Annotated in this window: 47 protein-coding genes and 1 riboswitch (2 of these 48 cut by a window edge); of the genes, 35 read left to right on the top strand and 12 right to left on the bottom strand. The window is 59.1% G+C overall.

The window, feature by feature from the left end; all coding sequences use genetic code 11:
* A protein-coding gene (locus FEZ60_RS20140) for an alpha/beta hydrolase family protein (RefSeq protein WP_052683660.1) crosses the window boundary here: on the top strand, positions 1-793 show its 3' portion. Its footprint begins 302 nt before the window's first position; only the last 793 of its 1,095 coding nucleotides appear in the window; its start codon lies beyond the left edge, outside the window; it ends in the stop codon at positions 791-793.
* A 58-nt stretch (positions 794-851) separates the two neighbouring features.
* On the opposite strand, the gene FEZ60_RS20135 is transcribed toward FEZ60_RS20140, so the two are convergent.
* Complete coding sequence (locus FEZ60_RS20135) at positions 852-2,222, bottom strand: dicarboxylate/amino acid:cation symporter (RefSeq protein ID WP_033236112.1); 1,371 nt, start codon at positions 2,220-2,222, stop codon at positions 852-854.
* A 319-nt stretch (positions 2,223-2,541) separates the two neighbouring features.
* Between FEZ60_RS20135 and FEZ60_RS20130 the strand changes: the two genes are divergently transcribed.
* The gene (locus FEZ60_RS20130; protein ID WP_095888563.1) at positions 2,542-3,459 is read left to right on the top strand and encodes a phosphodiesterase; all 918 of its coding nucleotides are present in this window, start codon (positions 2,542-2,544) and stop codon (positions 3,457-3,459) included.
* A 6-nt stretch (positions 3,460-3,465) separates the two neighbouring features.
* On the opposite strand, the gene FEZ60_RS20125 is transcribed toward FEZ60_RS20130, so the two are convergent.
* Positions 3,466-4,992, bottom strand: a complete 1,527-nt coding sequence (locus FEZ60_RS20125; protein WP_172936859.1) for a stealth family protein — start codon at positions 4,990-4,992, stop codon at positions 3,466-3,468.
* Positions 4,993-5,293: 301 nt separating this feature from the next.
* Positions 5,294-5,407, top strand: a riboswitch (SAM riboswitch).
* An 89-nt stretch (positions 5,408-5,496) separates the two neighbouring features.
* Here FEZ60_RS20125 and FEZ60_RS20120 point away from each other — a divergent pair.
* The 3 genes from FEZ60_RS20120 to FEZ60_RS20110 all read left to right on the top strand — a co-directional run bounded on the left by FEZ60_RS20120 (position 5,497) and on the right by FEZ60_RS20110 (position 8,436).
* Positions 5,497-6,723, top strand: coding sequence for an LLM class flavin-dependent oxidoreductase (locus FEZ60_RS20120; protein ID WP_172936847.1), 1,227 nt, complete (start codon positions 5,497-5,499; stop codon positions 6,721-6,723).
* A gap of 19 nt (positions 6,724-6,742) precedes the next feature.
* A complete protein-coding gene (locus tag FEZ60_RS20115; RefSeq protein WP_033235998.1) occupies positions 6,743-8,110 on the top strand; it encodes an NtaA/DmoA family FMN-dependent monooxygenase in 1,368 nt (455 codons plus the stop codon).
* An 80-nt stretch (positions 8,111-8,190) separates the two neighbouring features.
* Complete coding sequence (locus FEZ60_RS20110) at positions 8,191-8,436, top strand: hypothetical protein (RefSeq protein WP_033235999.1); 246 nt, start codon at positions 8,191-8,193, stop codon at positions 8,434-8,436.
* Between the two features lie 3 nt (positions 8,437-8,439).
* On the opposite strand, the gene FEZ60_RS20105 is transcribed toward FEZ60_RS20110, so the two are convergent.
* A complete protein-coding gene (locus FEZ60_RS20105; protein WP_172936846.1) occupies positions 8,440-8,865 on the bottom strand; it encodes a nuclear transport factor 2 family protein in 426 nt (141 codons plus the stop codon).
* Positions 8,866-9,243: 378 nt separating this feature from the next.
* On the opposite strand from FEZ60_RS20105, the gene FEZ60_RS20100 reads away from it, so the two are divergent.
* Genes FEZ60_RS20100 through FEZ60_RS20080 form a run of 5 tightly spaced genes read left to right on the top strand, consistent with a single transcriptional unit; the run spans position 9,244 to position 15,430 of the window.
* Positions 9,244-10,848 (top strand): ABC transporter substrate-binding protein, encoded by a 1,605-nt coding sequence (locus FEZ60_RS20100; RefSeq protein WP_172936845.1) that lies wholly within the window; start codon positions 9,244-9,246, stop codon positions 10,846-10,848.
* An 8-nt stretch (positions 10,849-10,856) separates the two neighbouring features.
* Positions 10,857-11,813: an ABC transporter permease gene (locus FEZ60_RS20095; RefSeq protein ID WP_033236002.1), complete on the top strand. Its 957-nt coding sequence runs from the start codon at positions 10,857-10,859 to the stop codon at positions 11,811-11,813.
* Positions 11,813-12,667, top strand: a complete 855-nt coding sequence (locus FEZ60_RS20090; protein WP_033236003.1) for an ABC transporter permease — start codon at positions 11,813-11,815, stop codon at positions 12,665-12,667. Before FEZ60_RS20095 ends, FEZ60_RS20090 begins: the two co-directional genes overlap by 1 nt.
* 33 nt (positions 12,668-12,700) lie before the next feature.
* On the top strand, positions 12,701-14,401 hold the full coding sequence (locus tag FEZ60_RS20085) for an ABC transporter ATP-binding protein (RefSeq protein ID WP_172936844.1): 1,701 nt from the start codon (positions 12,701-12,703) through the stop codon (positions 14,399-14,401).
* 54 nt (positions 14,402-14,455) lie between these two features.
* Positions 14,456-15,430 carry a TauD/TfdA family dioxygenase gene (locus FEZ60_RS20080; RefSeq protein WP_172936843.1) on the top strand — a complete coding sequence of 325 codons (975 nt, stop codon included), beginning with the start codon at positions 14,456-14,458 and terminating at the stop codon, positions 15,428-15,430.
* Positions 15,431-15,514: 84 nt separating this feature from the next.
* Here FEZ60_RS20080 and FEZ60_RS20075 read toward each other — a convergent pair whose 3' ends face one another.
* Complete coding sequence (locus FEZ60_RS20075; RefSeq protein ID WP_033236007.1) at positions 15,515-16,516, bottom strand: MBL fold metallo-hydrolase; 1,002 nt, start codon at positions 16,514-16,516, stop codon at positions 15,515-15,517.
* Between the two features lie 300 nt (positions 16,517-16,816).
* On the opposite strand from FEZ60_RS20075, the gene FEZ60_RS20070 reads away from it, so the two are divergent.
* The 6 genes from FEZ60_RS20070 to FEZ60_RS20045 all read left to right on the top strand — a co-directional run bounded on the left by FEZ60_RS20070 (position 16,817) and on the right by FEZ60_RS20045 (position 23,276).
* On the top strand, positions 16,817-17,917 hold the full coding sequence (locus tag FEZ60_RS20070) for an LLM class flavin-dependent oxidoreductase (RefSeq protein ID WP_095888577.1): 1,101 nt from the start codon (positions 16,817-16,819) through the stop codon (positions 17,915-17,917).
* 98 nt (positions 17,918-18,015) lie between these two features.
* Entirely contained in the window at positions 18,016-20,109 is a 2,094-nt protein-coding gene (locus FEZ60_RS20065; protein WP_287163533.1) for a hypothetical protein, read from the top strand.
* Positions 20,102-21,613, top strand: a complete 1,512-nt coding sequence (locus FEZ60_RS20060) for an ATP-binding protein (RefSeq protein ID WP_172936842.1) — start codon at positions 20,102-20,104, stop codon at positions 21,611-21,613. Before FEZ60_RS20065 ends, FEZ60_RS20060 begins: the two co-directional genes overlap by 8 nt.
* Complete coding sequence (locus FEZ60_RS20055) at positions 21,610-21,900, top strand: hypothetical protein (RefSeq protein ID WP_242484725.1); 291 nt, start codon at positions 21,610-21,612, stop codon at positions 21,898-21,900. Before FEZ60_RS20060 ends, FEZ60_RS20055 begins: the two co-directional genes overlap by 4 nt.
* A 33-nt stretch (positions 21,901-21,933) precedes the next feature.
* The gene (locus tag FEZ60_RS20050; protein ID WP_172936841.1) at positions 21,934-22,788 is read left to right on the top strand and encodes a ParA family protein; all 855 of its coding nucleotides are present in this window, start codon (positions 21,934-21,936) and stop codon (positions 22,786-22,788) included.
* The gene (locus FEZ60_RS20045) at positions 22,785-23,276 is read left to right on the top strand and encodes a hypothetical protein (protein WP_172936840.1); all 492 of its coding nucleotides are present in this window, start codon (positions 22,785-22,787) and stop codon (positions 23,274-23,276) included. Before FEZ60_RS20050 ends, FEZ60_RS20045 begins: the two co-directional genes overlap by 4 nt.
* Positions 23,277-23,601: 325 nt before the next feature.
* Here FEZ60_RS20045 and FEZ60_RS20040 read toward each other — a convergent pair whose 3' ends face one another.
* Entirely contained in the window at positions 23,602-24,681 is a 1,080-nt protein-coding gene (locus FEZ60_RS20040) for a DNA cytosine methyltransferase (RefSeq protein WP_172936839.1), read from the bottom strand.
* Between the two features lie 184 nt (positions 24,682-24,865).
* Between FEZ60_RS20040 and FEZ60_RS20035 the strand changes: the two genes are divergently transcribed.
* The 5 genes from FEZ60_RS20035 to FEZ60_RS20015 all read left to right on the top strand — a co-directional run bounded on the left by FEZ60_RS20035 (position 24,866) and on the right by FEZ60_RS20015 (position 36,636).
* Positions 24,866-27,649 carry a DUF1156 domain-containing protein gene (locus FEZ60_RS20035; RefSeq protein ID WP_287163536.1) on the top strand — a complete coding sequence of 928 codons (2,784 nt, stop codon included), beginning with the start codon at positions 24,866-24,868 and terminating at the stop codon, positions 27,647-27,649.
* A gap of 8 nt (positions 27,650-27,657) precedes the next feature.
* Complete coding sequence (locus tag FEZ60_RS20030; protein WP_287163538.1) at positions 27,658-31,032, top strand: Swt1 family HEPN domain-containing protein; 3,375 nt, start codon at positions 27,658-27,660, stop codon at positions 31,030-31,032.
* Positions 31,029-32,579, top strand: coding sequence for an ATP-binding protein (locus FEZ60_RS20025; protein WP_287163541.1), 1,551 nt, complete (start codon positions 31,029-31,031; stop codon positions 32,577-32,579). Before FEZ60_RS20030 ends, FEZ60_RS20025 begins: the two co-directional genes overlap by 4 nt.
* A gap of 289 nt (positions 32,580-32,868) precedes the next feature.
* Positions 32,869-33,591: a PD-(D/E)XK motif protein gene (locus FEZ60_RS20020; RefSeq protein ID WP_172936836.1), complete on the top strand. Its 723-nt coding sequence runs from the start codon at positions 32,869-32,871 to the stop codon at positions 33,589-33,591.
* 9 nt (positions 33,592-33,600) lie between these two features.
* The gene (locus FEZ60_RS20015; RefSeq protein WP_172936835.1) at positions 33,601-36,636 is read left to right on the top strand and encodes a Z1 domain-containing protein; all 3,036 of its coding nucleotides are present in this window, start codon (positions 33,601-33,603) and stop codon (positions 36,634-36,636) included.
* A 338-nt stretch (positions 36,637-36,974) separates the two neighbouring features.
* Here FEZ60_RS20015 and FEZ60_RS20010 read toward each other — a convergent pair whose 3' ends face one another.
* Positions 36,975-37,838 carry an HNH endonuclease signature motif containing protein gene (locus FEZ60_RS20010; protein ID WP_172936834.1) on the bottom strand — a complete coding sequence of 288 codons (864 nt, stop codon included), beginning with the start codon at positions 37,836-37,838 and terminating at the stop codon, positions 36,975-36,977.
* A 105-nt stretch (positions 37,839-37,943) separates the two neighbouring features.
* Entirely contained in the window at positions 37,944-39,824 is a 1,881-nt protein-coding gene (locus FEZ60_RS20005; protein ID WP_346343388.1) for a DUF2075 domain-containing protein, read from the bottom strand.
* Between the two features lie 380 nt (positions 39,825-40,204).
* Here FEZ60_RS20005 and FEZ60_RS20000 point away from each other — a divergent pair, with 380 nt between their 5' ends.
* From FEZ60_RS20000 to FEZ60_RS19970, 7 genes are all read left to right on the top strand, one after another.
* Positions 40,205-40,930 carry a hypothetical protein gene (locus tag FEZ60_RS20000; RefSeq protein WP_172936832.1) on the top strand — a complete coding sequence of 242 codons (726 nt, stop codon included), beginning with the start codon at positions 40,205-40,207 and terminating at the stop codon, positions 40,928-40,930.
* Positions 40,927-41,880, top strand: coding sequence for a protein phosphatase 2C domain-containing protein (locus FEZ60_RS19995; RefSeq protein ID WP_172936831.1), 954 nt, complete (start codon positions 40,927-40,929; stop codon positions 41,878-41,880). The genes FEZ60_RS20000 and FEZ60_RS19995 overlap by 4 nt, the downstream gene beginning before the upstream one ends.
* The gene (locus FEZ60_RS19990) at positions 41,840-42,508 is read left to right on the top strand and encodes a hypothetical protein (RefSeq protein WP_172936830.1); all 669 of its coding nucleotides are present in this window, start codon (positions 41,840-41,842) and stop codon (positions 42,506-42,508) included. The genes FEZ60_RS19995 and FEZ60_RS19990 overlap by 41 nt, the downstream gene beginning before the upstream one ends.
* Positions 42,400-44,052, top strand: coding sequence for a DUF4407 domain-containing protein (locus FEZ60_RS19985; RefSeq protein ID WP_172936829.1), 1,653 nt, complete (start codon positions 42,400-42,402; stop codon positions 44,050-44,052). The genes FEZ60_RS19990 and FEZ60_RS19985 overlap by 109 nt, the downstream gene beginning before the upstream one ends.
* Before the next feature lie 17 nt (positions 44,053-44,069).
* Complete coding sequence (locus FEZ60_RS19980; RefSeq protein WP_172936828.1) at positions 44,070-44,684, top strand: hypothetical protein; 615 nt, start codon at positions 44,070-44,072, stop codon at positions 44,682-44,684.
* A 72-nt stretch (positions 44,685-44,756) separates the two neighbouring features.
* Complete coding sequence (locus FEZ60_RS19975) at positions 44,757-46,244, top strand: hypothetical protein (protein ID WP_172936827.1); 1,488 nt, start codon at positions 44,757-44,759, stop codon at positions 46,242-46,244.
* A gap of 87 nt (positions 46,245-46,331) precedes the next feature.
* Entirely contained in the window at positions 46,332-46,778 is a 447-nt protein-coding gene (locus FEZ60_RS19970) for an HNH endonuclease (RefSeq protein WP_346343387.1), read from the top strand.
* Between the two features lie 143 nt (positions 46,779-46,921).
* Here FEZ60_RS19970 and FEZ60_RS19965 read toward each other — a convergent pair whose 3' ends face one another.
* Complete coding sequence (locus tag FEZ60_RS19965; RefSeq protein ID WP_172936825.1) at positions 46,922-47,518, bottom strand: hypothetical protein; 597 nt, start codon at positions 47,516-47,518, stop codon at positions 46,922-46,924.
* Between the two features lie 245 nt (positions 47,519-47,763).
* Between FEZ60_RS19965 and FEZ60_RS19960 the strand changes: the two genes are divergently transcribed.
* The 5 genes from FEZ60_RS19960 (at position 47,764) to FEZ60_RS19945 (ending at position 53,687) form a co-directional block, all read left to right on the top strand.
* Positions 47,764-49,149, top strand: a complete 1,386-nt coding sequence (locus FEZ60_RS19960) for a plasmid pRiA4b ORF-3 family protein (RefSeq protein ID WP_033236021.1) — start codon at positions 47,764-47,766, stop codon at positions 49,147-49,149.
* Positions 49,150-49,538: 389 nt separating this feature from the next.
* The gene (locus FEZ60_RS19955) at positions 49,539-51,191 is read left to right on the top strand and encodes a sodium:solute symporter family protein (protein ID WP_172936856.1); all 1,653 of its coding nucleotides are present in this window, start codon (positions 49,539-49,541) and stop codon (positions 51,189-51,191) included.
* A 27-nt stretch (positions 51,192-51,218) separates the two neighbouring features.
* On the top strand, positions 51,219-51,350 hold the full coding sequence (locus FEZ60_RS32585; RefSeq protein ID WP_045071446.1) for a putative transporter small subunit: 132 nt from the start codon (positions 51,219-51,221) through the stop codon (positions 51,348-51,350).
* A gap of 85 nt (positions 51,351-51,435) precedes the next feature.
* Positions 51,436-51,897, top strand: coding sequence for a MarR family winged helix-turn-helix transcriptional regulator (locus FEZ60_RS19950; RefSeq protein WP_138872663.1), 462 nt, complete (start codon positions 51,436-51,438; stop codon positions 51,895-51,897).
* Entirely contained in the window at positions 51,894-53,687 is a 1,794-nt protein-coding gene (locus FEZ60_RS19945; RefSeq protein ID WP_172936824.1) for a long-chain fatty acid--CoA ligase, read from the top strand. The genes FEZ60_RS19950 and FEZ60_RS19945 overlap by 4 nt, the downstream gene beginning before the upstream one ends.
* On the opposite strand, the gene FEZ60_RS19940 is transcribed toward FEZ60_RS19945, so the two are convergent.
* Genes FEZ60_RS19940 through FEZ60_RS19930 form a run of 3 tightly spaced genes read right to left on the bottom strand, consistent with a single transcriptional unit; the run spans position 53,684 to position 55,581 of the window.
* Positions 53,684-54,064, bottom strand: coding sequence for a helix-turn-helix domain-containing protein (locus FEZ60_RS19940; RefSeq protein WP_033236025.1), 381 nt, complete (start codon positions 54,062-54,064; stop codon positions 53,684-53,686). The genes FEZ60_RS19945 and FEZ60_RS19940 overlap by 4 nt on opposite strands.
* Positions 54,065-54,088: 24 nt before the next feature.
* Positions 54,089-55,318, bottom strand: a complete 1,230-nt coding sequence (locus tag FEZ60_RS19935) for a type II toxin-antitoxin system HipA family toxin (RefSeq protein ID WP_172936823.1) — start codon at positions 55,316-55,318, stop codon at positions 54,089-54,091.
* Complete coding sequence (locus tag FEZ60_RS19930) at positions 55,315-55,581, bottom strand: helix-turn-helix domain-containing protein (RefSeq protein ID WP_033236027.1); 267 nt, start codon at positions 55,579-55,581, stop codon at positions 55,315-55,317. The genes FEZ60_RS19935 and FEZ60_RS19930 overlap by 4 nt, the downstream gene beginning before the upstream one ends.
* Positions 55,582-55,877: 296 nt before the next feature.
* Between FEZ60_RS19930 and FEZ60_RS19925 the strand changes: the two genes are divergently transcribed.
* Positions 55,878-56,102: a hypothetical protein gene (locus FEZ60_RS19925; protein ID WP_033236028.1), complete on the top strand. Its 225-nt coding sequence runs from the start codon at positions 55,878-55,880 to the stop codon at positions 56,100-56,102.
* A 52-nt stretch (positions 56,103-56,154) separates the two neighbouring features.
* Here FEZ60_RS19925 and FEZ60_RS19920 read toward each other — a convergent pair whose 3' ends face one another.
* Positions 56,155-57,210, bottom strand: a complete 1,056-nt coding sequence (locus FEZ60_RS19920; RefSeq protein ID WP_116104330.1) for a 2,3-butanediol dehydrogenase — start codon at positions 57,208-57,210, stop codon at positions 56,155-56,157.
* Between the two features lie 157 nt (positions 57,211-57,367).
* On the opposite strand from FEZ60_RS19920, the gene FEZ60_RS19915 reads away from it, so the two are divergent.
* Positions 57,368-57,671 carry the 5' portion of a DUF3558 domain-containing protein gene (locus tag FEZ60_RS19915; protein ID WP_172936822.1) on the top strand. It continues 212 nt past the right edge of the window, so 304 of the gene's 516 nt are visible here — the first part of the coding sequence; the start codon lies at positions 57,368-57,370; the stop codon falls past the right edge of the window.

Below are 57,671 nucleotides of genomic sequence, written 5' to 3'. Positions count from 1 at the left end.
CGAAGTTATCCTTCCCGCGGACAACTCTGCGCCGAGACCTACCCTTTATCTCCTGGATGGTGCCGACGCTCAGGAGAAGTCCAGTGGGTGGGTGCGGTACGGCGTCGCGCCGGATTTCTTTGCCGACAAGAACGTCAACGTCGTGATGATCAACGGCGGCAAGGCCGGCATGTACACGGATTGGGAGAACGAGGATCCGGCACTTGGACTGCACAAGTGGGAAACGTTCATTGCGAAAGAGTTGCCCTCGCTCCTGAACGCGAGATTGAACACCAACGGCGTCAATGCAATTGCGGGCATTTCGATGGGCGCGCAGGGTGCGATGATGCTCGCCCACCGAAATCCGGGCCTGTACAAAGGTGTGGCGGGTTTCAGTGGGTGCTACTCGACCACGGACACCTGGGGGCGCGCCAGCATCCAATCGACGGTCACGTCGCGCGGCGGAAACACCGACAACATGTGGGGGATTCCAGGCGGGCCGGAATGGGAAGCGCACGATTCGCTCCTCAATGCCGAGCAACTCCGCGGAACGGAAATCTACTTGTCCGTCGCGACGGGCGTGGCGGGCGAGAACGAAAATTTGCAGACGCCTGATTTGGCCGATCGTCTGGTCGTCGGTGGCAGTATCGAGGCGGTTGCACACATGTGTACCAAGGCTTTCGACCAGCGTCTCACCGCACTCGGTATCGATGCCACGATCGACTACGAACCGACCGGCACGCACTCGTGGCCGTACTGGCGTGAGCGTTTCCCCAAAGCGTGGCCAACTTTGGCCAAGGCGCTCGGTATCTGACCAGAAAAAATGTCCCCACACCGATCGCGGTGCGGGGACATCTTTTGGTGTGGCCGAATTATGCGTCGACGAGTTCTTCGGCAAACGGATTACCGTTGCGAGGCGCGTTGAAGCGGGCCGTGTCGAGGATGCCTTCGCGCTTGGCCACTATCACCGGGACGAGTGCCTGCCCGGTGACGTTGACGGCCGTACGGCCCATGTCGACGATCGGTTCGACGGCAAGCAGCAGGCCCACGCCGGCAAGCGGCAGTCCGAGTGTCGAGAGCGTCAGGGTGAGCATGACTGTTGCGCCGGTAGTTCCAGCGGTCGCGGCCGAACCGATAACCGACACGACAACGATCAAGAGGTAGTCGGTGAAGTTGAGCGGAACGTCGTAGAAGCCGGCAACAAAGATGGCGGCGATTGCGGGATAGATTGCGGCGCAACCGTCCATTTTCGTGGTGGCACCCAGCGGCACGGCAAACGACGCGTACTCGCGCGGCACGCCGAGATTGCGCTCGGTGACGCGTTCGGTCAGTGGGAGTGTGCCGATCGACGAGCGGGAAACGAAGCCGAGTTGAGTGGCAGGCCAGACGCCGGAGAAGAAGTTCCGAACCGAGAGGCCGTGTGCAGCAATGAGAGCCGGGTAGACGACAAAGAACACGATCGCCAGACCGATGTAGACCGCGGCGGTGAATACACCGAGCGATCCGATGGCGTCCCAGCCGTAGGTTGCGACGGCGGTGGCGATCAGGCCGGCGGTGCCGATCGGCGCGAGACGAATGATCCACCACAGCACCTTCTGGATGATTGCCAGGAGGGAAGCGTTGAACTCGAGGAACTTCTCTGCCTTGGCGCCGACCTTGAGCGCCGCGATTCCGATTGCCGCTGCGATGACAAGCAGTTGCAGAACATTGAAGCTGAGTGAGGTTGTCGCGACACCTTCGGTGACTGACGTCTTGGCACCCAGACCGAGGAAGTTGTTCGGCACCAGGCCCGTGATGAACGCCCACCACGATCCGGAGCTCTTCGGTTCCTTGGCAGATTCGACGGCAACGTCGGTACGTGAACCTGGATCGGTGATCAGGCCGACGACGATGCCGATGATGACCGCGATGAATGCCGTGATCGCGAACCACAACAGAGTCTGCACAGCCAATCGAGCGGCATTGGCAACCTGACGCAGGTTTGCGATGGAACTGACGATGGCGGTGAACACCAGCGGAATGACCGCGACCGTCAGCAGTTTGACGTAGCTGCTGCCGATGGTCTGGACAGTTCCGACGAGCCAGTTCACATTGCCGTCTGCGGCGTCAGGCATCGCGCGGGCAACGAGACCGAGAATGACACCGATAACCAGACCGGCAACAATCTGAGGTCCGAATGACGTTGCCCACGAGGGGAACCGGGTTTTTGATTCCGGCACGCCGGTAGAGGTGGAGCTGGGCATGACAATGCCTTTCAAAAAATTGAAGAGATCGAAACGCGGCACGCCGTGAAGAAGTTCAGGCGGGGTTTCGTGAAAATGTTTCCTGGTACGCGTCTATCAGGCCGAGCGCGGACACATTGCGCTCGCCTGCAGGCGAAGGTCGACGTAGCGTCGAGAGGTCAGGAACAACACTGCGAAGACTCTACTCGCAGCTTCAACTACCGATGATTCCGGGCGGTCCATGGGTGTGCGTGAACGAGGGCCGGAGACTCGATGACTACTGTCGAGGTTCGGTAGGTGCACCGGTACCTGCGCGTCGGCTAGCGGAAGCGAGAGACCGATGAGCGTTCGACATGCCGAATATCCACGTCCGAAGCACTTCCTGGTGCATATAAGCGACACGCACCTCGTCGAGGGTGGGGACCTGTACGGCGCCGTCGACGCGACAGCTCGACTGCGGCAGATTCTTGCCGGCGTCGAGGCGTCAGGGGCGCGTCCGCGGGCGTTGGTGTTCACCGGCGATCTCACCGACAAAGGGGAGTCGGACGCGTACGAGACGCTGAAATCGATCGTGGAACCGGTGGCAGGCAGACTTGGTGCCGAGGTCGTCTGGGTGATGGGTAACCACGACGATCGGGAACACTTCCGGATGCGGTTGTTGAACGAGTCACCGTCGACCCGGTCGGTCGATCGGGTCTACGACATCGACGGCCTCCGCATCATCACGCTCGACTCCACTGTTCCCGGCCACCACTACGGATCGATCAGCGACGCCCAGTTGGATTGGCTGCGAACACAATTAGCGACTTCAGCGCCCGACGGAACGATTCTCGCCCTTCATCACCCGCCGATTCCCTGTATCCAGGATCTGGCTGTGCTGGTCGAACTACGAGATCAGCCGCGGTTGGCCGAAGTGCTCCGGGGAAGTGACGTGCGGGCAATTCTCGCGGGCCACCTGCATTACTCGACGACGGCGACGTTCGCGGGAATCCCCGTATCTGTGGCATCGTCGGCCTGCTACACCCAGGACCTCAACGTAGCGGTCGGCGGACAGCGTGGCCGAGACAGCGCACAAGGCTGCAATCTCGTCCACGTGTACGCCGACACGATTGTTCATTCGGTAGTGCCGCTCGAGCGCGACGACGTTGTCCGCGACGATACGGTGGGTGAGGCCGTCAGCGCCCGCGACGCTGCGGCGCGTCTGGCGGACGCAGGCATTCGCATCGGTGAGCACAGCGATATTGCCGTCGCGCAGTAGTATGCGTCAGGCCTCCCACGGCGCTTTGACGGGATAGTAGTTCTCGAGGAATTCGGTGACCTTACGGGTACGTAGTTCGAGATCGATTTCCGGTTCACTACCGTCGTTGAGGCAGAAGAAATCCATCGAACGGTCTTTGAGTAGTGAATTCATCTGTCGCAAACCGGCTTTGACAGTGGTGTCGACGTATTTGACGGTAGCCGACTTCTGTACGACGGAGCGGCCGCTCATCAGCGCGTAGTAGTGGTACAGCGAATTGGTGACCGAAATGTTGGTGCTTGCGCGGAAGGTACTCGCAGCGGTGGCCGCAAAATCGTCCGCGAATTCGCGTTCCATTTCCGCCATGACACTTTTGCGTAGCGGGGTGGCGGCATGCTCGAGGTGCCGAGTTGTCATCAATCCGAATCGCTCTTGTAGTAGACGTCGATTGACCCGAGCCGCATTCTCGAATCCGCTGCGATCGTCGTCGTTGTGTCCCAATCCTATTCGCGTATCCGCCTCGATGAACATGCTGATTCCACCGGGCGAGAAGAACATGTCGGGGCCGACGGATCTGCCGAAGAACATGTCGTCGTTCGAATAGAGGAAATGTTCGGAGAGTCCGGGTATGTGATGCAGTTGGCATTCGACTGCTTGAGAATTGTGAGTGGGCAGTACAGACGGGTCGGCAAAGAACTTTTCGCTGGGCATGAAAGTGACCCGAGGATCGTCGGCCAGCCAGGCCGGACGATCGGAATCGGTGGCGACAAAGATTCTTCGGATCCACGGCGCGTACATGTGCACGGACCGTAGTGCGTACTTCAATTCGTCGATTTGACGGAATCGTGCTGCGGATTCGTCACCTTCACCGACGATGTAGTTCTGCATCCGAAGTGCGCGTTGCGCCTGAAATTCCGCAGAAGAACCGTCGACCCAGGAAAAGACGAGGTCGATGTCGAAATTGATGTCCGACGCATGGGCGGCAAACATATTCTCGATCGTCGGCCAGACACGGCCGAAACGCGCCACCGTTCCACGAACTGCTTCCTCCGGACGCACGGTCCGCCTGGTCAGTGAATTTTCGATGGGCAAAACGATCTCGGTGTCGGACATCGACCACAATTCGATCTGAAGTCCGATATTCGCGCCGTAGTTCAGGCCACTCGCCAGATGAACACGCGGCCGAAACAGTCGAAAAATGCGGGCTTTTGGTGTGGTGGACAGTGCGCCGTCGGCGATCAAGAGCGCCGGACTCTTCTTCGCGTCGAGAGTCTTCGAATAGAAGGGTGTGTTCTGGCATCCGTCGATCAGCGCGCGGCGCAATTTCTTACGGTTGGCCCAATTGACCGCGATGACTGCTCGTTCGTCGTTTCCGCGTACGAGGAGGTATTCGACACCGGCCGCGTCGAGAATATCGCGGATGAACAGCAGGTCCTCGATCATCGCTTCGAGCGGGGTTGTGGTGACGATAGGGAGGGCAAACCGATTCTTGAACCGCACAGTCTCCGGACGGTCCTCCAATCGAGCGCGCACGGAGGACGAGACGGGTTTCACTGTGTCAGTGGTGTCCTGCTCCGGGGGTACGAAGTAGATGTCGTGCGGAGCGGGAGATTGTGTGATGACGTGCCTTTCGATGACAGGACGCACAGTGGCGGCGTGGTGCCAGTCTAGTCGGGAATTAGAGCGATTCGTGTTGGTGGGGAGTTTGCGCATACTCGGTACCGACACGCGAATTCGAATCCTCGAGAGTGAAAAGGATTGGGTGTCGGTTGTGGCAGGTGGCGCGTGGTTTCCGCCATCTTCTGGCATCTCGGGTTCATAGGGACCAAGCGCTGTTACCGATACCGTCACGGTAGGTGCAGAGTTCCAGCGACAAGGACCGGCTAGCTGGACGGCAACCCTTCATGCCGATGGGGTGCCCCGGGATCACACCTGGCGACACGCGTGGTGTGTGTCGCAAGCGGCAGTTGCGGCACTACCCGTCAGTGAAAGAGGGCTGACGGTTCTGCGGCCGGCACTGTGCGCTCCCGAGTAGTCCTCGAACAGGAGTAGAAGCCGATGACCTCCACCCTTCCCATCCACCTCGCCGTAGCGCTTGACGGCGCCGGCTGGCACCCGGCGGCCTGGCGAGAACCCCATTCGCGTCCGAGTGAGCTGTTCACCGCGTCGTACTGGACAGATCTCGTGACTACAGCCGAACGCGGTCTGCTCGACTTCGTGAGTATCGAGGACAGCCTCTCCGTGCCGGGCAACCCATTCGAGCCCGTCGGTGACGCGGTCGATCGTGTGCGCGCTCGACTGGACGCGCATCTCGTGGCGGCCAGGCTGGCACCGGTGACGCGCAATATCGGATTGATTCCGACGATCACCACGACGCATACCGAGCCGTTCCATGTCTCCAAAGCTGTTGCAACGCTCGACTACACGTCGCGAGGCCGCGCTGGGTGGCAGGTGAAAGTCTCAGCGTCCGAAGCGGAGGCCACGCATTTCGGCCGGCGCGATATCCCCGCGTTGACCGAAGATGATCGGGCGTTGCTGGTATCAGGCAACCTTCCCGATTTCGTGCGTGATCTGTTCGACGAGTCAGCCGAGGCCGTCGACGTGGTTCGGCGTCTCTGGGACAGCTGGGAGGATGACGCCGAAATTCGTGACGTGGAGCGACGACGATTCATCGATCGAGACAAGTTGCACTACATCGACTTCGAGGGCAAGTACCTATCCGTCCGTGGACCGTCGGTCACTCCGCGGCCGCCGCAGGGGCAGCCCATCATCGCAGCGTTGGCGCACCAGCGCGTTCCGTACGAGCTGGCTGCTCGAACAGCCGATCTGGTGTTTGTGACTCCTCTCGACGATGGTCAGGTGCCCTTGATTCTCGCCGAAGTGCGTGCGGCGCAGGAACGGGTGGAGCGCTCGGGTGAACCGCTCCGGGTTTACGGCGACATTGTTGTGTTCTTCGATGCAGCAGGGGAATCGGGTCGAGAACGACTCGAACGCCTCGACGATGCGTCGGGTACCCAGTACCGCTCTGATGCACTGATCTTCACCGGCACGCCGGCTGAATTGGCCGATCACCTTCTCCGCTGGCAGCAGTTGGGGATCGACGGCTTCCGTTTGCGACCCGGTGTTGCCGTGGACGATCTGGACACGCTTGTGAATGGGCTGGTACCAGAACTGCAGAAGCGCAACGTATTCCGTACCGCGTATCCAGATACGAATCTTCGCGGACTTCTCGGATTGCCGATCGACGTCCCCAACCGCTACGCCGCCGGCACTCCGGCTGCCTGAACAGACGAGGAATACTTTCATGAGTTCTCAGCAGCGTAAGCAGGTCATCTTGGGTGCCTACCTGGGCGGCGTCAACCATCACACGGCGTGGTGGGATCCGCAGGCGGGCAGCCAGATCGAATTCGACTCCTTCGAACACACCGCTAGAACCGCCGAGCGCGGAAAATTCGACTTCTTCTTCCTGGCAGAAGGACTGGCACTTCGCGAACGCGCGGGACAGATCTTCGATCAGGACATCATCGGCAGGCCGGATACCTTCACGGTGCTCGCCTCATTGGCGGCAGTAACCGAACACCTCGGATTGGCCGGCACCATCAACTCGACGTTCAACGAACCGTACGAATTGGCCAGACAGTTCGCGACACTCGATCAACTGTCCGGTGGCCGTGCGGCCTGGAACGTCGTGACGTCGTTCGATGCCTTCACCGGGCAGAACTTCCGTCGCGGCGGTTACCTCGATCGCGCGCAGCGGTACGAGCGCGCCGAGGAAACCGTCGCACTCGTCCGTGAAATCTGGGATTCGTGGCGCAGCGACGACATCGTCGCAGACAAGGATTCCGGTCGTTTCCTCGCGCGAGTAGAGGCTGGTGAATTCGCTTTCCACGGATCACAATTCGATGTGAACGGTCGGTTCACTGTTCCGCGCAGTCCGCAGGGTCGCCCGGTCATTCTTCAAGCTGGTGTCTCGCCGCAGGGGCGGGATTTTGCGGCCGGCAATGCCGACGCGATCTTCTCGCCGTACGGGCAACTGCCTGAGGCGTCGGACTTCTATCGGGACATCAAGACCCGTGCTGTTGCAGCCGGGCGTGATCCGGGTGACATCAAGATTCTGCCGTCGGCGAGCTTTGTGCTCGGCACGTCCGAGGCTGATGCTATCGAGAAGTACCGTGACATTCGCGATCAGCAAGTAACAGGCCAGACTGCGTTGATCCTGCTCGAGCAGATCTGGAATCTCGATCTTTCGGGTTACGACCCGGAAGGACCGCTACCTGATATCGCACCGGATCCCGAAGCATCCCCGATCATTCAAGGACGGGCATTCATCCATCAGGACCGATTCGAGACCGTCGCGAAGTTGCGCGCTGTGGCCGAGAACAAGAAGCTGAATCTGCGTGAGGTCGTGATCGATCAGTTCGAGCGCGGGCCGATAGTCGGTACTGCGCAACAGATTGCCGAAAAGATCGATTCGTTTGTGCAGAACGACGGTTCGGATGGATTCATCCTCGGTTCGCACCTTGTACCAACAGGATTGGACGAGTTTGTCGACGACGTAGTACCGCTGCTGCAGGATCGTGGCGTTCTGCGCGCCGACTACGAAGGAACGACGCTACGAGACAACCTTGGTCTGGCAATTCCGGCTGATCGTGCTCTTGTGGCGCCGCGATGACATGGGCGAATAGCGCGTGGGGATCGGGGTACTCCGAAAACGTCGGCACCTAACGTCGACAGTCCTGGAGGAGGAAGACCATGCGTGTGAAAAGCCTGGTCGGAGCCGGCGCAGTGGCAGTTGCACTGGTTGCCGGTCCCCTTGCCCAAGCGTCTGCCCAAGCGTCCGCGGAGGGCTCGGTTGCTCCGGGCTCGGATAGCCTGCCGAACACGCTGACCTGCGAGAGTGTCTTCGATGCCTTGGAGGATCAGAGCCCGGAGTGGACGGAGGAGGGGATCGACCAGGTCGAAGACTGGTGTGAGTCGATCACCGGTGAAGAGGATTGACCGTCAGCCGCGAGCGATGACGCGCCGTGACAATCGCCAGCGACCGTCTTCGAGTTCGAACTCGTCTGCGTAACTTCCGACGCCACTGAGACGAGGCGTCGTGGCAGTGTCGACGTAAAACGTCCACACCGCTTCGGCGCGGGCCGAAGTGTCCGACGTGATCTCGACGGCGATTGCGGTGGTGACGTGGCGTGTGAAGGTGCCCGGTCCTTGGATTCCCGCAGCGCGGCGTTCGTGAACACCGGCAGCGATTTCCTCGCGGCCGCGTCGTACCTGGAGCGGCAACCCGCGGTCGGGGTTGGCCGGCATTGTCCACTCGGCCTGTTGAGTGAATTGTTCGACGTAATCGTCGACTGCTCCCGTATCGGCGAGGTGGGCGATCCGCGCGAGTGTGGTTCGGATCTGCTCGGCTGGGCTTTCGGGCTGCATCTGTCTCCTTGGTATTAGGGCGGACCTTCCGGACGCTACCGCGATGAGCTGGGAATAGTGGGCCCGGTCTCGTTGAGCGGGCCTATTATTCGTGAGTTCGAATCACCGTGAGTCCAACTATTTCCCCAACATAAGGGGAAATGATTAAGTGTGTTCACGAAGGCAAGTGCCTTGAATCTGACCGGAAGGTTTACCGTGTCCGTCCCTCTGCGATGTCTGCGCTGACTTCTTCAGCGCCACACCGGCTGGTGTAGCCCTCATTGCCCACTGAACTTCACGGTTCGGGTTCTTCGAGGCCACCAGGACGACCACTTTCCCTTTTGCGTGCCGCGCTCAGCGCGCGTCGCTGCGCACCCTCATACGAAGGACCACACCTCCGTGAACTCGTCATTTCCGACGGCCGGGCTTGATCGCCGTGCCTTTTTCCGTGGCAGCGCTCTTGCCGCATTCGCAATTCTTGGTACCGGCTCACTGGCCGCGTGCTCCTCGGCTGTTGGTGAACAGCGTTCCGATGCAGGGGAATCGGTGGAACCAGTGCGCGGCGGCACGCTCACCCTGGCAATTCCGGACGATGTCAGCCCATCTGCTCTTTTGACCAGCACAACAATTGCCGGCACTACCATCTCCGGGCTTGTCTTCGAGACATTGACCCGCTACCCGATCGATTCCGTAGTGCCGCAACCTCTTCTCGCCAAGGACTGGAAGCTCTCGGACGACGGTCTGACGTTGACACTGAATCTGCGCGACGACGTCACCTTCCACACCGGCCGCCCGTTCACCTCTGCGGATGCGGAGTTTTCGCTGCGTACGTACGCCGATCCCAAGTTCTCCGCGCAGCTGCGCAGCACAGCAGCCGCCATCACCGGCTACGACTCCTCGGATCCGAAAAAACTGGTGCTGACGCTCGCACACCGAACCGGAAACATCTTCGACCTCCTGGATCTGGCGCCGATCTTCGACTCGGAGACCTTCGACAAGGCGGTCAGCGGTGAATCCTTCATCGGGACAGGACCGTTCGTCTTCGCCTCGCGCACCCCGAACAGCTCGATCTCCTTCGATCGCAATCCGAACTACTGGGTTGCTGAGCGTCCCTTCCTCGACCGCGTCGAGGCTCGTATCGTCCCCGATTCACAAGCCCGTCTGACGTCTCTCAAATCAGGCCAGGTTGCGCTCGTCGCCCCGGGATCGTTGACCTTCCGTGATTCTCAGACAGTTGGCAAGACAAGCGGTTTCGCAACTTCAGCTCTCGACGGGGCGGAACTGCAGACGTATCTGGGCGCCAACGTCACGGCTGAGGGATTGACCGATGTACGAACCCGGAAAGCCGTGGCGTATGCCATCGATCGGGATCGCATCATGAGTGAGGTGTACCGCGACGCAGGCTACGCCGTGAACCTGCCGTGGCCGAAGTCGTCGCCCGCATACGACGCGGCCAAGAACTCCACGTATACGCGTGACGTCGCCAAGGCTCGGTCACTGGTGAGTGAGGTGGGAACACTGCCGACCATTCCGTTGACGTACACCGGTGCCAGCCCGGACTTCGAAGCGGCAGCCCAGATCGTGCAGGCCAATCTTGCTGAAGCGGGAATTCGCGTCGAGTTGGACCCAGTCGAGGCGACTATCTTCTTCAAGCAGTTGATCGGCGCAGAGTTCAAGGGGCTGTGGCTGACCAGTCACACCTTTGCGCAGTATGTTCCGTCGACGCTGACCGTCAGCGCCTACCCTTTCAATGCCGCGCACAATGCGTCGAAGTTCAGTTCGCCGGCATACTCCGCGGCCGCCGATTCAGCGTGGCAGGTGCCCGACGGCTCGAGCGACGCTGCAAAGAAGCTGTACGCGGACCTCGGCACCCAACTGTTGGAAGAGCTGTTCCTGATCGAGATCGGTGTGGTGGTTCCGCAGGTATCGGCTGCTTCCACCGTGCATGATCTTGCGTGGACCAAGGGCCGTCAGCCGCAGTTCGCCAACACCTTCCTGGCCTAGGGGAGAACATGTTTCGCTATGTTGTCGGCCGACTACCGTCGGCGGTGGTAGTTCTCTTTCTTGCATCGTTGTTGATTTTCTCGGTTATGCGACTGGTTCCCGGTGATCCGGCCTTGGCGCTGGCCGGTCCCGACGCCACGCCGGAAGCGATTGAGGCGATTCGTCATTCGCTTGGTCTCGACAAGTCGGTCCCCGCTCAGTACCTGTCGTGGATCGGCGACGTTCTGACGTTGGATCTGGGTCGGTCGTTTGTCCTCGGTGGTCAGATCTCGGATCTAGTGCTGGCCGGGTTGGGCAATACGGCGGTGCTTGCCGGCAGCGCATTGCTGTTAGCGGTAACGTTGAGCCTGATTCTCAGTGTGGCCGTGGTGGTCTGGCCGAAGAAGTGGCTGACCAGTGTGGTGAACGTGCTCAACACGCTATCTGTCGCGCTGCCCAATTTTGTAACGGGTGTTCTACTGGTCCTGGTGTTTGCGGTGCTGATCCCGGTGCTGCCTTCCGGTGGTGTTCCTCCGGGCGGGTACCTGGCTCGCCCCGACATCACGCTGCAGTATTTGGTGCTTCCGGCACTGTGCTTGGCCTTGCCGGTCACAGCCGCTCTGACCAGATTTCTCTCGGAGGCCCTGCGCACCGAGATGGCGCAGCAGTATGTGATCACCGCTCAGGCTGCGGGAGTCACGCGCTGGAACCTGGTGACCCGCAGCGCTTTACGCAACGCGCTGCCGACCATGTTGACTGTCCTCGGAATTCAGACCGGGCATCTCCTTGGTGGAGCCGTGCTGGTCGAGGCCATCTTTGCCTGGCCGGGAATCGGTCAACTGATTCAGCAGGGAATTGGTCGGCGCGACTACCCCGTGGTGCAGGTGCTTCTGCTGCTCTCGGTCACGATCTTCGTGCTGATTCAGTTGCTGACAGACATCGTGCACGCCTACCTCGATCCGCGTATCCGCATTGGAGGACAGTAATGACTGTCGTTGATCAACGCCAGGACACGCAGACTCGACGTTCGCACCCGGTTCGTGACGCGCTGACTCACGGCCAGGGACTTGCGGGTGTCCTGATCGTGCTGGTCATCGCAGCGGCGGGCATCGCGGCACCGCTGTTGACGAACTACGGACCCAACGAACAGATCGAGGGCGCAAACCTGTTGGGCGCCAGCGCACAACACTGGTTCGGCACTGATCAGGTGAACCGCGACGTCTTCACTCGCTCGCTGTACGGCATCCGAATCAACCTGGTCATCGTGCTTGTCGCGGTGCCGTTGGGTGCGATCATCGGCTCGCTTGCCGGCTTGATCTCTAGCATCAATCCGGTTGCCGATGTCATCGCGCAACGAATCTTCGATGTGATCCTTGCTTTTCCGCTGCTGATTCTCGCGATCACGCTGGTGGCGATTACCGGTCCCGGTATTTTTCCGGTGGTCGCGGTGATCGTGGCCGCCGAGATCCCTATGTTCGGGCGGCTCGTACGTACCAGCGTGCTGAAAGTTCGTGAGCTACCGTTCGTGGAATCGGCGGAAGTGATCGGGGCCGGCCGTTGGTGGGTACTGCGTAAACATGTGCTGCCCAACGTGGTCGAACCGTTGAGCGTGCAGATTGCCCTGTCGATGTCGGTGGCCGTATTTGCCGAAAGTGCGATGAGCTTCCTGGGTATCGGTGTGCGACCGCCGGATCCGTCACTGGGGTCCATCATCTCTGACGCCATCCCCAATCTCGACGTCAATCCCGCTTATGCCGTCGGGCCGCTGATCATCGTCTCCGCCTTGGTCTTGAGTTTCCTCCTGATCGCCCAGGCGCTCGGCAAAGCCCGTCGGATCTGACGCCGCCTAAACGACCACTTCAAGGACACAAGCATGAACGCAGTAAAGCAGCAGGCGGTCCTCGCCATCGAGGATCTGGTGATCCGGTTCGGTACCGCGGATAGCCGACGTGAATCAACCACCGTTGTCGATCAGGTGAATCTCGAAGTGGCACAGGGTGAAATTCTGGCTCTGGTCGGAGAATCCGGATCGGGTAAGTCGCTCACAGCGCGTGCAGTCCTCGGCTTGCTGCCGGAAGGGGCTCAGGCAAGCGGCTCGATCGAACTCGGTGGTCAGCAGGTTCTCGGAGCTGACGAGGCAACCTTGAACAAGGTGCGCGGCACCCGCGCCGCAATGGTGTTTCAGGAACCCCAGACCGCACTCAACCCCGTCCAGAAGGTGGGGTGGCAGATTGCTCAGGTTCTGCGGGCGCACGGCAAGATATCCCGGGCCGACGCTCGGGCCCGTGCCGTCGAACTGCTGCGGATGGTGGAGATTCCGGAACCGGAGCGTCGGGTCGATTGGTATCCACATCAGCTGTCGGGCGGTCAGAAGCAGCGAGTAGTTATTGCGCTGGCTCTGTCGGGCTCGCCGGATCTGCTGATCGCAGATGAGCCGACGACTGCACTCGATGTGACGGTGCAGGCCGAGATTCTGCAGTTGCTGCGGGATCTGCGCGATCGGTCGGGGACGGCGATTCTGCTGATCACACACAACATGGGAGTCGTTGCGGATATCGCCGATCGCGTGCTGGTGATGAAATCCGGTCAGGTGGTGGAACAGCAGTCGGTTTTCGATCTGTTTGCGTCACCGCGGGCGAGCTACACGCAGGCTCTACTGGCAGCGGTGCCTCGGCTGCCGGAAGCCGAGCACGCCAAACCAGCAGTTGCGCTGGTCGATGATGTCGAGCGCGCGCTCACCGAGCCCATTCTCCGGTTCGACGACGTCTCGATCGTGTACCCGGCCCGTCTGGGTAACAAGGCGTTTCGGGCTGTTGATCAGGTGAGCCTGAGTGTGCGGCCTGGTGAAGTAGTGGGTCTGGTCGGTGAGTCGGGCTCGGGGAAAACAACTCTCGGGCGCAGCGCGCTGGGTGCCATTCGGGCCAGCAGTGGCACCGTGAGTTTCGACGGAACCGACCTGGGCACGATATCCGCAGCGAATCTTCGAGGTCTGCGTAAGGGTATGGCACTTGTCCATCAGGATCCGGCGGCGTCACTCGATCCCCGGCGGACCGTCGGGCAGAGCATCGGTGAACCCCTCGAAGTCCACCGCTTTGCTACCGGGGCCCTGCTTCGGAACAAGGTCGAGGAGTTGCTCGAATCCGTTCGTCTCCCCAAGTCATTTGCTCACCGGGCACCGGGAGAGCTGTCCGGTGGTCAGCGCCAGCGGGTGGCGCTGGCGCGAGCACTCGCACTCGGACCACGACTGTTGGTTGCCGACGAGCCGACCAGTGCGCTCGACGTTTCAGTCCAAGCCGACGTTCTTTCACTATTTGCCGACCTACGAGAGGAATACAAGTTCGCATGCCTGTTCATCAGCCACGACTTGGCCGTCGTCCATCAGGTGGCCGACCGGGTAGCGGTGCTGCGCAGCGGGGAATTGGTCGAAGAGGGCCCCGCTGCGGAGGTATTCAGCTCACCGCGCCAGGACTACACCAGGAGATTGGTTGCAGCGGTGCCGCTTCCGGACCCGCTGCGCCAGCGCGAAGGACGGGGAACTACTCGAGTGGAGCCAAGCCTGACTGTTGCTGTCTGACCGATCCGCTCGCACGACACACAACCCTTCACTCTCACTTCACAGGAGAATTTCATGTCTATCACCGAACTCGAACGCGTCGCACTCACCCCTGAAGAGATCTACGCCGCAGGCGGAATCACCGTCCACAAGGTGGGTGAGCTGATCGGCGCACGTATCGACGGCGTTCATCTCTCGGGTGATCTGTCCGCGGAGACCGCGTACGCAATCAACTACGCTCTCGCCGCCCATAAGGTTGTTTTCTTCCGCGGGCAGCAGCATCTGGACGACGCGTCGCAGTACGAATTTGCCGGCACGCTCGGCACGCAGACCACCACCCACCCGACGCTGAAGTCTGCCGACAACAAGCTGTTGGTACTCGACGGTGCGGCCAGCAGCTGGCACACCGACGTCACATTCATCGACCGTATCCCGAAGGCATCGATCCTGCGCCCCACCACAATTCCCGAGTACGGCGGAGCAACGACCTGGGCTTCCACGACGGCCGCGTACAACCAGTTGCCGCATTCGCTGAAGGTTCTGGTCGAGAATCTGCGTGCGGTGCACACCAATGCGTACGACTACGCCGAGGTAGTCGACAAAGTGAAGCAAGGTAGTTCGCAGCGGGTCACCAACTACGGAGAGTTCACTCGCGAGATTTACGAAACGGAACATCCGGTGGTTCGTATCCACCCGGCGACGGGGGAGAAGACCCTGCTTCTGGGCCACTTCGTGAAGGAGTTCGTCGGACTCAAGCCGTCTGAGTCGGTTGCGCTGTTCCAGCTGCTGCAGGCACGAGTTATCAAGTTGGAAAACACAGTTCGTTGGGCCTGGGAGGCGGGGGATCTGGCGATCTGGGACAACCAGGCCACCCAGCACTACGGCGTCTCCGATTACGGAACCCAGGCGCGCAGCGTGCACCGAGTGACGTTGGCCGGGGACGTGCCGGTGGACGTCCACGGCGAATCCAGCCGCATCATCAAGGGCGACGCGTCCGAGTTCTCGATCGTCGCGGACATCGAGCGGCTCCCCGGGTTTGCCGCGAACTGATCTGATGTAGAGCGTCTGACAACGAAGCGCGTTTGGTGGCCGATTGTGCGGTCACCAAACGCGCTTCGTTGCGTTCAGGTCATTTCAGTACGTACGGGCGAACAGTGCCGGTTCCGTATCGGAAACCTGCGTAACCTGCTCGCGCGCAACCAGATGACGCAAATGTGCGGCACCCTCGGACAGTGCCATGGTCTTGCCCAGCGGAGAAATATCCGACCACGGCTTGTACCACTTCATATGTGCCGCAACATCCCACACGGTCAGCTTCTGATCGCCGAATGCCTCGAGCAGATGATCCAGGCGTTCTTCGTGGTGCTCGATCAGCTCACCTGCGCGACCACCCACGCTGTCGATGGGGATGCCGTGTGCGCCGAGTCCACGCGTGATGTCCATGGTCTGGACGCGTCGTAGAGACGCGAAGAAATCGGCCAGGGCGTCGCGTTCCTCGAGGGGGTACGTGAAGTTGCCGACGTGCGGCGTTGTCTTCTGCAGGACGTGGTCGCCGGTGAACATGACGTTTGCGTCGTCGAGATAGAAGCAGACATGCCCGGGGGTATGGCCTGGTGTGTAGACAACGCGGAGTCCTCGACCGGTGAGGCTGATGATCTCGTTGTCCGAGAGGATCCTGTCGGGAGCGGAGTCCGCGCTCGTCGGCGGGTTTCCGTCGGCTGCCTGCCGGAATGCTTCGCGATCAGCTTCCGGGGCTCCGGCCTTGGCCATGTTGGACAGCTGGTAGGCCATCCACTCTTCGCCCTTGCTGCTGGCCATCTTGTTGAACAGGTCGTGATCGTCCTCATGCATCGCGATCCAGGCACCCGACGCCTCACGCACGCGACCACACAACCCGGTGTGATCCGGATGGAAATGGGTCACAACAACGCCTTCGATATCGGTGACCGAATGACCGATCTCCGCCAACCCGGCATTGAGGCCCTGCCAGCCGTTGTCGTCGTCCCAACCCGCATCAACCAGGATCAGGCCGTTCGGGGACTCCATCGCGTACACCAGCGTTGCGCCGAGTGGGTTGTCGGTGATGGGCACCGGAATCTGGAATATGCCATCGCCGATGGCAGCTGCACCGTTCATCTGTAGTACCTCGTTTACCGATTAAGGAATCTGTTTCTATGTCCTTCATGTTTACCGTGCGCTCGATTAGCCCGTGACGCAGGTCCTACCTGACGGGAATGTGTGACCGTCGGAGTGCATTTCGGATCGGCGAGAGTTTAACCTTCCTACTTGTCGGTATTTGTGGAGAACTGTTGAAGCAGTGCATGTTTCGTTGTTCTTCCGGCTTGAGGGTTGCGCTGCCACGGCGGTTCGCTGGAGGCAAGCGAACTAGCGTGTCGAGGGACAGGCGCCGTGCGGCGGTCTCGAGAAAGACGGGTCATGCGTTTTCAGGTTCTGGACATCATCTTCAACCCACCCCATCCAGTGACCGGAGAGGAAGTAGCACCCTCTGACCGACTCAATCGCGTGGTCGAACTCGCCGTTCTCGCCGAAGAGCTGGGCATCGACTCCTTCTCGGTGGGGGAGCGTCACGCCGGCCCGGTGCTGTCCTCTGCGCCGACGGTGATCTTGGGTGCAATTGCGCAGGCCACAGATCGAATTCTGCTCTCGACAGGCGTCACCGTCCTGTCTTTGCTGGACCCGATTCGGGTGGCCGAGGACTTCGGAACCATCGACCAGCTCAGCCGCGGGCGCCTCGAAATCGTGATCGGCAAGGGAAACGAGGTGCTGCAGTACCCGCTGCTCGGACTCGATATCTCCAAGCAGTACGAATACCTGACCGAGAACTACGAACTCCTCAAACTGCTGATCAGCGAGGAAAACGTCAAGTGGGTGGGTACCCACCGGCCCTCCCTCGAGGACGCAACGACGCTACCGCGTCCGTACGACGGGCCCTTCCGCATCTGGCACGGGTCCGCGACCTCCTTCGAGGCAGTGGAGCTTGCAGCGAAGTGGGGAGATCCCATCGTCACGGCCAATGCACTCCAGCCCCGCGAGAACTACAAGGTGCTCATCGACCACTACCGCGAGCAGTATCTCGCTCACGGCCACGATCCCTCCCGTGCGTACGTCGGCTCCGGCTCGGGTGGGCTGTTCCTCGCTGACACGACCGAACAAGCCGTGGAGGAATTCCGTCCCCTCTACGAGGGCGCTGTCGCGCAGCAAGACAAGCGGAAGCACGACCCCAAAGCGGTCGGTAAGTCCACGAGCTTCCGGACCATCGAGGAAGCCGTCGACCGTGGCCCCGCTTTGGTGGGCTCCTCGGAGCGCGTCGCCGAGAAGATCCTGGACTACTACGAGAGTTACGGTCACGACTTCCAGTCCGTATCCGTCAATCACGTCCTCGACTTCGAGCAGCAGAAGGACACGTTGCGCCGTTTTGCCGAAGAAGTGATTCCCCTCGTGAAAGCGGAAGTGTCGACCAACCTGTGGAGCGTCGGCGACGAGGATCGGGCGAAGGGTTTCACCGCAGTCGACTGAGCAGGTGAGCGTAGTCAGGTCCGACGCTGCGACGAGTCACAGCCTGCAGTAGCTTATTACCGACATCGTGGTCGGTTTTACACTGCAATGAAAGTTCTGTGAGTGGGAGTAGTGCGTTGACGTTGGGTGTGAACTCGCTACCCGCGACAGAACTGTCGGACACGCTCTGGGTCGATATTCTCCCGTGGCTGGACGACTACGTGTCTGACCGTGCCGCCTTGCTCGAACCGTTGGCACCGTCCCCGGACTGGTGGTTCAGTGAGTCGCCGTCGTTCACCGTTCTCGAGGTCGATCTCGAAAAACTGCTGTCCGAGTTGGCGTCGCTGTACATTTCCCACCACTCGTCGGCGGTTCTGAAGGAGAGTTTCCCGCTCCTCGATCCGACTGTGCCGATCAGTGCCCTCGCGCTCGATACACGGGCTGTGACGTCGCTGGCCCGTTTGGCCTCACAAGGGAACGTCGGCGACCTGCTGACTCACGCCACCGCTGAGATTTTTGGTGTTCGCGGCACCAGCGAGCAGACAGTTCACGATGTGGTTCTGAGCTTGCTGGTGTGTGCGGTGATGACAGATCCGCGCTCGCGCATCGAGACGCCGGACGACGGAGCCGCCCCGCCCGCGATCACGGCCTTGCTCGACGATCTCGAGCAGCTGGCGATGTGGCGACGGGTCCGCGGACAGGATGCGCGCCCGCTCGTCACTGTCGAGATCGATGACGAGTCGCCGGAACCCATCCAGGAGCTGGCTGCCCGGATTTCTGCGTTGACACCCAACGATCTACCTGCCACGGATCGTACCGACGCGATGGACGAGATCGACAACCTTTTCTCGCAACTCGACGAACGCGAGTCGATAGTGTTGCGGGAGCGCATTGTGGCGCCGGTGCCGCAGCGACGCGGAGCGGTTGGCGCGAAGCTTGGTGTGGGTTCGGGACGGGTAGGGCAGATCGAGGCTGAGGTGAAAGCCAAGATCAACGACGCCTGCGGGTTCGGAACTGCCGTCGGAAATCTGCTTGCCAGCTTGCGGGTCGAGATTCAGCCGGTCGCGTTGCTCGAGCGCCTTCTGGAGCTGCATCCGAGCATTGCTGCCGAAGTGCCCGGGTATGGCGTTCCACTGTGGTTGGTTCTCGATCGAATCGACGACTACTTCGAGGTCACCGATGGTTGGGCCGCCGCGCCCGGCGTTGCGGCAGCAAAGAAGCGTACGCAGACATTGCTCGAGGACTTCGAATCACCCAACGGCGTAGTTGCTCTCGGCGACGTTGCCGATACGGTGTCGATGTCTGCCGGCGAACTCGAGAAATGGCTCACCTGGTGCGGAATCACCGTTGTTTCCGGGTCCGCGTTGACGAGGGCGCGTCGAATCTCCGACCTGGCAGTTGGTGTGCTGGAGGCACTAGGGACGCCGAAGACCGTTCCCGAGTTGGCTGCGCTGCTGAAGACGGATCGCACCGAACGGTCGATCGAGCGGGCCCTCGAATCGGATGATCGCGCCGTCCTCGACGCCGGTTTATGGCACCTTCAGGCGTGGGGTAGTGCGGATTCCATTGTGGAAGAGCCTGTTCCGGAGCAGAGCGAGTTCAACGTCGACGGCGACGGCATTGTGCGACGTAAGCGCACACGCGATACCGCTAAACCGCCGGAGCAGACGCGTCGCCTGTACCGCTCCGGCAATGTCTGGCGATACCGTACGGCGGTCACGGCCGAGCACTTGCGAGGTTCGAGCTTTGCGGTGCCCGCCGGCCTGGCGGTCGCAGCTGGTTGTGCGCGCGGCGAGAGCGTGGAGCTCGAGAGTCATCTTGGTGTGCAGGCTGTTCGGTGGAGTGGTGCTCAGCCGACCTTCGGCACGATCCGCCGGTTCCTGCGTGAGCTGTCTGCTGTTGTGGGCGAGGACATCTTGCTCGAATTGTGGCAGGACGGGACGTTCCGGGTGGTGCGTCCGGTTGTTGTGCATGCCGATGTCGATCCGTTGCGGCAGGCACTTGCCGAAATCGGAAACCGTGAACCGTTGCGCACCGCTGATCGGCACGTCGTGCGTATTCTTGCCGAGGCGGTGAGTCTTCCCGGGGAAGATCGGCCGCGAAAGCTGCTGCGCGCCTACGAAGATCGAGGTGAGGACACAATCCTCGATTTGTTGGAAGCGGCCTGGGTCCACTCCGACGTATCGGCGGACTCGGAGATCGGCGATGCCTGACATCTCCGAGGTCTCGATCGTCGGCACCCAGGCGCTGACGGCTGACGAATCTCTCGCCGGTGCAGTGGGACTGCACCACACCATCACCACGGCCCTCGCCGACCTGGTGGACAACAGCCTCGACGCCGGTGCTGCGCACGTGTTGATTCGCTTTGTGCAGGACGGGACTCGAATCGTCTCGATGCTGCTGATCGACGACGGCTGTGGAATGGATGCCGTCACCATCGATGCAGCGATGACATACGGGCGTCGACGCGATTACGGCGCAGCAGATTTGGGTCATTTCGGCGTTGGTATGAAGGCCGCATCGTTGAGTCAGGCGAGAGTGCTGCGGGTGTGGTCGAGGCGCTCGGGTAACTCCACCCAGGGCCGTGAGATCGACTCTGGGCAGGGACGCCAGGCGGTTTCGGTAATCGACGAGGGGGAGGCTGCTGCTTTCTTCGATGCCGTCATACCTCGCTTTCCGTTCGAGGGCGGCACCATCGTCGAATGGCGCGGCATCACAACCTTTCTGATGTCAGCGAACGCGGACGAGCAGACCAGTTGGCTCGAACAAACCATCAATGACGTTCGCAGCCACCTCGGTGTGGTGTTCCATCGATTGATCGAATCCGGCCGAGTTGCGTTGACTGTAGATGTCTTCGATGTCGAGGCTGGGCGGGCAGGGGCGTTGCGCTCAGTAGGCGCAGTTGATCCGTTTGCCTATCCGCGCACTGGTTCGCCGAATTACCCTCAACCACTGACTGTGTCGATCAACGGAGCGGCTTCCGTTGCTCACGCCCACATCTGGCCGGCGCGGAGCAACGCGCCGGAGTTTCGGCTGCACGGTGCACCAGGCAGGGATCAGCAAGGGTTGTACTTCTATCGACATGACCGACTCTTGCAGATCGGTGGCTGGAACGGGATTGTTCGCGGTCGTCCCGATTACGGATTGGCCCGTGTCTCGATCGACCTCGACGACAATGTGTTGCAGCACATCACGATCAACCCCGAAAAGTCGGGAGTCACTCTTGATGCCACTGCAACGGCTGCCATCGACGGCGGAGTATTCGCCGATGGAACGGCGAACTTCCGTTCTTATCTCGATGACGCCGAAAACTCCGTCCGCGTAGCGCGCAGCCATCAGCCCCGGCCCATCAGCGTCGTAGAACCTTCTTCCGGTCTCCCCGAGGATGTGCTCGATTCTTTCAGCGACGCATTCGAATTCACTGTTGGCGCCGACCCTGTTGCCATCGGGTGGCGAGCATTGGCGAGGGATCAGTTCTTCGAAGTAGATCTCAAAACCCGCACCTTGTGGATCAATGCGCGTTTTCGGCGCGACCTGCTAGGGCGCCGAAGTCTCGACAACACGGACGCACCGGTGCTGAAATCGCTCATCTATCTGCTGGTCGGTGAAATGTTCGAGGGTGTCAGGATCAGCGCGCGGCAGAAGGAAAAGATGCAGGCGTGGCAGGAAGTCCTGATCTCTGCAATGGCGGCACATCGAGAGCAGGTAGCGCAGTGAGCGAGGAAGTCTTCCGTGCCGTGGCACGCGAACTGGGTGACGGACCGAAGAAGAACGGTGGGCCCCTGGCCGGGGCACTGCACCGTGAGACTCGCGGGGCTTTGATTCTGGTATTTGCCAATGATCCGGGTCCACGTCAGTTGAAGCGGGCACAGGCTGGTCCGGTGGATTCGCGCGACTTTGCGACACTGTTCTCCTACGCGCTCCCGCAAGCAGCAGAGCCGTTGGGGCGGATCGGTTTTCGGGTGAAACAATCAGGGACAGGTGCGATGGTCGATGCAAATTAGGTATGTAGTGGTGAAGGACAGGGACGGATTCTGATGGCAAAGACGATTGCGACAATCAACCTCAAGGGCGGCGTCGGTAAGACGACGATCACGGCGGGGTTGGCGGAGTTCATGTCGCTCGAATTCGGCCAGCGTGTGTTGCTGATCGACCTGGATGCGCAGATCAATCTCACCACCATGATGATCAGCGAGGATCACTGGCTCGAGCTGAACAAGAAAGGGCTCACCAGCGCAACCATCTTCCGTGACGCGGTTGAGGGTACGTCGAACTTCGATCTGCAGGGGACAATTCAGAAGTCGGTCTCGCCGGTCAAACACGTGACAGGTGTAGATCTGCTGCCCTCGTCGCTGGACTTGATCGAGTTGCAGGAGGAGATCAGTGCTCTTCGAGTGGCTGACCGCAGTTCCACCAAGCCTGTCGAGTTGCTACGCGATGCCGTGGCTCCGGTGATGGATTACTACGACTACGTGCTGATCGACTGCCCACCCAATCTGGGCCCGATAACGCTCAACGGTTTGGCAATGGCCGACGGCTATGTCATTCCCACCATCCCGGATGTGCTTTCTACATATGGCATTCCGCAGATCCAGACGCATATCGCCAGGTTCGGCAAGGAAATCGGCCGTGAGCTCTTCGAATTGGGGTTGGTGATCACCAAGTACAAGTCCAATTCCGCGGTGCACCGGACCACTGTCAGGAACCTCCGACGCGACCCGAACGTCCCACACGTCCTGCCGGAGTATCTCGCGGAGTCGAATCAGATTGCCGCATCAGCAGAGTTTCACCCGTACGGCACTCTGAAAGTGAAGTACGGCAACGCAGGTCAGTTCGATCAGATGCGTGCAATTACGCAGAACATTCTCACGGAAGCGCAGGCGAAGCTATGAGTGCGGGTATCGATGAAGCGCGTCGTCGGGTGCAGGTGCAGGAAACCGGTGCAGCCCTCCTGAAACTGGGCGCAACCAATGCCTTGGCATCGGTGTTGTTGGCCAAGCTCGTTCAGGTCGTGGCGGAGGAAGCCGCCCGTACCCCGCGGTTCGCGAAGGCAATCGAAGACGCTTTTACGGTTCCGTCAGATGGAGCAGTTGCGGTGATAGCTGCGCCTGCGCCGGCACCTCGTCGTCGTGCTGCTGCACCGAAGGTGAAACGGGAGCCGGGGGCTTTCGACCCGTTCGAGGTCTTCAAGCTTGATGGGGAAGAGGCTCTGTTGGAGCGTCTCTCGGCCCTCGACGCAGACGGGATCAAGGACATCATTGCGGAACAGGAAATGGATACCCACAAGGAGACAGGCCGTAAACGGAAGGTCGATGTGCTGGCGGTCTGGACCGTCGAGCGCGTGAAGGCGCTGACCTCGAAGGGGAGTGTGTTCAGGTAGGGGCCTTCGGCCCTGTGCACCGTTTCTGCAGTTGGGACTTCCCCTGTGACGTGACATGACTTGTTCGACACATGAATATGTCCGCGATGTCCACACGATTCACAGGCAGTAGGGGCCGCCAGAACGGCGCGCGTATTGAATGGTGCAGTTGGCAGCGTGAATTTGTATGGGAGAGCTTTATGAAGTTGCGAGTACTTCTCTGCCTTCCACGCGACTGTGTGAACCCGTGATGCCAATGTCGACGTATGTAGAGGACTATCTCGGCACTGTCATCCGCCTCCTCTGTCGGCACCGAGGAGGCGTAGTCCAACCACTTCGATCGCCATCAAGCGTTTGTCAAAGCGCTCGCCAGAAGTTTCCCGATTGCAATTCCTAGCGGAATCGGTACTGCATTGCCTATCTGGCGGGCGATCGCGGTCTTAGAACCGACCCACTGGTGAGCTTCCGGAAAACCCTGAATCAGCGCCGCCTCGTAGTGAGTGATCGCACGATTCTCGGTGGGGTGCAGGTAGCGGCCCTTTTCGGGCTTAAAGAACTCGGTGCGAATCGTGACGGAGGGGCGGTCCCAATGCAGTCGGCCCATCACATCGGCTGATCCGGACTTGTGCTTGCGCCAACACGACGCAAGGAGGTCGTCGGGAATATCGAACCGATTTCCGCCCTTCGGAATTTCTGCGAATCGCGCAAGGGAGAGATCCTGGTAATTTCGTGTCAAATGTAGCTGTGATGTCTTGAATGCGCCCGGAAAGGACCGTCCAGCAAACTCGATTCGCAGGTCTGGGAGGTCGCTTTCCGTGACGACGGTCGGCACCTCAGCGAGGACATCGCCGACAGTAACGGGAGACGTTTCGGTTGTGGTGACAGGTCGACCTGGATCTGGCAGGTCGCGGTGACGTCCGACCACGACAATCCGCTTGCGTGCCTGTGCTGCGCCGTAGTGTGCGGCATTCAGCACGTACGGAACGAAGGTGTAATCCGACAGCTGCCCGTCCGCGCTGGTCGCGTGTTGGAAGAGCTTGAAGTCCGCTGAGTTGAGGAACTGGGGGACGTTCTCGAGAATGAAGAACTTCGGCTTAGCTCGCTGGACTGTCTCGGCGTAGTGGCGCCACATACTATTGCGCGCATCCTCGCCGTCCTGTTTGCCCAGGGTGGAGAAGCCCTGGCAAGGTGGGCCTCCCACGACTAGGTCGACTTCTGGCACGGTCTCGTCTCGAAGCCAGTCCTCGATCTTCCCTGCGTATACGAGGTCGCCAAAGGTGGTCCGGTAAGTTGCTGCGGCCGAGAGGTCCATCTCTACGGCGCGTTCGGTCCGGAACCGTTTGTCTGATTGATGTAGTCCCTCGGTGAGACCGCCAGCGCCTGCGAAGAGGTCCAGGACCCGGAAAACCGAAGACAACGTGCGCATAAGCGTAAGGATAGTGGGCTCCCCCGACAGCGTTGCACGATGCCTGTTTTGGACGTTCCGGCCAGTCGCACAGTTGATGTTCCTGCGGAGATGAAACTATCTCCTTAGACAACGCTTGGGTCCAGGCATGTCGCGTATTTGATGAAGGGGTGTTCTGAAGGTGATACGGCGGAAACTGATCGAGGTGGCTCTGCCTCTGGAAGCCATTAATCGCGAGGCCGCGCGCGAGAAGTCGATCAGGCACGGCCACCCGTCGACGCTGCACCTGTGGTGGGCGCGCAGGCCGCTTGCTGCCGCTCGTGCGGTGCTGTTCGCGCAGCTGGTGGACGACCCAGCGTCCCGCCCCGAGGCGGAAGCGATCGAGGACCCCGAGGAACGCGACCACTGGATCCGGGCGGAGCGTGCGCGGCTGTTCCGCATGATCGAGAAGCTGGTCAAGTGGGAGAACACTACGAACACTGAGCTCCTGAAGGAGGCTCACGAGGAGATCCTTCGCTCCACCGACGGCAACCCGCCGCCTATCGTCGACCCGTTTGCGGGCGGCGGCACCATCCCCCTCGAAGCGCAGCGCCTCGGGCTCGAGACGCACGCGTCGGACCTGAACCCGGTCGCCGTGTTGATCAACAAGGCACTGATTGAGATCCCCCCGAAGTTCGCTGGACAAGCCCCGGTGTTCCCGGAGGCGGCCGGATCGAAGCTGGGCGAATGGCCCAACGCGACGGGCCTGGCGGACGATGTGCGGCGCTACGGGCAGTGGATGCGTGACGAGGCCGAGAAGCGGATCGGGCATCTGTACCCGAAGGCCAAGCTCGACGACGGCTCCGATGCGACGGTGATCGCGTGGATATGGGCGCGGACAGTGACTTGTCCCAACCCGGCGTGTGGAATCGAGATGCCGCTGGTCAAGTCGTGGTGGTTGGGCAAGAAGAAGGGCAAGGAGGCGTACGTCGTCCCGGAGGTCGTCGACGGGCCAGGCCAAAAGAAGGTTGAGTTTCGGATTGGGCACGACCCGAAGAAGGGGCCGTCAAAGGACGAGGATGGGACCGTCGGTCGGAGCGGGGCGGAGTGTGCGGCCTGCGCGACTGCGGTTGATCTGAAATACCTTCGCTCCGAAGCGTGCGCGGGCCGGATGGGCACTGCACTATTGGCCACAGTGGCCGAGGGCAATCGTCGGCGCGTATATCTACCGCCGACGGACGATGCGATCGGCGCAGCAAACGTTGGCGTCCCGGCGAATACACCCGCAGCCTCGATACCGCCGAAGGCCCCGAGTTTCAGAGTGCAGGCTTATGGGATGACCAAATGGTCTGACCTGTTCACCAATCGTCAGTTGACCGCGCTGACGACGTTCAGTGACCTGGTGTCGGAGGCCCGCGAAAGGGTGCTCGCCGATGCCCAAGCCGCTGGTATGCCGGTGGGGGAGCGGCTGGTCGATGGCGGCACCAGCGCGGCCGCCTACGCGGACGCAGTGTCGACGTACCTCGGATTTGCCATCAGCCGGCTGACGAACAAGAACTCGACAATCTGCTCATGGGACAGCAGTACGAAAATGGAAGCGGTCCGCAGCGTTTTCGCTCGGCAGGCATTGCCGATGTCTTGGGATTTCGCCGAAGCGAATCCATGGGGTGGTTCGTCGGGGGATTTTGCTGAAGACCTTCAATGGGTGACCCGGGTGCTGGATAGGCTGACCGGTTCTGTTGGGGCTTGTGCAGCTCAGGCCGATGCAGCAGGCCGTGGGTACGAAGGCCAGCTGATTTCGACGGATCCACCCTACTATGACAACATCGGGTACTCGGATCTGTCGGACTTCTTCTATGTTTGGTTGCGTCGCTCACTACAGCCCATTCACCCAAATGTTCTCGGCACTATGCTCGTCCCCAAGGCCGAGGAGTTGGTCGCAAATCCATATCGCCACGACGGCAAGGCTGGTGCGAAGCAGTTCTTCGAGGACGGCTTCCGGCACGTTTTCGCGAACGCACGAAAGACCGCACTGGATGACTTCCCAATTACCGTCTACTATGCCTTCAAGCAGACAGAGGGCAACGTCGATGGGAACACATCGACTGGCTGGGAAACCCTGCTGGAGGGCATGATTCGCTCGGGTTGGACGATCACGGGAACGTGGCCGATGCGGAGCGAGCTCGGTAATCGGATGCTGAGCCAGGGGACGAACGCACTTGCCTCCTCGATCGTTCTCGCGCTGCGACCCCGTCCCGATACTGCGCCCTCGACCGAGCGTCGAACGTTCCTCAATGAGCTCCGCGACGAGCTGCCGGAGAAGCTGCGGGAACTGCAGCAGGGGTCGATCGCGCCGGTCGATCTCGCGCAGGCCGCGATCGGACCCGGCATGGGCGTGTTCTCTCGGTACTCCGACGTCATCGAACCCGACGGCAGCTCGATGAGCGTCCGAAAGGCCCTCGGTCTGATCAACCAGGTGCTGGCTGAGGTGCTCTCCGAGCAGGAGGGCGACTTCGATGCCTCGACTCGTTGGTGCCTCAAGTGGTTCGAGACTCGGGGCTTCGAAGAGGGCTCCTACGGTGATGCCGAACAGCTTTCGGTGTCCATGAACACGTCTGTCGCCAGCCTTGCACGGTCTGGTGCCATCCGATCTGGCCAGTCGAAGGTGACATTGATTCACCCGGATGACCTTCCTGCGCAATACGACCCGCAGCGTGACAACGACATCACACTGTGGGAAGTCGTGTGCCACATGGTCAAATCACTCGACACAGTCGGGATCGACGATGCGGCGCGAATCATGGCCAGAGCCGTGGACCGAGTTGACATCGACGACGCGAAGAGTCTTGCGTACCTGGCCTATTCGATTGCCGAGCGCAAGAACTGGTCGCAGACCGCACAGTTGTTCAACTCGCTGGTGACCACGTGGGCGGACATCACCGCGGTGGCTCGTGACTATCAAGAACACCGACCCGAGCAGGGACAGCTCGGCCTCGACGAACTGTACTAGGAGAATTGGTGGCAACCAGCAACAGGGAACGTGTAGGCGCCGCCCTCGATCAGCTAGCCGAGGCCCTCGATCCGTTCATCGCGAATGCGGTAAGCGAGAAGATCCCGGCAGGTAAGGACTGGACCCTTCTGCTCGCGGCGAAGGACTCCGGCAACGGCATCGCAAAGAGCGGTTACAGTCGCCGCGATCTGCAGTGCCAGCTGCGCGCCATGACGGAACGCCTGCTGCCTAAGTGGTTTCCGTTCGACGCGCACCTGTCGAAGGCAGAGCAGAGCCTGGTTAGTGAGCTTCGCGACGTGCGCAACAAATGGGCCCACAACGAGCCGTTCAATTACGACGACGCCTACCGGGCTCTCGACACGACCGAGCGGCTGTTGCGCGCGATAGGTATACCTAAGCCTGCCGACGAGGTCCGCAATACGCGGCGCGGCCTGCAACAGGAGCAGTTCGAGACCGGTGTCAAGCGTGCAACCCGGGCCCAGACCGCGCTGCCGACCCTGTCGAGCGAAGGCCTGCCGTCCTGGCGGGAGGTGCTGCGCCCGCACCCCGACGTCGAGGCCGGCAACTACGCGGCATCGGAGTTCGCGGCCGATCTCTATCTCGTTGCACAGGGCACCGGAACAGCCGAGTATCAGGATCCAGTCGAGTTCTTCCGCCGCACCTACATCACGGAGGGACTGGCGGACCTGTTGAGTCGTGCGGCGAATCGGGTCGCCGGTGATTCGAACGCGTCACCGGTGATCAACCTGCAGACCAACTTCGGCGGCGGCAAGACACACTCCATGCTGGCCGTTTGGCACCTGTGCTCCGGGACCGACGTCACCTCCTATCCGCAGCAGGTGCAAGACGCGGTGGGGGAAGTACGGTTACCGTCGGGGATCAAGCGAGTTGCACTGGTAGGCAACGAGATCCCACCGGGGCAGACGATCGACAAGGCCGACGGGACCGTCGTCCGGACCTTGTGGGGCGAGCTGGCTTGGCAGCTCGGGGGAGCCGACGGATATTCGATCGTCGCCGAGGCTGATCGCACCGGGACCAACCCAGGCGCGCTCCTGGACGAGCTGTTCACACGGTTCGGGCCCGCGGTCATCCTCATTGACGAGTGGGTGGCATACGCACGCCAACTTCACGGCCGCGACGACCTGACCGGTGGAAGCTTCGAAACACAATTCACGTTCGCACAAACGCTGACCGAATCGGTCAAACGAGTCCCCGGAACACTGCTGTTGGTCTCGGTGCCCGCGTCAGATGTCCGGCTGGGCGCCGAGGGTGACGAGACCAGCACAAGCGACCTCGAGATCGGTGGTGCCAACGGTAAGGCCGCCCTCGACCGCCTACAGAACGTGGTCGGCAGGCTCGCCCACCAGTGGCGGCCCGCGTCATCGCGCGAGTCCTTCGAGATCGTCCGGCGCCGGCTGTTCCAGGACCCGACGCCAGATGCCCGCACCCAGATCGGTGCGACCGCGCGAAGGTTCGTCGAATTCTATCGAGAACACAGCGGCGAGTTCCCGAGCGAGACCCGCGAAGGCGCCTACGAACAACGGATCCGGGACGCGTACCCGATCCACCCCGAACTGTTCGACAGGCTTTACGAGGACTGGTCGAGTCTCGAACGATTCCAGCGCACCCGCGGTGTGCTTCGGTTGATGAGCTCGGTTGTCAGCTCGCTGTGGCTAGCGGGGGATGAGTCGCCGCTGATCATGCCCGGCTCGCTGCCCCTCGATGCGATTGGGGTTCGTGACGAGGTCACCCAGTACCTCAACGACCAGTGGAAGCCCATCATCGATGCGGACATCGACGGCGCCGGATCGGTTCCTCAGCGGATCGACACCGAGCGACCGCTCTTCGGTAAGCGCTCCCTCACCCGGCGCATCGCCCGCAGCGTCTTCCTCGGCTCTGCACCGCGACTGCACACCGCGCACAAGGGCATCGAACGTCAACGGGTGTTCCTCGGCGTTGCGCAGCCCGGGGACACGGTTGGTAACTTCGGTTCCTCACTGCAGATGCTCAGTGATCGAGCGACCTACTTCTACGTCGAAGCCGACACTTACTGGTACGACGTCCAACAGTCATTGAGCCGCAAGGTGCGCGACCAGGCAGAGCAGTTGGCAGCGGGTGATGTGTGGGCCGAGGTGATCACCCGGCTCAACCGCAATGAGGTGCGGAACCCCGGTGAGTTCGCCGAGGTGCTGGTGGCTCCGGAATCTTCGGCGGACGTGCCGGACGCGGACTCCGTGCGGCTCGTGATCCTCGACCCCCGTCACGTCCACGCCAGTCGAAGCACCACTTCCGGAGCGTACGAGTTTACCGAGAAACTGGTGACCACTCGCGGTGGCGCTCAGCGCGAGCGCAGGAACACCGTCATCGCGCTGGCGGCCGATCACCAGCGTCAGCCCGAACTCGAATCGGCGGTGCGAGCACACCTTGCCTGGCGGAGCATCGTCGACCGCACTACCGAATTGGATCTGACGCAGCAGCAAGCCGCCCAAGCCAAACGCCGCATGGATGAGACGAACAAGGCTGTCGAACAACGTATTCCGGCTACGTTCATCTGGGCGTTGTACCCCGAACAGCCCGACGGCGCCAAGCCGTTGACCATCGTGTCCCGCAAGGTCGAAGGGCGCGTCGACTCTCTCGCCCGCACTCTCGGCAAACGGCTGGTCGCGGACGACGTGCTCCGGACCGCCACCTCGCCACGGAATATTCGGATGGACCTGGACAACTACCTGCGCAGCAGGTGGAACGAGGGCCGGATACCGTTGGGCGAGCTGTGGGACTTCTACACTCGCTACCCGTACCTGCCCCGGATGAAGGACAGGGCAGTGATCGATCGTGCCGTCCTGGACGTGCTCGGGGATATCGGCTGGGAAACGGGCGGATTCGCGCTGGCCCGCGGCTACGATGCCGAGACAGGCGACTTCGTCGGCCTTGTGTTGCCGCTGGCCGGGCGAATGTCGAGCGTGGACGACGAGACGTTGCTGGTCACGTCGAACCTTGCGTCCGCGCAGTACGAGCGGGAGGCTAGCGTCGCAGAGAAGAAGGCGAAAGAGAAGCTCGATGAGCATCTTGAAGCCGGTGCTGGGAGCCACGCCAAGGTTGAACCGGGACGCAGCTCCGAGAAGCGTCAAGAGCCTACGGTGATTCGCAATGCCCGCTTCGTGGCTCGCTTCAACGTGGATGCGGATGGAGACGTCGAAGCGCAGCTGATTACCGTCGCAAGGGAGGTGCTTGCACGACTGCAGCCGAGTGCGAACGGGTTCGATGTAACACTGAACATCGAGGCCGAGTGCTTTGACGGATTCGAAGACGGAGTCGTCCGTACGGTCTCGGAGAACTGCCTCACGATCGGCTTCTCGTCGGGAAGGTTCGAGGACGGGCTGTGACCGTTGACCGCCTACAGATCGTAGGCTCCAAGACGCTGCCGCCGGACCCCTCGCTCGTCCGGAGTCTTGGCCTTCATCACTCGTTAACGACTGCGATCGCTGACCTGGTGGACAACAGCATCGACGCCAGGGCGAAGCACGTTCTTATCCGTCTGCAGCAGCGCGGAATCCGAACTGTGGGGCTGCTGGTGGTCGACGACGGCGAAGGGATGGACGAGTCGAAGATCGATAGTGCCATGACCTATGCGAAGAAGCGCGAGTACGGCGACGGAGACCTCGGGCACTTCGGTTTGGGTCTTAAGGCGGCTTCCCTCAGCCAAGCCGACACGCTTGTCGTATGGTCTCGCGCATATGGGTCGAGCGCAGTCGGGCGGTTGCTGGATCGCACCGAGATCGGACGTAGCCATGCAGTATCCGTGCTGTCCGGTGATCAAGCGGCGCATCGGCTCAACGACATGGAAGCCGGCTTCGCCACCGACACAGGAACAATCGTAGAGTGGCGCGACATCTATGCCTTCCTCTCGTCGGACGACCCCGACGACCAAGCAAGCTGGCTTGAGCAGACGATCAACGAAATTCGCGCACATTTGGGCATCGTCCTGCACAGGATTCTCGCAGCGGGCAAGCTCATGATCACAATTCAGCAGTACGACGTCGATGTCGGAGTTGCCGGGATCCCGAGAACTGTTGAGTCAATCGACCCGTTCGCATATCCGTCAGTCTCTACACCTGGATATCCGAAATCGCTGAATATTGTGTTGCCTGGCATTGAGGAGCCTGTGGCGGCCTCTGCGCATATTTGGCCGGCTGGAAGCCAGCTCGCCAGCTTTCGGCTGTACGGGCGGCCCGGACGTGAGCATCAAGGACTTTACTTCTACCGGAATGACAGACTTCTACAGATCGGCGGGTGGAACGGAGTCGCGTACGACAAACGCGACCACGAACTTGGTCGGGTGGCGATTGACCTTCGCGATGACATGCAGCACCTCGTCAAAATCAATCCCGAAAAGTCCGGCTTGGTGTTGATGCCGCAGTTCGAAGAAGCGCTGCTGAAGGCGCGCTTCGCAATTGGCGACGGAGGATTTGCCGAGTACCTTTCGGACCTCGAAGTACGGTGTAAGCAATCACGGACACGGCAACGTCAACCCGTGACGCTTGTTGAGCCGGCCTTCGGACTTCCCGGCTCGGTTGTCGAGGTTATCGACGAAACCGTGCGGATCAGCGAAGACGCTGAACCTATCGAGATTAGATGGCGTGCGATGTCACAGGACAGAGTTTTCGATCTCGATCTGGAAGCGCGCAGACTCTACATCAACGCACGGATGCGGGAAGTCCTTGTCGGACATCAAAGTCGCAATCCCGACGATGCACCGGTCCTCAAGACAATGTTCTATCTTTTGATGTCCAAGATATTTGAAAGTACATGGTTAGGACCATCCGAACGTCAGCACCTGGATGCATGGCAGGAAATCTTGCTTGCTGCAGTGGAGGAACAACGTCGGGTAGCTGAACTTCGGCGTGCAGCTGCGGAAGCCGCGCGCCTATGAACGAGCATTATTCGAAACCATCTTCAAACGAAGGACGCTGATGACCGCCGATAGTAGTGAGTACCTGACGCCTGAGACGCTCAACAGATACTTCGAATCGGGGACCCCGACAGTGCAGTCACTAAGCGCCGATCCACTGTGTTTGCTGCGAATCGATCCGAACCGTGATGTCCTCTCGCTAATCGTGCCCGGCAATGGTGACTTGCCCGATCTCCTGTCATTTGAGCGACTGAGTGTGGACAACGACGAGATGGATGGTCTTGATTGCTACAGACTAGAAGTAGACACCATGGATGCTCGCTACGAGGGCTACAGCTTCATTGCGGCAGTTGTGGATGCGATGCGCGACGGTCAAACGTTCGGGGTGGCCGTCCAGGGCTCGGTGCGGTCGTTCAACGATCTACTTGCAAGGCGGCGAAGTCTGACTCCGGAACGCGAGCAAGGCCTGATCGGTGAGCTCTTGGTGCTGTCACATCTCATGGACCGACTCGATCAACACGAGGCCCTCGTCGCTTGGCTGGGTCCAGATGCCGAGGAACATGACTTCGTGGTCGCAGACTTCGATGCGGAAGTCAAAACTACGACTTCCGAGAAGCGCGTCCACATCATCAATTCAGCGACACAATTGTCTCAGTCACCCGGGCGCCCGCTGTGGTTGATTTCGATTCAGTTGACGAGGGCGGGGGCTTCCATGGCGAGCATGTGCTTATCTGGTCTGGTCGGCGAAATCCGACACCGACTGGGAGTCAACCGAGATACGTTCACTGAATATCTGAACTCGGTCGGCTGGCGTGACGATGCTGACGAGATGTATCGAACCCCCTACATGCTGAGGTCGCTGCCTGCGGGATACCTGGTGGATGAGCAGTTTCCCGCGATCACCCAGCCGCGCATCGATATGGTTGTCCCGCAACCGCAGCTTGTCGGTGGGCTCACCTACCGTATCGACGTCACCTCACTGCACGCCGGAACACCACCAGCGCCACTGTCTGACTTCGTCGGTGCGAACTAAGGGGAATAAATGAGCACAGTGGAAGCCTTTTTCGATCAGATTGCGGCAGCAACGGTGCAGGAGCTGAAGGCACTGTCAGGGTCTGCGCCAGATAATCTCCGCGAGGCGGTCGAGTTCCGTTTGCGGAAGACACGACCAGACGGGCTAACTGAGACAGATCTTGTTTTGGCCTTGACTGCCGAAGATCCGAACAGTTCAGCCAAAACAAACCTGCGGATTCAGCTGATGAAATGGGATGCGGACGAGCAGTCGGACTGGGGGAGTGAAACCACAGCCAAATCGCTCGAGCGACGGCACACCATATACAGCCGATTGGGGTTCACGGACGAAAGCTTCGGACTGCTCGACGCGGAGTACCCTCGCGATACAAGTGGGTCGTCTGTCATCAGCGTGCCGTTGCCGTGGGAACCGTGGTACACGGGGAATCGAGTGACCGACCATGACTTCTACTGGAGCGCTTACCGTGGCGTGCTTGAAGAACGATGGAAAGGCTCGGATTCGATCGGCAAGTTGGACAGGGCGACTGATGAGGTAATTAAGCGTCTTGCAGATCCTGAACGCGATGCTCCGTATCAGTCGAAGGGCTTGGTCGTCGGATATGTGCAAAGCGGTAAGACCGCAAATTTCGCTGGCGTTATTGCCAAGGCGATTGACTCGGGATATCGGCTTATCATCGTTTTGACGGGAACCGTCGAGATCCTCCGGAGTCAGACTCAGCGCCGCCTCGATATGGAACTTGTTGGCGAGGAGAATATTCGGGGAGGGATCGATCCAGAGGACGCTGAGCAGATGGCCACTGTCGACTACGCTGGCCAGGGCGATCAGGATTGGTTCAACGGGAAATTTCTCAAGCACGGCGTGAATTTTGCTGAGCAGGACAATATTCCAGGGATAAACCGACTGACCTCGCCGAATTTTGATTACAAGAAGCTGCTCTTGGGACTAGCCGCTCTCGACTTTCGTCAGGGACATGAGGTCGCGGTAAAGAGTAAGAAACTGTACGACCCTGCCAATCTATATCGAACAAATGTTCGTTTTGCTGTAATCAAAAAAAACAGTGGAACCCTTGATAAATTGGTCTCGGACTTAAAGAAAATTCATACCAAATTGGAAGAGATTCCTGCGCTTATTATTGATGATGAGGCGGATCAGGCTTCGGTCAACACCGTGAATCCGGATCGTAAGGGAAAGCCGAAGACGACAGAAGAGATTGAACGCACCGCGATCAACAAGAAAATATCAGCTCTGTTGACGCTGCTTCCCAGGTGTCAGTATGTGGGCTACACGGCAACGCCGTTTGCTAATGTATTCGTAGATCCCGATGATTCTGAGGATATCTTCCCGCGAGATTTTATCGTGAGTCTTGATCGTCCTGACGGATATATGGGCGGGTCCGATTTCTATGATTTCGGAAAAGATTTCTCTGACACTGAGAAGACTCCGGCGACGTCAAATGAGTCGGCGTTCATTCGGGATATTGAATCTAGTGACGGCGTCGATCGACTGAAATCTCTGCAACGTGCGCTCGATTCATTTGTATTGTCTGGTGCGATTAAGCTGCTCCGTGAGAGCCTCGGTGCGGTTCCATTTCGACACCACACGATGTTGATTCATGAATCTGTGAAGACTGCGGAGCATGCGGCGCTTCGAGTGGAGGTTCAGCAGCTTTGGCACCGCTCAGGCTATAGTTCATCCAAAGGGTTGGAACGGCTTCGTGAATTGTGGATAGATGATTTTCAGCCTGTTAGTGCTGCGCGTGCCAGTCGAGATGATTATGTGCCGGCTGAATTCGAAGAACTCAAGATATTTATCGGTGCTGCCGTTGACAGAATCTCAGAGTCGAATACTCCAGTTCTAGTGGTCAATGGTGACACGGATATTGATCAGCCGCAACTTGACTTCCAGGCTGCAAATGTGTGGAAGATTTTGGTCGGTGGAACTAAGCTTAGCCGCGGATTCACGGTCGAGGGCTTGACGGTTTCCTACTACACACGACGGACTCTGCAGGCGGACACTCTGATGCAGATGGGCCGATGGTTTGGATTCCGACCTGGGTATCGAGATTTGGTCAGGTTGTATGTTGGTAGGGCCGTTCGATCCGGAAATAAGACTTACGATTTGTATGAAGCGTTCGGAGCGATAATTCAGGATGAAGAGCAGTTCCGAGAGGAGTTGCGCGTATTTTCTGATCTTGAGGACGACGGAAGCCCTTCCATTACTCCAATTGATGTTCCGCCCCTCGTGTATCAGCAGCTGCCGTGGTTGAAGCCAACAGGCGCGAATAAAATGTATAATGCCGAACTCAAATTCAAAGGCGAAGGTGCGAAGCTGGTTGATTTTTCGATGCATGATGTGCGCGGAAAAGGGGAAAAGAATGCCTTGAATTTTTCGGCAGTCAGGCCGTTATTGGAAGGGTTGCAAGATAGTCGAGAGTTCGAATATCGTGAAACGCGAGCTGATGTTATTCACGTAGGCAAGTTTCAGGCGTATCAGGGTGTTGTCTCGGCAGAGGCGATGCTTGAAGCGCTGAACGAGTTTCAATGGGCCCCAAATTGGGAATTTGAACCTCACGCCGAGTTTCTGAAGCGTGCGATAAAGTTAGGAACCCTGACCGATTTTGCGGTACTTCTACCGCAGCTTGATGATGCGGTGTATCGAACCATTGTCGGTTGGGATCAGTCAATGCCGGTAATTAAGAGGACGCGTCGCCAAGACCGTCCGGGATTCTCAGGAAGTTCGTTCCGTCAGCGTCAAGCAATCGAGCATATTGCAGGTGGAGAAAAGTATGGTGGTGGAGAGGCCGAGAAACTCTTTTCTCCAACTCGTGGAGCACTATTGCTTTCCTTCGCAGCTGACCCGCGCACTTACGATTCTAATGTGGGGGCCAGCCCAGCAGATCTGAAGCCAGTCGTTGATCCAAAGGATATTGCCACTCTATTTTCGTATGCGCTTCCGAAGGCTGCTGCACCTGGAGGACGAATCGGTTTCGCTGCCAAGAGGAAGAACGGCAAGCTGGTGGTAACACCTGTGGATTCTGATTCATAAGTAGGTTGGCGAAATTTCGGCGCTACTTGAGTTGTGTTGTAAGGGCATCGAGGGTCCTTCTGTATTGCCACGCAACTTTCGTATGCGGCAGATTTGATCGGAACGATCTCCAAGTTCGGTTTCCTGGGATCTGACTGCTGATATGCATTCAGATCCCAGGAATACCAGTGGCATGGCACGCGGATTGGCCAGGGGCCAATGTCATAGGCGCCGTCGAACGGGCGTCATCATGACCTAAATCTTTCGTGGATACGTCAATTCTGCTATGAGCGACGGACAGGCCGGATGGCGCAGGCCGGGACAAGCGTTTGGTCAGGTGTGCGTCGGAACCTTAGGGCTTACGCTGTGGCCGGCGTCTTAGGAATCCAGCTGCAGCTTTCACAATGACGGCGCAGAGCCTTCATGTCAGGATGGTGAGCTTGGTTGGCGGGCAACCGGAGTGGCGTGCCATCCAGTGGTTCGTACTCTGTGCCCGTCAGCTTCGGGTCGACACGGACGAGGAGATTCTCGTCCACAGTGATGCGAAGGAGGTCGAACAGTGTGTGAATATCGGCGCGCAGCAGAAGCCCGTTGGTCACGTGATTCGAATGGTCGCCGAAGTATCGGTCGATATGCGCAGCCTCCAGGACTGATAGGACCGGAGATCCAGTGACTACACATGTACCGCCATACGCATCGATCAGAGAATCTCGGAATGCGCTTTGACCGCGGCGAATGTTGATCAGTCGTCTGGCTCGGTCGCGCATATCGTCGCCGTACTCGTACTTGGTGCTACCGACTGGGTAGCTGACTTCGATCGACGAGTCCACGTTGAACAAGGTGGGCAAGTATAGATGGCCTTCGACATTTTTGATCTCGATGCGAACCGCGTTGGCCTTTGTAGTGTTCCCGGTAGCATTGGACATCTCAGTCCAAGTCAATTGCTGAATCGGCTCCGAACTGATTGTGTGGAATTTGAATCGAAAGTGGTAACCACCGTTAGAGACATTTTCCCAATGCGCTGCAGGATCCGAGGCTGACAGTTCAAATGTTGCTGTGGTCGCACGGGTCCATCCGACAAAACTACCGCCACCCTGCCAGAAATATACGTCGTCGCCGGGTGCAATCTTGGTTCTTTGCTTGGTGTCCCAGAAGCCATCAGTCTTCGCCCGATCCCAGTGATCTGGATACTTGGCGGAGATGACAAAGATCCAAGTTGCCATTGCGCATGCACCTATCCGGTATCGCACCGGGTGGAGGCATGTCCTGTGGCGGAAGCCTGTCGGGCCGAGCTCGTTTTCTGTTTGAAGTGTATTTCGAGCGATGGGTTAGAGGTGTTCGCTCACCAACGAACGCAAAGCTTTTCGAGTCTCTTCGTCTGTCGAGTAGATGACAGTTCCAACCATGCCTCGGGTGAGCAGAACTTTGTAGATGTTGCGGATCAAGCGGTTGAACCGGACGTCACCGATCTTCTTCGTGTTTTTGAGATCCGGGTCGCGGTTGGCGGTGCGAACGGTGGTAAATGCGCCGTTGCGCCAGACAATGTCAGGTCCAAGAATGACACCGTTCCAGTCGTATTCGAACCCCTGCGCGGTGTAGACGCATCCAACTTGGCCGAAGCCTCCGTCTTCCGTAGCCCAAAGCGGGGCCGGAGGTGCGTCTCCGATTCTTCTGTCACTCTTGCTGTTCCAGGGACGGGACCAGTTGTCGATCTCTACGTCCGGCACGAGAGTGCCATCTTTCTCGGCGTTGCTCCACGGCCAGCAATACCCGGCCGTCATGCGAGCCGAGTATCCACGTTCGATCTGTTGTGACAGCAGATGTTCCATCTCCTGCGGTGTGTCGGCGATACGAACTGAGAACTGCGGATCGCCAGCCCAGGCTACGGGCTCACCTTCTGCCAGTCCGAGAAGCTGTTTGACCCAGAGAACGTACTCTTCGCTACCACCACAACGGAATTGCTCACCGAGGTGAACGTGCTGCGTTTCCAATCCGATAGACTTTGCGTGGCGCTCGATCTGCTCCAGTGATCCCATCTCGCCGGGTCGCACCACCTGGTACTCGTCGAGCAGGAAAACGGGGACGCGTGCTGCTGCCATCAATTCGTCGAGCTGAGGACGCTCCGTTCGAAGCTCTGCCTTGGTGTAGCGGTCGACTGAGGTCTCACGGATACGGTGAGCTTCGTCGAGAACTAGTACGTCTAGTCCGTTGCGGTCAGCGGTCATGAATTGGTTGAAATACTTAAACATCTTCTGCACGCGTGGAGCGCGAGCACCGGCGACCTTGCGAAGTGTCTGAGTGAAGGATCGGGAACCTGTGGCGTGCAATACCGTTCGACCGCGCCGCGCGAGTTCACCGACTAAGGACAGTGCGACGACACTTTTTCCACTGCCAGGCCCTCCGGTGACGATAATGATTCGCTTGTGATCGAGTTGGTGAGCTTGATCCACTGCGTGGAGTACGAGGTCGACAGCTAGTTGCTGCTCACCAAGGAGATGGAACTGCGGTCGATCGCGAACCTCGGCGGCAGCTACCTTGAGCAATTGTTGAGATGGTGCCACTGCGGAACGGATCAACGTATCACCGGCACTGTGTCCGGAGGACTCAGTCGAGAGCCGAGATTTGAGGAAGGTTTGCATATCTCCGCGGTCGGCTCCGGTAAACAACCGGCCGCCGAGGGAAGCGGGATACGACCGTAGTTCTGCGACGGCTGCGGGATCCGTAGCGTTGTGGAGGTAGGCCACGCCGGCAACCGCATCGGGCTGATCTGCAAGAGCCTTCGCGAAATCTGACAGGTACTCGCAATAGCCCTTGACTTGTGCGACAGGGTGCAGTTTGGGGCCACCGGGCATCCCCGGCACATCGACGAGGTCAATGCTGCCTTCATATCGTTGGGCGGCCGACCATTGCTTGAGTTCCACCACGACATATGACGGTCGGCCGGTAGTCGGATGTAGTCCGGCCAGTACGACATCAGCGCGCTGAGACGTGAGAGGTAAGTGGTACTCGACCAACATCTCGACGCCGCCCAGACCGGCTTCGATCAAATCACTGGCTAGAACGGGAAGGCTGCGGCTCCACGACTTCTGCTCCGATTCACTTGCGCGCCGGCCGGTACGAAACAGCATTTGTTCCAACAGCTGTTCCATCAAGGAATCAGGATTCGCCATCGCGCCAATCCTGTTGGCAGAAGTACGAAGCAAGGTCACAGTGAGATCCCCCAGGCAGCACGAATCGAGTCGTGCGGGTGGGGGCATGTCCGTGGCTGTGAATCACAGCGGAAGTCCGTCGGGCCGCGCTCAGTACATTAGCGGAAGCGGGGTCTTTCGCATCGACGGGCTCGGGGAGGCGCTGGAAGGAATTGGGTCGGGTCGACTGGCGCTTGAACGGCTGAGATTTCATAGAACCTTAGTTCGACTAGTCCGTCGCAGATCTATCCGATTCCTAGGATCCATCAAACCTGCTGTAACTTTCTTGAAGATTGTACGAAATGACTGATATGGGCTGTTTCTGAGCCATGCTAACGGTCAGTTTGAGTCGATCACGCTCATGTCGGACTTTTGCGGTTGCGTTTTCCAAAGGAGATTGTGTGTCTACATCGATGAGCATTGAGGTGCAAGAAGCATCCTTGCTGCCGTTCTACCTGGTATTCGATGTTTCCTACTCGATGGAGCCGGTAATTGGCGAGGTTAACAATGCAATGAGAGCACTCAAGAACGAGATCCTCAAGGATCCGATTCTCGGAGATATCGCAAGGGTCTGCGTACTGTCATTTTCAGACGAAGCACGTATTGACGTGCCAATGTGTGACCTCGCAGATGACACCCGCATCACGCGGGAGGACTTCTTACAGGTCCGCGGTGGCACGTCGTTCGCTCCGATATTCGACCTGATCGGTGAGCGCATCGCCGCCGATATTGCCGATCTCAAGGGACATGGAGAAGGCAAAGTATTTCGCCCGACAGTGTTTTTCGTGACCGATGGTGTGCCGACGGACGCGGTTCACGTGTGGAACTCGGCGTTCACTCGACTCACTTCCGTAAAGGCTTACCCAAACCTAGTTCCGTTCGGTCTGGGTGACGCAGACGAAGAGGTACTGCGCGCGATCACCTTTCCTCCCTATCGGCAGGACGGGTACTTCTTCATGGCTAATGCGGGCGCAAGTGCGGAGCAGGCAATGCAGGCAATCACCCGGATTGTTACCCAATCCGTTGTGAGTTGCACACAGTCCGCAGTGGCGGGCACTCCGGGTGTCGTCATGGACACTCGGGGGACTGAGGGACTCGTGAATATGCGCAAGATGGATGTGATGTGACGGTCCCCCTCGACGGTCTGCAAGCTCCGGAGAACGAACCCGTCTTGCCTTGCGAGAAACTGCCTGAACCTTTTGTCGTCGGTGATGCGGGTCGCTCATACCTCGAAATCGGCGGTGGCGCACCGTTCTCGACGGCTATGCCTTCGGATGTGGTGTGCGACGGGTTCGACTTCGAGGGATGGGCATTACGGGCGGCCTCGGTTCGAGGGCTGAGTCACAGACATGCGGGCACTGCCCGCCAGGACGCGTATGCAGTGCGATATTCGGCGGAAACTGACCGACTGGTGCTCATCGTCTGTGACGGCGTGGGGAGCGGCGAATTGTCCCATATCGCTGCGGATGTGGCGTCAACGTTTCTTGCCGACGAATTGATCGACTGTGATCTCGGCGATGATCCAAACTTGTGGACGGGGATCTTTGCCGACGCGTCGGCATCAGTCTGTGTTCGAGCTCGTCAGGTGCTCGGACGTTCCGATGCCGAGATTGACGACGTCCGTGCAGTGATGGCGACTACTGCTGTGGCGGTTGTGGTTTCAGCAGTTTCTCAACCGGGCCCGTGGGAAGTCTGCTATGCGGCCGTCGGCGACAGTTCGTTATGGACGGTGCGCCATCAAGCATCGGATGAAGCCTTCGAGGGTTGGACTCCAATTCTGGGTGGCAAAATAAATGACGGAGAGTTGGCCTCGAACAGGACATCGGCACTGCCGCTGCGGGTCGACAGCCCGGTGAGGTCGGAACACTTCGAGCTTGACCGGGAAACGCTGTTGTTGCTGTGTACCGATGGAGTCGGCGATGCCTTTCTCGGTGGAGCCGGGCCGGTTGCTATCGAACTCGGCTCTGCGTGGTCGAGTCCTCCCACCCCGTTGAACTTTGCGGCGCACGTGTCCTTTGGCCGCCGCAGCCTCCTCGATGATCGGACGGGAATTGCTCTCTGGTCACCTGGCGGCTGATTTCCGCGTTCCTGTTTCCCGCATGCAAAATTCGCTGCGAGCGATTTGGGCCGATCCCTATATCGTCTGTCTCGCAGTCGTTGCCTGTATGCCAGTTCTCGCGCTTGTTACGGCGAGCATGATTGTGTGGCGTCCACTCGGCGTTGTCGGGCTTATTGTGGGGGCCTATTTGTTCCCGCGCGTTCATCGCGTAACTTCCGATATTTTTGGTGCGTTTGCTCCGAAGTGTGACAGGGCAGTTGGTCAGCACTGGGCGCTCGGAGTCGGCGTGGTGCTTGCAGCACTCGTGATGTCTGTTCCTGTCACGCAGATCTTCTTCGAGGGGGATCTTCGGACATTTGCAGCACCGACGATTGCGCTAGCGGATACGGGCGAGCATGTACTGGTCGGTGGAATTCCTGAAGCGATTTACGGATCCTCGCCTGAGGAACCGTCTTTCGTGCCGTGTCGTACCGCACAACGACTCGTAGGGCAGACAATGTCGTGGCCTTGTTATTCAGCGGTTGGATATCTGCGTTTGTGGCGGATACCGACCGCATTCCCAATGCTGTCGTGCATCGCTTTGATGTTCGCCGGTTACCCGTTGGTGCTGCTCCGTGCTGCACGAAACCGCAAAGTAGTGAAGTGATGGCAGAGAGCTCTCAATCAGTGGAACAGAAGTCCGGACGAGGATCTCTTTTCCTCGCTGGTCTGGCAGGGGCTCGTAAGGATGTGCTGCAACTGCTTCCCGCTGCGGTGACGAAGCAGGCGGCCATGGGCGCGGTGCTGTTGACTACTGCGGGGTTTGCCGCGGTCTCCGCGGCGTACGCGCTCAACATCACTCGAGTGATCCCGAGTCCATGGCTGTGTGCCCCGGTCGGTTTGCTGTGGGGTCTGGCGATCCTCAACCTCGACCGGATGCTCGTCATTGGCCTCGCTCAAGAGAAAGGCATCGGGCGCAACATCGCTTTGGCCTTGCCTCGTGTGATCCTTGCGTTCATTATCGGCGTCGTCATTTCGACACCGCTGATGCTCAAGATATTCGAAAGCGAGATCGATGCGCAGCTGAATCGGAGCATCATCGAAGCCCAAGGCGACCTGCAGTCGCAGATAGACGGATCCCCGATCGCATTGCAGCTCGGAGCGGCGCAGGAACGGCTTTCGGAGATCGACAGGCTCGTCAACGCCGGCGATCCGGCGAGTAGTCCCAGCGTTGGTGCAGTGCAAACGGAGATTGTGGCGCTGCAAACCAAGGCAGATCAAGAGAAGGCAACCTACGAACGGCTGTTGGCGGAGGCACTGGCGGAGGAGGACGGAACCGGAGGCACGGGTGTCGCAGGATGCGCGGACTCATGCCAGTCGAAGAAGGCAGCCTCCGCCGAAGCGCAGGCGCTGTGGCAGAGTACCCGCGACCAAATTGCCGAAAAGCAGAGTGAAAAGGCAGGCGTCGTCGCAGCGGAGTCTGAGGAGGCGATCGCTGAACGCCCGGCAGTTGTTGCCAACATCGAGAAGCTCAAGAGCCAACTCGGCGAGACACAGAACGCCGGCTATGCATTGGAAGATGCCAATACCGGCATCATCGCGAGACTTAAGGCACTGAATGCGATTTCAGGTAACGACTCGACCGCGAGCAATGCACACCTTGCGGTCACATTGCTGTTCATGTCGATGGAAGTTCTGCCGGTTTTGTTCAAGGTAATATCCAATCTTGGTCGGCGAAGCCAGTACGACGAGGTAGTCGAGGACCGAGAAGCCTTTGAGGTGGAAGCGGCAACGGCGGACTTGAAGCTTCGGCGCGATCGTGACGAAATCCGTCGTACTGCCGAGATGGATGCCGAGAAGGACCGAGCTGAGAAGCAACACGAAGTCGTCAAGAAAATCAACGCAGCTGTAGTGGAACATCAGGCCGCTGTGATCGATGAGGCACTCGCACTATGGACAGTGCATGCGAAAGATGTTGCTGCACTGCGATTGAATGATTGGTCAGCATCCCTCGCCGCGAACGGTAGCACTGCACCGATCGTGACTGGGACAAATGGCGGTTTCTCCAGTGGACCGGGAGCGCCGGCGGGTGCCGGAGTGGGTAATGTCGGAGCCAGCTCCGGGCCAGCCAATGCCGCTTCTGGACCTCAGATCACTCAAACGATTGTGACTGGCAGCATGCCGGCCCCACCCCCGATTAGCGCCAACTGAACCGACAAGGGGAAATTATGTCGATTCCTGTATTCGAGCTGGATACCGACGAACCTGATCCAATCAGGTTGGTTATTGCTTTGCCTGCAACTGATTTCGGACCCGGATCGGCCTCGGAGGTGGCCTCTGCGGCGGTGACCTACCTCGCCGACAGGTTGATGGCAGATCCTCAACTCGAGGATCTGTTCGCGTTGGCACTCACTCGTGGGCCGTATTGTATTTTCGATAGCGCCCGCGATGGATTGGTGGCACTACGGGATCCTTACAGTCTGCTCGAGCGGCGCGCGGCTTCCGGCGGTGGGTCCGGAGTTCTCGCCGGGTACAACGGGTTTGTTCTCGACGTGCGATGCAGCATCGACGATGCAGAATTGTCTTCAAACAAGGACTCTGTTGAACGATTGGTCTGGCTGATCGGTGAGCATGCCTCAGACGCACAGCCGGAGGCCCACCAACGGGTTTGTGCAACAAGAACTGTCATCGATCAGGCGGGATCGCCGGATTTGCTACGCACAGTTTGTGCGCATTTTCTAGACACGGTGGTGCTTGATGATAGTGGTCCCACCACGCAGAAATGGCTTCAGTCAACTGTTTTGAGTCAGCTGTTGACCGGCCTAGGGTCCATCGTCGAATAGCCATGTCATTGAATTCACTTCTTGTGCTCAGTTGCCCACTACTGCACACACAATCCGGAAGAAGCAGGGACTGTGCCGATTGATTCGTCGATCCTGAACAAGCGCCGCGAATTGGGTAAAGGTGGCTTCGGGATCGTATACGAAGTCGAAACCCCGGCGAAGCTGGTTGGCGAGCCCACCTGTGCGTTCAAGGAATATCTGCAGGCGGGGCCGGACGAACTCGCGAACCTGCAAGTCCTGGTCGACTTTCGGAATGGGATGTCCGAACCGGACCGTGACGAACTTGACCACTACACGACCTGGCCGCTGGACACCGTTGTAGACAATGGCAGCGTGGTGGGCTTTCTGATGCGTTTGGTTCCGTCGCACTTCATCGAGACCTCAATTGCTCAGGTTGCAGGTACCGCATCGACGATGCGATCACTGAGCTGGCTAGCGAAACCGGGTCACGCACGAAACAATGGCGGAACGGTCGTCGAAGAAACGGATATTCTTGCGCGACTGCGCTACTGCGCCTGGATGGCACATGTTATGCAGTTTCTGCATGCGCGAAACATGGTGTATGGGGATTTGAGCGTAACCAACATCTTGTGGAGCACTTCGGAGGACGAGCCGATCATGTTCATCGATATGGATCCAGTTCGAATCGAATCGAGGTCTCCGGCAATCCCTCAGGCCAATAGCCCGAACATGGAAAGCCCGGAGAAGCGACTGGATGGGCAAAGCGAGCAGGACGAATACACTGACCGCTACAAGTTGGCGTTGTTGATCTATTTTGTGCTGGCGTCAAAGACCAAACCATCGCGCAACCTTTCTCATGTGACCGGCATGATCGACGCCGCGGGGCTTGGAATGCTTGCTGCGGGACTCAGCGCAGACAAAGCTGCTCGACCCTCTGCGATGGACTGGTATCGCTATTTTTACGCTCAAATTTGCGCGCAGATTACCCCTCCCGAGATCAATCGATTTACGGTGTCTCCGCCATTTGGAATGAGGGGGGAGAGCGTCGAGATATCCTGGGATGTAACTGGATACCGAGACCTCACGTTGCATACACCGTGGGGAACGGCGATGGACATCAACGTCAGTGCGTCGAACACGGTCCAGATCAGTCTGGATACTGGTGGTCGATTCCGGCTCGTTGCCGTGAATGACCACGGGACAGTAGAAATGCTAAGTCAGGTCATCCATATCTTCGAACCGCCACAGATCCGATTCGTCAACGTTCCTAGTTTCGAGTCGCTGGGGAAAGTCGCATCAGGTATCGATGCTGACAGCTTTGCCGAACATTTTGTCGGTGCTGGTGATTCATCGTGGATGGAGGAACTGCTCGGTCGCGAAACCGAGGTGGATCTTCCGGATCTCCTTGCAGATCCGGCAATGCTCGTACCGAGGTTCCCACTTGTCGACGTTCCGGACCTTGCTCACGAGATATTTTCCGCGAGATCGCTGAGCAGAGCAGTTGACGAGGCGATGTCCGCAGCTAGTGCGGAGATGCGAGGCGCTGCGGTCGCTGAATCCTCGGGGATCAGAAGTTGGATTGCAAAGCGATTTCGTTAAGGTCCTGCAAATCACGACACCTGACGTGCAGTAGAGCGAATGGGCGTGGCGGGGCACCGGCCACACCCATTGTGAACCTGCACGATGGTGCCCATTTCTCCGATCAAATCTCATCTTCGCCGCTACCTGATCTCAGAAACCAAGCGACGGCTGCACCAGCCGGCATTGCGAGCTACAGTGATGCGGGCCTACGAAACGCGTTGCGCTGTCTGCTCTTTAGGTCACAGCTCATTGCTTGATGCGGCGCATATTGTGCCCGATTCCGATGAGGCTGGAGTAGCTTCGGTGCGAAATGGCTTGGCAATGTGCAAGATCCACCACGCTGCATTCGATGTTCATATTCTGGGGATCAGTCCTGATCTCGTCGTCGAGATCAGGCAGGATCTTCTCGAAGAGATCGATGGTCCGATGTTGGAGCACGGGTTGAAGGAGCGTCACGGTCAGAAGTTGATGGTGATTCCAGCGCTCAGATCTGAACGCCCCGACCCGGAGTTGCTTGCACTGAGCTACAAGAAGTTTCAGTCCGCTGGCTGACGTTGCTCGCGCTGTGCTCGCAGGACCTGTCGCGGATAGGGCGGCCTATGTCGGTTCGGGCCCGGCGCTGGCGAAACCGCCCGCGCGCGTGCATCGCTTAGTTGGAGAGATGCACGCGCGCAATATAAATCGTGGGCCGCTAGCTACTTGCCGGGCGTCGAGGCGACTGCCGTGATGCCAGGCTCACCGTCGGCGTCATCGCCGCAATCGCAGTCACAATCGTCGCCGCAGCCACCGGTGTTGCATTCGCCGGCGTAACTGTCGTCATCTTCGTCGCAGTCGAGGGTGCCGCCGAAGGACTCTGCAAAATCGTCGTCGAGCTCGTGAGTGAAGGCGTGAACCTCGTCGACCAGGTTGAGGAGATGCTGCGGGGCGAAGGGGTCCGCATCAAGCATCGTCGAGACCAGCAGGTGGTCGCCACTGAAGGCGAAGCGCAGGCGCGGCCATTCCTGTGCGAGTTCGATCAGCTGGGTTGCAGCATGGGCGGGATTACCGAGACCCGTGAGGACCGAGGACCAGACGTTGATCTGGGGGCCGTCATCCGCGACCGTCACGTAGACGACAAACCCGTGAACCGGCACGACAATGTCGCCGTCATCGTCGGTGTCGGGCTCGCTGCCCAGCAGTTCGGCGAGGGTCTGAACGCACAGGCGAACCAATTCGTCGCGCTCGTCCGTCACCAGGGCAATGGCGCCGTTGATGTGGAGGGGCTGGTCGGCGGTCGTGTCGTGGTCGCTCATGGATCCTCATGTTCCGTGCCAGTCCGAGCAGGCGCTTGGCACTGTTTTCGTGCGGTGGGTGTCAGGTCTACGGTAGTCGGCGCACACTCTTGTCCGCGTAGTGGATCACCCAATAGTGTCCCTTTCGGCGGGCGCTGAGTAGAACTTCGCCGGCGCAGAGCGACGTGACTCGAGTCCCGACAAATCCGGCAGCGTTGTGGCAGTGAGTATCTCGGCTTGTCGGTAGGTAGATCTAGTCTCCACAAATGACGGGTCAGCGAGTTCGACGAGCTTCACATCTGCGTTTGGTGCCTGCATTTCAAGCGGCACAAACCGTCCGTACGCCGAGGCAGATGCGGAATCAGCGTCGACGGCCGGAGGTGGCGAACTTTGTCATGCGGATCGAACTTGATTGCGTCGCGCCACCCATTTGGCGAAGGTTCTCGGTGCCGTCGAATATCGAACTCGACCAATTGCATTCGATCATCCAGGCGGTCATGGGATGGGGTGATCAACACGCACATCAGTGGGTGAGCGTCCATCATTCAACGAGCAATGGCCCAGATCGGTATATCGCGCGAGAGGCGATCGAGCGCGATGGATATCAGGAAGACGAGTTTGGTGAGGACGAAGTCCGGATCGACGAGGCGGTCACCGGGGTAGGGGACTACGTCCGATACGAGTACAACGTCCGCGCGAGGTGGAGCCACACGTTGGTTCTCGAGCAGATTGTCGAAGACCAGCCGATTTCTGCGCCATCCTGTCTTGATGGCGCGAGAGCGTGCCCGCCGGAGGATTCTGGCGGTCCGGTCGGGTATCTCGAGTTCCTGAACGCGCAGGTGAGTACCGGGCTGTTCGATCCCGAACGTTTTGTTCTCACAGAGTCCAATGCGGCAGTCACCACTGCAGTGGCACTGCATAAGTCACCGCCTGTGGGCAGCTCGCTGTTCGAGACGTTCTTACGCCGTATGTCGGTTCATTCCGCGCCGAAACTGTTTGCCGCAGTTGCCAAAGCGGAGCTAAGTGGTGGGTATGACAACTACTTCGAGACGATGCGTGAGGGAGCAACCCGCCAGTTGCTGTGGCTGCTGAACTCCGCGCGAGGCGGTGGGATTGTGTTGACGTCGTCCGGGTCACTGCCTCCGGACCTTGGTGCGTCTGCCCGAGACGAACTCGATTGGGACAGTGAGTGGATCGATGCCGCGGTAGGGAGTGACTCGCAATTAGCAGTACTTGTTGAGATCGCCAAGACCCTGAGATTGGTCCGGAAACTCCGAGGCACTTTGATTCTGACTCGACTCGGCGCGTCAGTTCTAGCGTATGAAGGCGAGCTGTGGCGCCACATCGTGATGACCATGCCGTTGGGAAAGGGCGAGCTGGCGCAGGAAGCCGGCCGAATTCTGTTCCTTACGTTGGCTGCCGGCTTGTCGGAGTCCGAACGTAGTGAAGTGATGATCGAAGGACTCACGGCATTGGGTTGGTCGACAACCGACGGAACACTCCTCGGCGACGACGATTGGACGTGGATGGTGAGAGACACTCTCCTGTACCTGCGAATGATCGGGGCGATTGTCTCCAATCCGTTGGACCAGCATGTTTCCGCCGATCCTGAGTGGGGCCGACGTTTTGCCCGGATGGTTCTGTCTAAATAATTACCCGATCGAATCGACCGTCGATATCAATCGATGCAGAGTTGTTATATGTGCTGGAAGCGCATGATTTTCCGGCGACGGAATCCCGAATAATTTCGGGTGGCAAAATATGCGAGTTTTTGTTCGAAATTGCCATCATGCTAGGGTCGATCCTCAGTTGTTGAATTGCGTGGTCGAGCCAAAAGCTTGCGCAGAAGATTTATTTTGTGGAGGTTGGGTTTCGGAAAAGATGAAGTGCGTGTTGCTAGTCAATTGAATATGTGACCGGTGTTGGTATGACGGTCGCTCCTAGGGCGTGCAGAAGCGAAGCGCAAAGATCCTGAACAGGGGTTTTTGCGCGTTGTTCTGCCGATTATGTGCGAAGGATGTGGCATGTGACGGGGTCCGACATGGTCCAGTTCAGTACCTTGGTAATTGTTTCACTGCTTGTTGCTTTTTATGGTGGAACATTTCTGACTTCTCTTCGTATCGGTAAGAAGCAGGAAAATGCCGACGGTTTTATGACCGCCGGAAACAAATTAGGATTTGGTGTTTCGGCCGCGAGTATGACGGCCACTTGGATTTGGGCGTCGTCGATGTACGCATCCGCCACTTCTGGCTACACCTACGGAATCTCCGGCCCCATTCACTACGGTTTGTGGGGCGCGTTGATGATTCTCTTCATTTATCCCTTTGGCCAGCGAATTCGTAAAGTAGCGCCGAAAGCCCACACTCTGGCCGAGGTCATGTACGCGCGGCACGGCCGCTCGAGTCAGTTGATGCTCGCAGGTTCCAACATCGTCGGCAGTCTTATCAGTTTGATGTCGAACTTTCTCGCTGGTGGTCTGCTGATCGCGTTGCTTTCGCCGTTCAACTTCATTCAGGGTGTGTTCATCGTCGCACTGGGCGTCTTGCTGTACACGTTGTGGTCAGGTTTCCGTGCTTCGGTGCTGACCGACTTCGTTCAGCTGATCGGAATGCTCGGTGCGGTAGCGGTTTTGGTGCCGTTCATCTTCTTCGCAGCGGGGTTCCCGGCGGCCTTCGAATCCGGCGCAGGCAACCTCACTGCTGAGCAGGGCAACTTCTTCTCGAGCGTTGCCTTCTTCGAACAGGGTGCACCGTACATCGCGGCAGTTCTTGCCTACGCAATCGGCAACCAGACCATCGCCCAACGACTCTTCGCGGTCCGCGAAGACCTGATCAAGCCCACCTTCATCACCGCAACTGTGGGATACGGCGCAACGGTCATCGGTGTCGGAATGCTGGGTGTTCTCGCGCTGTACCTCGGAATCGAGCCAACTGATGGTGACGTCAACAACCTGATTCCGCAGATGGCCGCGTCGTACCTGCCCGGAATTTTGCTTGCTGTCTTCTTTGTCATGATCATCGGCGCGCTGTCGTCGACGGCGGACTCGGACCTTGCTGCACTCTCGTCCATCGTGATGACCGACGTTTACGGCCAGGCTGTCGCCGGCAAGGCTAATGCAAACCCTCGACGGATGCTGCTTATCGGCCGAGTAACGATGATTGTTGCGACGGCGGCGGCTATTTCCTTGGCAAGTCTGCAATTGAGCATTCTGGATCTGTTGGTGTTCGTCGGCGCGCTGTGGGGCGCTTTGGTGTTCCCGGTTATCGCGAGCTTCTACTGGGGCAAGGTCACCAACAAAGCCTTCACTGTGTCGGTGCTGGTGGCTCTTGCTGCCTTCTTGCCCGTCCGATTCAGTTGGGTGCCGATGGATGGGATGTTCGGGATACTCTCCGACATCGTTGCCGTCGTCGGTATCGGAGTGGTGCTGGGGCTCATGGCATTTGGATTCTTCGGCCTGAAGGTTGCGCAGATCGTCGGTGGCCTGGCGATCGTGCTGTCCGCGCCGTTCGCGATCGGCTTCCTGCACGACTACCCAACGCTCAGCGGATCTTTGGTGGCCTATGCCGTCAGTACCGTCGTGTGTTTTGCGATGTCCGTCAATCAGCGTGAGACGTTCGATTTCGAACTGATCAAGCAGCGGACGGGAGATTTCGACGAGGAAGAGTTTCCTGCTGTGGGAGCGTCCGGAAAGTAACCGTCGAGACAAGTGGAAGGGATACGAATGAGTACAGCTCTACTGACCGTTTATGTTCTGATCTGGCCGGCGTTGGTGCTGGTTGTCTTGGGAGTCATCAGCAAGGGATTCTTCAAGGATTGGGCAACTGCTCGCCGCAACGGTGAAGATCTGGTCTAGCTGTTCACGCCGCCACCGACGCACTTGCTGTCGGTGGCGGCGGTCATATTGCGTCGGACACAGGGGTCGGCGTTATAGTTGCTCAGTGCAACACAACGGAGCAATGTCGCTCACCGGTCCACCAGCCGTCCATGACGAGCTGGTGCACCTGACGCGGCAGCTGATGACAGGCGATCGCCAATCCGACGATCAGCCGTCCATCGCGCAGCACTCGTTCCTCTCGTTCATCGGCCGCCACGACGGCTGCCGGGCAACAGAGATCTCCGACGTCTTCGGCGTCAACCGCTCGACCATCTCGCGCCAAGTGCGCGGTTGCATCGACGCAGGCTGGGTGTATGCCGATCCGGGACCCGTTCGGTTGGGTAATCCGCTCCACCTCACTGACGAGGGTCGCAAATACCTCGACGCCGCCGACGCGCGTCGACTCGACCAAGTTGTCAGCAGGCTGCACGATTGGAGTGAGTCCGAGATCGAGGAATTCGCCCGTGCACTTCACCGCTTCAGAATCAGCACAGAATCGCAGACCGACGGAGATGACACCCTGTGAGTGAGTACAGCGCCAAAGCCCAGTTCACTATCTCCGACAACGAGTCGGTGGTGCACACAGTCTTCACTCACGCCGAGCGCACCCCGAACCTCACGGTGTTCTCGCGGCCGATGGGCAACGGGTGGGTCGACGTCTCGGCGAAGGAATTTGCCGAGCAGGTCATGGGCGTGGCAAACGGGTTGATTGCCGCCGGTGTTCAGCCAGGGGACCGCGTCGCGCTTCTGTCGGCCACTCGCTACGAGTGGACGCTTTTCGACTTCGCCATCTGGGCGGCCGGCGCTGCGACGGTTCCGATCTACGACTCGTCATCGAAGGGCCAGGTTGCTTGGATCCTCGAGGATTCCGAGTCCGTCATGGCCATCGTGGAGACGGGGACGCACGAGCAGTTGTTCCAGGATGCGCCGCCTAGCCTGCGCGCTGTCATGCAGATCGACGCCGGCGCTGTGGCAGAGCTGACCAAGCAGGGCATCGACGTCGACGAAACCGAGCTGAAGAAGCGCCTCGACGGTATCCGCGCTGACGACCTTGCATCGCTCGTCTACACATCCGGTACGACGGGGCGGCCGAAGGGCTGCATCCTCACTCATCGGAATTTCTTGTCCGAGGTGCGCGGCATTCTGACTGCGTCAATCGGTAAGGTCGCGGTTCCGGGGAACCGAGTTCTGACCTTCCTTCCCTTGGCACATGTACTTGCTCGTGCAGTGTCCTTGGCGACGTTCGAAGCTGGTGCTGCGCAGGCGCATTGGTCTGATTTCTCGAACATCACAACGCAATTCGAGCGGTACAAGCCCAATACGATCCTCGGCGTCCCGCGGGTCTTCGAGAAGGTTCGCGACGGTGCGGCGCGGAAGGCGGAATCCGGCGGCAAGGTTCCCGGTGCAATCTTTGCTTTTGCAGAAGCAACGGCCAAGGAGTACAGCCAGTCTCTCGACGCCGGTGGCCCGTCCCTGGTGCTCAAGGCGAAGCATGCTGTCGCAGACAAGCTTGTGTACTCGAAGCTGCGCGCAGCACTCGGCGGCGAGTGCTGGTTCGCCATTTCCGGCGGCGGTGCACTTACCCCGGAACTCGGCCACTTCTTCCGTGGGCTCGGCGTTCCGATCTACGAAGGTTACGGACTCACCGAAACCACGGCAGCGCATTGCGTGAACATTCCCGGGGCTCAGAAGATCGGCACCGTCGGGCAGCCTATGGGCGGCAACGGAGTTCGCATTGCCGAAGACGGCGAGATCGAGCTCAACGGCGGAGTGGTCTTCAAGGGCTATTGGAAGAACGAGAAGGCCACCGAAGAGTCCTTCGACAACGGTTGGCTCCGCACCGGCGATCTCGGTGAACTCGACAGCGACGGTTACCTATCCATCACCGGCCGTAAGAAAGACCTTCTGGTGACGGCAGGTGGCAAAAACGTTTCACCCGGCCCGATGGAAGACCGTATTCGGTCGCATTCCATCATCTCGCAGGCAGTGGTCGTCGGCGATGGAAAGTCTTACGTCACGGCACTTCTGACGGTTGATCCCGAGGTGTTCGAGAAGTGGAAGGCCGATAACGGCAAGCCCGCCGAAGCAACCGTCGCTGAACTGCGTGACGACAAGGATCTTCGGGCAGAAATGCAGAAGGCGATCGATGACGCCAATTCTGCTGTCTCGCATGCCGAGTCGATCAAGAAGTTCGTGATTCTCGATCGGGATCTCACCGAGGAAGACGGTGAGATGACGGCAACCCTCAAGATCAAGCGAAACGTAGTCGTCGACCGGTTCTCCAAGGAAATCGAAGGTATGTACACCAAGAGCTAGGAGCGCTTGGGGAACTGCTCGCGGTAGGCCATGACGTCGTCGAGTCGGAATCTGCGGTGGGTTCCGCGTAGCTCGATCGGGAGCTTGCCGGCATCGGCAAGCTTGCGGACATACGTGTCCGAGACGCCGAGAATCTCCGCAGCTTGAGACGTCGTGAGTAGTTCGGCAACGGCACCGAGCGCAACACTGTCACCGTTGGCGAGGTATTTCAGCAGCGCTACGACGGCATCGCCCACTGAGGCCGGGACGTCGATTGTCACGCCGTCGATCACGAGCGTCGTCGTGGCAGTTGAGGTTTGAGCGAGCGCTGACAGCGCGGTCTTGATCTTTTCTGCGTCGGCGCTACCGACTGCTGAAATTACGTGGTCAATGCTCACGTCGAGCTCCGATCGAAGTAGTTGTCACATCAGTGTTGTCAGGCGATGGCGAAGAAGGCCGGCGAGAAGTTCTGTTGTCCTTGCATCGAATCCGATCTCGGTGCATCGCTCGGCCCAGCCGTGTGCAGCTTTGGCCAGCGCGTCGATCATTCGGGTTACCGCGCGTTCGCGAAGTCCGAGCCGTAGTCCGGCGTCGATGAAGTTGGCGCGGGTCAGGCGATTGGCGCGCCCGTACAGGTTCATCGCCATCGGATCATTCCAGCCGGTGTACGGCTGAGTGCTGAGTAGATCGTAAGCCGGACTCGGTTGCCACAATGCGTTCGGCGCGTAGATCGACAGGTTCTTTCCGTGTAAGTCTCCATTGCCGATGATCCATGAAAAGACCACTGTGCGAAGCAATTCCAGTGTGGATGCAGATTTGGAGCCGCCGCCCGCTTCGCAGGCATCGGTAAGCGCCGTGATGGCAGTCTCGGTTTTCATCCGGTACTTGGACGCCGGATAGATGCCGGCAACTTGGCATGCATCCTCTTGAGCGATGCGGTGGCCATCGCGGCGGTCGAAACGCTCGACAAGTAACGCACTCCTGCCGTCGGCGTCGTGGAGAAGTCGAGTGGTCGGCACGCGTAGCCCACATGCTGCCGCCATTCTCATGAAAAAGTGTTCGTTCTCCGACAACAGTGGGAATCCAACGGGCGGAGTGAGTTTGAGGATCGCGGGCCCAGAGAGAGTGTTTGTCGGTACCGACCACATATTTGCACTGACCTTGGGTTGGGCTCCGGAAAGTGCAAGCGGATCTGCGTCGACCGAACCGGCCAGGCGATTGAATAGGCTGTGGAAGTTGGCGTCTCGTTCCGGCGCAAACATCGGTTGCGGTTCCGGTGGGACACTACCTGCGGGCACGATCCGCACATTTCCGATGGTGTCGGCGCCGACGGCTAATAGCAGAGTCAGATGGTCGTCGATCGAGGTTTTGGTCGAGGAAACTACCGCGCCGAGGCGAACACCCTCCGGGAGAAGGCCTGCGAAGAAGGGGGGAACCGCACCGCCGGTGGTGACCACGGGGTAGTGCCCATTCGCGAGCAACGACCATGACACTGAGTGAGATCGGATCGATGCCCCGGTCGATGACAGCGTGCTGTAGTCGAATTCGATCGTGTCGTTTGTTTGGCGTGTGAGGGTGGCAACCTGCACGTCGTCGATGTAGACGTCTGCATTGTCGATGTCCGTCAGCGTCGCGCTGAGAGGGCTGCTCATTGAGGCGCCTCGAGTTCAGCGATCGTGATTGGCTGCAGGCGCAGTCCGAGGGCGTCGGCAATTTCGACGATTGATGCCAGCTTCACGGATCCGGTGCCGTATTCGAGCGCTTGAACGCTGGATCGGGACACCCCGGCTAGGTCGGCGAGTGTTTGCTGGGTGAGTCGGAGTTGGACCCTGCGTTCGGCAAACAGCTCGCCTATGCGTGCAATTTCAGGCATAGGACTGCTGCGCGTCGGTGAACTTCTACGTGGCTGACTCATTGCCGCTCCTATGCCTTATTTTGCAAGCATAAGTCAGGGTGGGGTCGCAGGGCAATCTCAAATGCTCGTTATGCTTGCATTTTCGTGCATTAGCTTCCCCTTCGCAGGGTAGTCGAGGAGATCGCCCATCGGAGCGTCAACCTACCGACAGAGTTGGTGTTCCCCAGCTTTCAGACCAGCCTGATCGGAATTCAAGTCGTTTGGCGAGAAGAGTTTTCGGGTGTCGCTCGAACCTAGCTCCCAATATTGCTGTGACTCGACGTAGCATCCTGAATGTGGCTAGACGATCGGTAACAGTGAGATTTGATTCAGAGGAACTCGAGGCTCTCGAGGCTCTCCGGGAGCTTACGGGCGCGGACATATCCAGCGTCGTGCGCGAAGCAGTCATCGAGCACGCGAAGCGATGTGCCAGGCAGGCGCCGCCGCGCGATATCGGCGACAAGCGTAAGTCCCTGACCTTGAACGATGCCTTCGCGCGATACTCGGCGATGTGTGTTGAGCAGGAGCGGGAAGCCTCCTAAACCAAGGAGCGGTGGAGACATGACGTCCCCACCGCATTTCCCGGTTGTTGAATTATGAACGAACTAGAATCTTGACTGCTGTGTCGTTGTGTTCGATCAAGGTTGTGAAGCCTTCTGAAATCAACTCTTCGAGTTGAATGCGTCCGGTGATGAACGGGGCGAGGTCGACAACTCCGTCCTGAACCATTTTGATGACAGCTTCATGATCGCGGACGTACGCGATTGTTCCTCGCAGGTCGATCTCTTTGAGGACCAGCTTCTGCATGTCGATGGTCGCGGGCTTGCCCCAAATTGACACGTTGACAACCACTCCCGCGGGTCGAACGGTGTCGAGCATGGTGTCGAGCACTGCGTTGACGCCGGCACATTCGAATCCGATATCCGCGCCGATGCCATCGCTGATCTCGAGAACGCGGGCCTTCACGTCCTCGCTGCTCGGATCGATGACATAGTCAGCGACACCGCTGGACAGTGCCTTTTCTTTACGCGCACCGCTGAGTTCCGTGACGATCGTTGTTGCGCCAAGACCTTTGAGTACTGCGGCGACCAGCAGCCCGATAGGTCCGGCGCCTCCGACTATCGCGATGTCGCCACTTTGGGCGCCGCTACGAACGACGGCATGGTGTGCAACGCTCAACGGCTCGATCAGCGCAGCTTCGTCCAATGGGATGTTGCCGATCTTGTGAACCCAACGTCGGTCAACCACAACCTTTTCGCTGAGTCCGCCACCGCCGCCGGCCAATCCGATGAATCCCATCTGAGTGCACAGGTGATAGTTGCCGGCTTTACACGGAGCACATTCGTTGCAGACGAAATACGGTTCAACGACGACGTTTTCACCCACTTCGACGTCAGTCACGCCCTCGCCAACCTCTTCGACGGTGCCCGAGAATTCGTGCCCCATAGTGACTGGCGCGTTCTCATGAGAGAGGGGGTGGGGGTGGCCGGGCGCCGAGATGAAGATTGGACCCTCGAGGTACTCATGGAGATCGGTGCCACAAATCCCGCACCAGGCGACCTTCAATTTGACGGTACCTGGCCGCACTTCGGGCTCGGGAATGTCTTCGATTCGGATGTCTTTCTGACCGTGGAACCGTGCTGCCTTCATAGATCCGCACCTCACTTCGTTGTGAATCCGCTGGTAGATCAACGCTAGGACTCCGATGGTGGGGTGTGAAGGGTTGCAATGGATTGCAATTGTTGGAACCGGGAGAGCCTCCCGTGCGTCAAATGGTGTGAGATGCGTCGATGGAGGGGAGTGCGCTGTGAGGGAATGGGGCGCTTGTCTGTCGCTCGCAGCGACCGTTTTGCTCGGGGGATGCTCCTCGACAGTTGAAGGCGAGGCTGTTCGGCCTGAAGGCAACGAGGGACTATTCGACCCCTGTTCCGCGATCCAAGATGATGTGATCACGAGCCTTGGTGTTGACGCGTCGACCGAGGAGAACGGTGTTGCCGGGGTGAGTCAGGCAGAGTTCGTGATCTGTAGCTGGGCATCGGATTGGTATGAACTTGGCGTCTGGTCAACCTTTCATACCCTGGAGGATGTTCGACGCAATCCCGACGACACTG

It is taken from the genome of Rhodococcus sp. MS16, from assembly GCF_013277795.1.
In the GTDB taxonomy this organism is placed as follows: Bacteria; Actinomycetota; Actinomycetes; order Mycobacteriales; family Mycobacteriaceae; genus Rhodococcus_F; species Rhodococcus_F globerula.
The sequence above is the reverse complement of the archived record's forward strand: the minus strand, read 5'-3'. Positions and strand labels throughout refer to the sequence as shown.

Excerpts from the sequence above, each read along its gene's own strand:
- FEZ60_RS20120 (WP_172936847.1), top strand. The coding sequence starts at position 5,497 with ATGACCTCCACCCTTCCCATCCACCTCGCCGTAGCGCTTGACGGCGCC.
- FEZ60_RS20045 (WP_172936840.1), top strand. The coding sequence starts at position 22,785 with ATGAGTGCGGGTATCGATGAAGCGCGTCGTCGGGTGCAGGTGCAGGAA.
- FEZ60_RS20110 (WP_033235999.1), top strand. The coding sequence starts at position 8,191 with ATGCGTGTGAAAAGCCTGGTCGGAGCCGGCGCAGTGGCAGTTGCACTG.
- FEZ60_RS20090 (WP_033236003.1), top strand. The coding sequence starts at position 11,813 with ATGACTGTCGTTGATCAACGCCAGGACACGCAGACTCGACGTTCGCAC.
- FEZ60_RS20070 (WP_095888577.1), top strand. The coding sequence starts at position 16,817 with ATGCGTTTTCAGGTTCTGGACATCATCTTCAACCCACCCCATCCAGTG.
- FEZ60_RS20015 (WP_172936835.1), top strand. The coding sequence starts at position 33,601 with ATGAGCACAGTGGAAGCCTTTTTCGATCAGATTGCGGCAGCAACGGTG.
- FEZ60_RS20130 (WP_095888563.1), top strand. The coding sequence starts at position 2,542 with ATGAGCGTTCGACATGCCGAATATCCACGTCCGAAGCACTTCCTGGTG.
- FEZ60_RS19990 (WP_172936830.1), top strand. The coding sequence starts at position 41,840 with ATGATCGGACGGGAATTGCTCTCTGGTCACCTGGCGGCTGATTTCCGC.
- FEZ60_RS19965 (WP_172936825.1), bottom strand. The coding sequence starts at position 47,518 with ATGAGCGACCACGACACGACCGCCGACCAGCCCCTCCACATCAACGGC.
- FEZ60_RS20085 (WP_172936844.1), top strand. The coding sequence starts at position 12,701 with ATGAACGCAGTAAAGCAGCAGGCGGTCCTCGCCATCGAGGATCTGGTG.
- FEZ60_RS20050 (WP_172936841.1), top strand. The coding sequence starts at position 21,934 with ATGGCAAAGACGATTGCGACAATCAACCTCAAGGGCGGCGTCGGTAAG.
- FEZ60_RS19955 (WP_172936856.1), top strand. The coding sequence starts at position 49,539 with ATGGTCCAGTTCAGTACCTTGGTAATTGTTTCACTGCTTGTTGCTTTT.
- FEZ60_RS20115 (WP_033235998.1), top strand. The coding sequence starts at position 6,743 with ATGAGTTCTCAGCAGCGTAAGCAGGTCATCTTGGGTGCCTACCTGGGC.
- FEZ60_RS20095 (WP_033236002.1), top strand. The coding sequence starts at position 10,857 with ATGTTTCGCTATGTTGTCGGCCGACTACCGTCGGCGGTGGTAGTTCTC.
- FEZ60_RS19980 (WP_172936828.1), top strand. The coding sequence starts at position 44,070 with ATGTCGATTCCTGTATTCGAGCTGGATACCGACGAACCTGATCCAATC.
- FEZ60_RS20105 (WP_172936846.1), bottom strand. The coding sequence starts at position 8,865 with ATGCAGCCCGAAAGCCCAGCCGAGCAGATCCGAACCACACTCGCGCGG.
- FEZ60_RS19935 (WP_172936823.1), bottom strand. The coding sequence starts at position 55,318 with ATGAGCAGCCCTCTCAGCGCGACGCTGACGGACATCGACAATGCAGAC.
- FEZ60_RS20010 (WP_172936834.1), bottom strand. The coding sequence starts at position 37,838 with ATGGCAACTTGGATCTTTGTCATCTCCGCCAAGTATCCAGATCACTGG.
- FEZ60_RS19920 (WP_116104330.1), bottom strand. The coding sequence starts at position 57,210 with ATGAAGGCAGCACGGTTCCACGGTCAGAAAGACATCCGAATCGAAGAC.
- FEZ60_RS20075 (WP_033236007.1), bottom strand. The coding sequence starts at position 16,516 with ATGAACGGTGCAGCTGCCATCGGCGATGGCATATTCCAGATTCCGGTG.
- FEZ60_RS32585 (WP_045071446.1), top strand. The coding sequence starts at position 51,219 with ATGAGTACAGCTCTACTGACCGTTTATGTTCTGATCTGGCCGGCGTTG.
- FEZ60_RS20135 (WP_033236112.1), bottom strand. The coding sequence starts at position 2,222 with ATGCCCAGCTCCACCTCTACCGGCGTGCCGGAATCAAAAACCCGGTTC.
- FEZ60_RS19930 (WP_033236027.1), bottom strand. The coding sequence starts at position 55,581 with ATGAGTCAGCCACGTAGAAGTTCACCGACGCGCAGCAGTCCTATGCCT.
- FEZ60_RS20060 (WP_172936842.1), top strand. The coding sequence starts at position 20,102 with ATGCCTGACATCTCCGAGGTCTCGATCGTCGGCACCCAGGCGCTGACG.
- FEZ60_RS20080 (WP_172936843.1), top strand. The coding sequence starts at position 14,456 with ATGTCTATCACCGAACTCGAACGCGTCGCACTCACCCCTGAAGAGATC.
- FEZ60_RS19960 (WP_033236021.1), top strand. The coding sequence starts at position 47,764 with ATGACGGGTCAGCGAGTTCGACGAGCTTCACATCTGCGTTTGGTGCCT.
- FEZ60_RS20040 (WP_172936839.1), bottom strand. The coding sequence starts at position 24,681 with ATGCGCACGTTGTCTTCGGTTTTCCGGGTCCTGGACCTCTTCGCAGGC.
- FEZ60_RS20020 (WP_172936836.1), top strand. The coding sequence starts at position 32,869 with ATGGATGCTCGCTACGAGGGCTACAGCTTCATTGCGGCAGTTGTGGAT.